The organism is Pseudomonas lactucae (genome assembly GCF_036688725.1).
GTDB lineage: Bacteria > Pseudomonadota > Gammaproteobacteria > Pseudomonadales > Pseudomonadaceae > Aquipseudomonas > Aquipseudomonas lactucae.
Window position 1 is genome coordinate 1 of sequence record NZ_JAQQPT010000011.1, and the last position, 56,547, is coordinate 56,547.

The 56,547-nt window shown below is 61.2% G+C and carries 53 protein-coding genes and 1 riboswitch (1 of these 54 only partly in view); of the genes, 17 read left to right on the forward strand and 36 right to left on the reverse strand.

The features are described 5' to 3' along the window. Positions 1-117: 117 nt before the first annotated feature. The 8 genes from V6M90_RS13925 to tkt all read right to left on the reverse strand — a co-directional run bounded on the left by V6M90_RS13925 (position 118) and on the right by tkt (position 7,983). Entirely contained in the window at positions 118-1,389 is a 1,272-nt protein-coding gene (locus V6M90_RS13925; RefSeq protein WP_003176613.1) for a type II toxin-antitoxin system HipA family toxin, read from the reverse strand. Continuing rightward, the gene (locus V6M90_RS13930; protein WP_232291279.1) at positions 1,382-1,645 is read right to left on the reverse strand and encodes a helix-turn-helix transcriptional regulator; all 264 of its coding nucleotides are present in this window, start codon (positions 1,643-1,645) and stop codon (positions 1,382-1,384) included. Before V6M90_RS13930 ends, V6M90_RS13925 begins: the two co-directional genes overlap by 8 nt. A gap of 127 nt (positions 1,646-1,772) precedes the next feature. Further along, positions 1,773-2,837, reverse strand: a complete 1,065-nt coding sequence (gene fba, locus V6M90_RS13935) for a class II fructose-bisphosphate aldolase (protein WP_003177554.1) — start codon at positions 2,835-2,837, stop codon at positions 1,773-1,775. 124 nt (positions 2,838-2,961) lie between these two features. Further along, positions 2,962-3,294: an MliC family protein gene (locus V6M90_RS13940; protein WP_003176617.1), complete on the reverse strand. Its 333-nt coding sequence runs from the start codon at positions 3,292-3,294 to the stop codon at positions 2,962-2,964. A 60-nt stretch (positions 3,295-3,354) separates the two neighbouring features. Beyond that, entirely contained in the window at positions 3,355-3,582 is a 228-nt protein-coding gene (locus tag V6M90_RS13945; RefSeq protein WP_042945384.1) for a lipoprotein, read from the reverse strand. A 28-nt stretch (positions 3,583-3,610) separates the two neighbouring features. Then, on the reverse strand, positions 3,611-4,774 hold the full coding sequence (locus V6M90_RS13950; RefSeq protein ID WP_003176619.1) for a phosphoglycerate kinase: 1,164 nt from the start codon (positions 4,772-4,774) through the stop codon (positions 3,611-3,613). A 17-nt stretch (positions 4,775-4,791) separates the two neighbouring features. Further along, entirely contained in the window at positions 4,792-5,847 is a 1,056-nt protein-coding gene (gene epd / locus V6M90_RS13955) for an erythrose-4-phosphate dehydrogenase (protein ID WP_003176620.1), read from the reverse strand. A 138-nt stretch (positions 5,848-5,985) separates the two neighbouring features. Beyond that, positions 5,986-7,983, reverse strand: coding sequence for a transketolase (tkt, locus tag V6M90_RS13960; protein ID WP_305428019.1), 1,998 nt, complete (start codon positions 7,981-7,983; stop codon positions 5,986-5,988). 259 nt (positions 7,984-8,242) lie between these two features. Between tkt and V6M90_RS13965 the strand changes: the two genes are divergently transcribed. The 5 genes from V6M90_RS13965 (at position 8,243) to V6M90_RS13985 (ending at position 13,205) form a co-directional block, all read left to right on the forward strand. Further along, complete coding sequence (locus tag V6M90_RS13965) at positions 8,243-9,238, forward strand: ArsR/SmtB family transcription factor (protein ID WP_332846692.1); 996 nt, start codon at positions 8,243-8,245, stop codon at positions 9,236-9,238. 18 nt (positions 9,239-9,256) lie between these two features. Beyond that, positions 9,257-10,447 (forward strand): methionine adenosyltransferase, encoded by a 1,191-nt coding sequence (gene metK / locus V6M90_RS13970; RefSeq protein WP_003176624.1) that lies wholly within the window; start codon positions 9,257-9,259, stop codon positions 10,445-10,447. 214 nt (positions 10,448-10,661) lie between these two features. Next, positions 10,662-11,012: a DUF1090 family protein gene (locus tag V6M90_RS13975; protein ID WP_141062912.1), complete on the forward strand. Its 351-nt coding sequence runs from the start codon at positions 10,662-10,664 to the stop codon at positions 11,010-11,012. A gap of 96 nt (positions 11,013-11,108) precedes the next feature. After that, entirely contained in the window at positions 11,109-12,773 is a 1,665-nt protein-coding gene (ligB, locus tag V6M90_RS13980) for an NAD-dependent DNA ligase LigB (RefSeq protein ID WP_332846693.1), read from the forward strand. Between the two features lie 39 nt (positions 12,774-12,812). Then, positions 12,813-13,205 (forward strand): DUF1090 domain-containing protein, encoded by a 393-nt coding sequence (locus V6M90_RS13985; RefSeq protein WP_003176627.1) that lies wholly within the window; start codon positions 12,813-12,815, stop codon positions 13,203-13,205. Positions 13,206-13,210: 5 nt separating this feature from the next. Here the strand turns inward: V6M90_RS13985 and V6M90_RS13990 are convergent, their stop codons facing one another. Beyond that, positions 13,211-13,660, reverse strand: a complete 450-nt coding sequence (locus tag V6M90_RS13990) for a c-type cytochrome (protein ID WP_003176628.1) — start codon at positions 13,658-13,660, stop codon at positions 13,211-13,213. A gap of 128 nt (positions 13,661-13,788) precedes the next feature. Between V6M90_RS13990 and mltA the strand changes: the two genes are divergently transcribed. Continuing rightward, positions 13,789-14,973, forward strand: a complete 1,185-nt coding sequence (mltA, locus tag V6M90_RS13995; RefSeq protein ID WP_332846694.1) for a murein transglycosylase A — start codon at positions 13,789-13,791, stop codon at positions 14,971-14,973. A gap of 32 nt (positions 14,974-15,005) precedes the next feature. On the opposite strand, the gene V6M90_RS14000 is transcribed toward mltA, so the two are convergent. From V6M90_RS14000 to V6M90_RS14015, 4 genes are all read right to left on the reverse strand, one after another. After that, a complete protein-coding gene (locus tag V6M90_RS14000; protein WP_003176630.1) occupies positions 15,006-15,392 on the reverse strand; it encodes an MAPEG family protein in 387 nt (128 codons plus the stop codon). Positions 15,393-15,525: 133 nt separating this feature from the next. Next, positions 15,526-16,413, reverse strand: a complete 888-nt coding sequence (locus V6M90_RS14005; RefSeq protein ID WP_332846695.1) for a formate/nitrite transporter family protein — start codon at positions 16,411-16,413, stop codon at positions 15,526-15,528. A 71-nt stretch (positions 16,414-16,484) separates the two neighbouring features. Continuing rightward, positions 16,485-18,395: a patatin-like phospholipase family protein gene (locus V6M90_RS14010; RefSeq protein ID WP_332846696.1), complete on the reverse strand. Its 1,911-nt coding sequence runs from the start codon at positions 18,393-18,395 to the stop codon at positions 16,485-16,487. Positions 18,396-18,494: 99 nt separating this feature from the next. Continuing rightward, positions 18,495-18,899 carry an acyl-CoA thioesterase gene (locus V6M90_RS14015; RefSeq protein ID WP_003176633.1) on the reverse strand — a complete coding sequence of 135 codons (405 nt, stop codon included), beginning with the start codon at positions 18,897-18,899 and terminating at the stop codon, positions 18,495-18,497. Between the two features lie 198 nt (positions 18,900-19,097). After that, positions 19,098-19,203: riboswitch (S-adenosyl-L-homocysteine riboswitch) on the forward strand. Positions 19,204-19,224: 21 nt separating this feature from the next. Between V6M90_RS14015 and ahcY the strand changes: the two genes are divergently transcribed. The 5 genes from ahcY to V6M90_RS14040 all read left to right on the forward strand — a co-directional run bounded on the left by ahcY (position 19,225) and on the right by V6M90_RS14040 (position 25,799). After that, a complete protein-coding gene (ahcY, locus tag V6M90_RS14020; protein ID WP_003176634.1) occupies positions 19,225-20,634 on the forward strand; it encodes an adenosylhomocysteinase in 1,410 nt (469 codons plus the stop codon). A 191-nt stretch (positions 20,635-20,825) separates the two neighbouring features. Beyond that, a complete protein-coding gene (metF, locus tag V6M90_RS14025) occupies positions 20,826-21,671 on the forward strand; it encodes a methylenetetrahydrofolate reductase [NAD(P)H] (RefSeq protein ID WP_141062908.1) in 846 nt (281 codons plus the stop codon). Between the two features lie 81 nt (positions 21,672-21,752). Next, positions 21,753-22,835, forward strand: a complete 1,083-nt coding sequence (locus V6M90_RS14030) for a hypothetical protein (RefSeq protein WP_003176637.1) — start codon at positions 21,753-21,755, stop codon at positions 22,833-22,835. Between the two features lie 63 nt (positions 22,836-22,898). Next, positions 22,899-23,690, forward strand: a complete 792-nt coding sequence (locus tag V6M90_RS14035; RefSeq protein ID WP_003176638.1) for a substrate-binding periplasmic protein — start codon at positions 22,899-22,901, stop codon at positions 23,688-23,690. A gap of 222 nt (positions 23,691-23,912) precedes the next feature. Continuing rightward, the gene (locus V6M90_RS14040) at positions 23,913-25,799 is read left to right on the forward strand and encodes a DEAD/DEAH box helicase (RefSeq protein ID WP_003176639.1); all 1,887 of its coding nucleotides are present in this window, start codon (positions 23,913-23,915) and stop codon (positions 25,797-25,799) included. 65 nt (positions 25,800-25,864) lie between these two features. On the opposite strand, the gene V6M90_RS14045 is transcribed toward V6M90_RS14040, so the two are convergent. Both V6M90_RS14045 and V6M90_RS14050 read right to left on the reverse strand, forming a co-directional pair. Then, on the reverse strand, positions 25,865-26,443 hold the full coding sequence (locus V6M90_RS14045) for a YceI family protein (RefSeq protein ID WP_003176640.1): 579 nt from the start codon (positions 26,441-26,443) through the stop codon (positions 25,865-25,867). Positions 26,444-26,475: 32 nt separating this feature from the next. Continuing rightward, positions 26,476-27,027: a cytochrome b gene (locus V6M90_RS14050; RefSeq protein ID WP_078735029.1), complete on the reverse strand. Its 552-nt coding sequence runs from the start codon at positions 27,025-27,027 to the stop codon at positions 26,476-26,478. Between the two features lie 273 nt (positions 27,028-27,300). Between V6M90_RS14050 and V6M90_RS14055 the strand changes: the two genes are divergently transcribed. After that, entirely contained in the window at positions 27,301-28,707 is a 1,407-nt protein-coding gene (locus V6M90_RS14055) for an adenosylmethionine--8-amino-7-oxononanoate transaminase (RefSeq protein ID WP_003176642.1), read from the forward strand. Between the two features lie 161 nt (positions 28,708-28,868). Beyond that, on the forward strand, positions 28,869-29,588 hold the full coding sequence (locus V6M90_RS14060) for a 16S rRNA (uracil(1498)-N(3))-methyltransferase (protein WP_003176643.1): 720 nt from the start codon (positions 28,869-28,871) through the stop codon (positions 29,586-29,588). A gap of 38 nt (positions 29,589-29,626) precedes the next feature. Here the strand turns inward: V6M90_RS14060 and V6M90_RS14065 are convergent, their stop codons facing one another. The 3 genes from V6M90_RS14065 to V6M90_RS14075 are packed head-to-tail and all read right to left on the reverse strand — an operon-like array spanning position 29,627 to position 32,169. After that, complete coding sequence (locus tag V6M90_RS14065) at positions 29,627-30,529, reverse strand: transporter substrate-binding domain-containing protein (protein WP_003176644.1); 903 nt, start codon at positions 30,527-30,529, stop codon at positions 29,627-29,629. A gap of 25 nt (positions 30,530-30,554) precedes the next feature. Continuing rightward, entirely contained in the window at positions 30,555-30,905 is a 351-nt protein-coding gene (locus V6M90_RS14070) for a RidA family protein (protein ID WP_003176645.1), read from the reverse strand. A gap of 10 nt (positions 30,906-30,915) precedes the next feature. After that, positions 30,916-32,169, reverse strand: a complete 1,254-nt coding sequence (locus tag V6M90_RS14075; RefSeq protein WP_332846697.1) for a D-amino acid dehydrogenase — start codon at positions 32,167-32,169, stop codon at positions 30,916-30,918. A gap of 108 nt (positions 32,170-32,277) precedes the next feature. On the opposite strand from V6M90_RS14075, the gene V6M90_RS14080 reads away from it, so the two are divergent. Beyond that, positions 32,278-33,180, forward strand: coding sequence for a LysR family transcriptional regulator (locus tag V6M90_RS14080; protein WP_141062906.1), 903 nt, complete (start codon positions 32,278-32,280; stop codon positions 33,178-33,180). A gap of 20 nt (positions 33,181-33,200) precedes the next feature. Here the strand turns inward: V6M90_RS14080 and trhA are convergent, their stop codons facing one another. After that, on the reverse strand, positions 33,201-33,818 hold the full coding sequence (gene trhA / locus V6M90_RS14085; protein WP_017530995.1) for a PAQR family membrane homeostasis protein TrhA: 618 nt from the start codon (positions 33,816-33,818) through the stop codon (positions 33,201-33,203). A 144-nt stretch (positions 33,819-33,962) separates the two neighbouring features. Between trhA and V6M90_RS14090 the strand changes: the two genes are divergently transcribed. After that, positions 33,963-34,883: a LysR family transcriptional regulator gene (locus V6M90_RS14090; protein WP_003176649.1), complete on the forward strand. Its 921-nt coding sequence runs from the start codon at positions 33,963-33,965 to the stop codon at positions 34,881-34,883. Between the two features lie 19 nt (positions 34,884-34,902). Here V6M90_RS14090 and madM read toward each other — a convergent pair whose 3' ends face one another. From madM to V6M90_RS14140, 10 genes are all read right to left on the reverse strand, one after another. Further along, positions 34,903-35,667, reverse strand: coding sequence for a malonate transporter subunit MadM (madM, locus tag V6M90_RS14095; RefSeq protein WP_003176650.1), 765 nt, complete (start codon positions 35,665-35,667; stop codon positions 34,903-34,905). A gap of 1 nt (position 35,668) precedes the next feature. Then, positions 35,669-36,082: a malonate transporter subunit MadL gene (gene madL / locus V6M90_RS14100; RefSeq protein ID WP_064454526.1), complete on the reverse strand. Its 414-nt coding sequence runs from the start codon at positions 36,080-36,082 to the stop codon at positions 35,669-35,671. A gap of 67 nt (positions 36,083-36,149) precedes the next feature. Continuing rightward, complete coding sequence (mdcH, locus tag V6M90_RS14105; RefSeq protein WP_332846698.1) at positions 36,150-37,049, reverse strand: malonate decarboxylase subunit epsilon; 900 nt, start codon at positions 37,047-37,049, stop codon at positions 36,150-36,152. Beyond that, a complete protein-coding gene (locus V6M90_RS14110; RefSeq protein WP_042945393.1) occupies positions 37,046-37,642 on the reverse strand; it encodes a malonate decarboxylase holo-ACP synthase in 597 nt (198 codons plus the stop codon). Before V6M90_RS14110 ends, mdcH begins: the two co-directional genes overlap by 4 nt. Then, the gene (gene mdcE / locus V6M90_RS14115) at positions 37,636-38,406 is read right to left on the reverse strand and encodes a biotin-independent malonate decarboxylase subunit gamma (RefSeq protein ID WP_141062904.1); all 771 of its coding nucleotides are present in this window, start codon (positions 38,404-38,406) and stop codon (positions 37,636-37,638) included. The genes V6M90_RS14110 and mdcE overlap by 7 nt, the downstream gene beginning before the upstream one ends. Continuing rightward, positions 38,403-39,245: a biotin-independent malonate decarboxylase subunit beta gene (locus V6M90_RS14120; RefSeq protein ID WP_141062903.1), complete on the reverse strand. Its 843-nt coding sequence runs from the start codon at positions 39,243-39,245 to the stop codon at positions 38,403-38,405. The genes mdcE and V6M90_RS14120 overlap by 4 nt, the downstream gene beginning before the upstream one ends. Next, on the reverse strand, positions 39,238-39,537 hold the full coding sequence (locus tag V6M90_RS14125; RefSeq protein ID WP_003176657.1) for a malonate decarboxylase subunit delta: 300 nt from the start codon (positions 39,535-39,537) through the stop codon (positions 39,238-39,240). The genes V6M90_RS14120 and V6M90_RS14125 overlap by 8 nt, the downstream gene beginning before the upstream one ends. Further along, positions 39,537-40,370, reverse strand: a complete 834-nt coding sequence (locus V6M90_RS14130) for a triphosphoribosyl-dephospho-CoA synthase (protein ID WP_332846699.1) — start codon at positions 40,368-40,370, stop codon at positions 39,537-39,539. Before V6M90_RS14130 ends, V6M90_RS14125 begins: the two co-directional genes overlap by 1 nt. Next, on the reverse strand, positions 40,371-42,041 hold the full coding sequence (mdcA, locus tag V6M90_RS14135; protein WP_003176659.1) for a malonate decarboxylase subunit alpha: 1,671 nt from the start codon (positions 42,039-42,041) through the stop codon (positions 40,371-40,373). 319 nt (positions 42,042-42,360) lie between these two features. After that, the gene (locus V6M90_RS14140) at positions 42,361-43,053 is read right to left on the reverse strand and encodes an NBR1-Ig-like domain-containing protein (protein ID WP_305428028.1); all 693 of its coding nucleotides are present in this window, start codon (positions 43,051-43,053) and stop codon (positions 42,361-42,363) included. Between the two features lie 232 nt (positions 43,054-43,285). Between V6M90_RS14140 and V6M90_RS14145 the strand changes: the two genes are divergently transcribed. Together V6M90_RS14145 and V6M90_RS14150 are read left to right on the forward strand one after the other, a co-directional pair. Next, positions 43,286-44,092 (forward strand): 2OG-Fe(II) oxygenase, encoded by an 807-nt coding sequence (locus tag V6M90_RS14145; RefSeq protein ID WP_141062902.1) that lies wholly within the window; start codon positions 43,286-43,288, stop codon positions 44,090-44,092. Between the two features lie 22 nt (positions 44,093-44,114). Beyond that, positions 44,115-44,744, forward strand: coding sequence for a LysE/ArgO family amino acid transporter (locus tag V6M90_RS14150; protein ID WP_332846700.1), 630 nt, complete (start codon positions 44,115-44,117; stop codon positions 44,742-44,744). A gap of 91 nt (positions 44,745-44,835) precedes the next feature. On the opposite strand, the gene V6M90_RS14155 is transcribed toward V6M90_RS14150, so the two are convergent. From V6M90_RS14155 to V6M90_RS14185, 7 genes are all read right to left on the reverse strand, one after another. Continuing rightward, a complete protein-coding gene (locus V6M90_RS14155; protein ID WP_141062900.1) occupies positions 44,836-45,438 on the reverse strand; it encodes a nucleotidyltransferase domain-containing protein in 603 nt (200 codons plus the stop codon). A 61-nt stretch (positions 45,439-45,499) separates the two neighbouring features. Then, positions 45,500-45,739 (reverse strand): DUF6124 family protein, encoded by a 240-nt coding sequence (locus V6M90_RS14160; RefSeq protein ID WP_332846701.1) that lies wholly within the window; start codon positions 45,737-45,739, stop codon positions 45,500-45,502. A 333-nt stretch (positions 45,740-46,072) separates the two neighbouring features. Then, entirely contained in the window at positions 46,073-46,492 is a 420-nt protein-coding gene (locus V6M90_RS14165; RefSeq protein WP_332846729.1) for a hypothetical protein, read from the reverse strand. A gap of 490 nt (positions 46,493-46,982) precedes the next feature. Further along, positions 46,983-48,527: a Fic family protein gene (locus V6M90_RS14170; RefSeq protein ID WP_305428033.1), complete on the reverse strand. Its 1,545-nt coding sequence runs from the start codon at positions 48,525-48,527 to the stop codon at positions 46,983-46,985. 161 nt (positions 48,528-48,688) lie between these two features. Continuing rightward, a complete protein-coding gene (locus tag V6M90_RS14175; protein ID WP_205490989.1) occupies positions 48,689-49,144 on the reverse strand; it encodes a chemotaxis protein CheW in 456 nt (151 codons plus the stop codon). Further along, a complete protein-coding gene (locus V6M90_RS14180; protein WP_332846702.1) occupies positions 49,137-54,953 on the reverse strand; it encodes a hybrid sensor histidine kinase/response regulator in 5,817 nt (1,938 codons plus the stop codon). Before V6M90_RS14180 ends, V6M90_RS14175 begins: the two co-directional genes overlap by 8 nt. Before the next feature lie 51 nt (positions 54,954-55,004). Further along, positions 55,005-56,547: the 3' portion of a methyl-accepting chemotaxis protein gene (locus tag V6M90_RS14185; protein WP_003176668.1), read on the reverse strand. Its footprint extends 509 nt past the window's final position; the window shows 1,543 of its 2,052 coding nt (coding positions 510-2,052); its start codon lies beyond the right edge, outside the window; it ends in the stop codon at positions 55,005-55,007.

Consider the following 56,547-nt stretch of genomic DNA (forward strand, 5'->3'; position numbering starts at 1 on the left):
TTCACCTCCAAGTCACCAGCGTGGCCACCACAGCCAAGCTGGTTGCGCTTACGCGCAACGCGCCATGCCTGGCGCACGCAACAAAAAACCCGCATCTTATGCGGGTTTTCAATGGCCTCAGGCCAGCGGTTTTACTACGGGCTTGCGTCTCATCCCAGGCGTCACCGAGTCGTGAAGCGCCATAGCGCGTCCTGCATCCCATTCCTTCTGCATGGTTGAAAAAAGCTCAACATCAACCCGCGCTTGATGCGCACTCAACGCCTGCGACATGGCTTCGGCGATACGTTCAATAATCATCCCTGGGGCTGCGATGCCACAGTGCTTGCGACCAAACTCAATCAGTTGCTGACGATCAGGATACGCCTTCACCTTGTTCATCTTGATTGCCAAGGTACGGTCGACCAGCGCTTGCCCGGATTTGGGGTTGTAATGCTCATATGCGGTGGTGGTCGTGACATCGAATACCGGAGCCAATTGCACGGTTTCAAGAGCCCCCGGATGGGTATAGAGCACACCGAAATTCTTAAGGTGAGCATCACCATTGCGCACCATGACCGACAAGCACACCGAAGAGAAAAAACGCTCCAGCTCGCGCAGCACATCACCCTGGTGGCACACCTCGCGAATCACTGCCGCGAGGGTTTCGTAACTTTGGGAATACTTGTAGTTGTCGTGAGGGTCTTTGTTCAGCCCCAGCAGCACCGCCATGTCCTCAAACCCCAACCTGCCGGCCGGTGTCAGATCAAAGCGCTCCATGACAAACAGGTCGCCACCGTCGGACAACCAGAAACGCGGCGTCTCCAGGCCGGCAAGACGAGCGGCCTCCAAACACAGGAATTCGTTCTGAGCCAAGTGGGCGTATTCATCGGCGCCGGATTTTACAATCAGATCGGAGCTGAGCATGGTTTTGCGGCTGCCCGTCAACTTATCCAGGTCAGGCACCAGTACTTTCGGCTGCACGCCCGAGATTCCGGACTCAAAGTAGGTGTCGACCAGAAAATCGAATACACCCTGAGAGGTTTGCGCAGACAGAATCTCCTGTAACCCGACCTGAGCCTTTACAGGCGTGAAAGCCTCTATGGGATTCTCATAACTCAGCCGACCAATCTGGTTGCCACCGATGATCGACAGCAGGCGCATTTCGTCCACCTGCATATGCTTGGCCATCCGACGCTTGATCTGATCGGCCAAGAAGCCTTCAGGCACATTCATATCAAAAATCGGATGCAGAACATTACTGACCGTAGGCGTTGGGTCGTAAGGCATGACCAACGAGACTTCACGCGACGCCTCAGCCGAAGCGTAGGAAAACGAGAACTGCGACCCCTTGGACAGTTCGCCTCCCACGCCTTGGGGCGTGGCAATGCTAAGCCGCTTGACCTTACTCATCGTACTCCACCAGTTCGGCAAGGGATTTGAGATCGATCCGCCGATCAACCACTTCCAACGCCATTCCCAACGCTGTAATCACTCGGAAGGCCGTGTACATGGCAACGTTTTCTCCCGCTTCCAGGTCGATGATGGTCTTGCGGCTGCACCGCGCTTTTTCCGCGAGCTGCTGCTGGCTGTAGTGCTTCGCTCGGCGCAGCTGTTTAAGCCGTTCGCCAAATTCGGGAGGGCTGGTGATGAGCAAAATGTCACCCATATAGGACTTTTAATAGGATTTATCCAATTATGTCCGTTATGAGGGACATTTCAACCGCCTTACGTCTGCTGGAAGCGCACCCACAAAAAAGCCCGCATCGCTGCGGGCTTTTTTAAACACCTAAGACTCAGTTCACCTTAGCGTTCAACTCACCTTTCAAATACCGCTGGTACATCGCTTCCAGCGAGATCGGCTTGATCTTCGACGCATTACCCGCCGTACCAAACGCTTCATAACGGGCGATGCACACATCACGCATCGCGGTCACGGTGGCGCCGAAGAATTTACGCGGGTCGAATTCGCTCGGGTTGGTGGCCATCAGGCGACGCATCGCACCGGTGGAGGCCAGGCGCAGGTCGGTGTCGATGTTGACCTTGCGTACGCCGTACTTGATGCCTTCGACGATTTCTTCAACCGGTACGCCGTAGGTTTCTTTGATGTCGCCGCCATACTGGTTGATGATCGCCAGCCACTCTTGCGGGACCGAGGAAGAACCGTGCATCACCAGGTGGGTGTTGGGGATGCGTTTGTGGATTTCCTTGATGCGGTCGATAGCCAGTACGTCGCCGGTTGGCGGCTTGGTGAACTTGTAGGCGCCGTGGCTGGTGCCAATGGCGATGGCCAGGGCATCGACCTGGGTTTTCTTGACGAAGTCAGCGGCTTCTTCCGGGTCGGTCAGCATTTGGCTGTGATCCAGCACGCCTTCGGCGCCGATGCCGTCTTCTTCGCCGGCCATGCCGGTTTCCAGGGAACCCAGGCAGCCCAGCTCGCCTTCAACCGACACGCCGCAGGCGTGGGCCATGGCCACGGTTTGTTGGGTCACGCGTACGTTGTACTCGTAGTCGGTCGGGGTCTTGCCGTCTTCGCCGAGGGAGCCGTCCATCATGACCGAGCTGAAGCCCAGTTGGATGGAGCGCTGGCACACGTCAGGGCTGGTGCCGTGGTCCTGGTGCATGCACACCGGGATGTGCGGGAATTCTTCGATCGCGGCGAGGATCAGGTGACGCAGGAACGGAGCACCGGCGTATTTGCGCGCACCGGCCGAAGCCTGGACGATCACGGGGGAGTCGGTCTTGTCAGCGGCTTCCATGATGGCGCGCATCTGCTCAAGGTTGTTGACGTTAAAGGCTGGGACGCCGTAGCCGAACTCGGCTGCGTGGTCCAGCATTTGACGCATGCTGATAAGTGCCATTGTGTTGTCTCTCCCGGTAGAGGGTCGTTAATCGTGCAAGCCTGCCGTAGCGGCGGCTGCTATTCAAGTTATTGCCGGTCAGGTTTTGCATGCCTGGCCTGCTGAATCGTTATTGCTGTCAGGCTTATTGGGCTTTGCAGCCCCGCCCGATCAAATCGTCGGTAGCCACCCAGTAAACCAGGCCTTCCTCACCTTTTGTGTGAAACGCCAACTGGTCGTTGGCGTACAACACACCCGAGGCGGCAATGTCCTGTTTAAGGCGATAAACCTGGTCGGAACCGCCGAGGCGTACATCCACCTCGGAGCGGGCCGCATTGGCAAAGCGCCAGTTGACCTCGGCCTTGCTGTCACAGATCCAGGTGGTCCACTTATCGGCAGGCTCTGCCTTGTTGAACATGTTCATGCTGCTGCAACCGGCCAGTAAAGCCAGTGCCGCCAGGGCGAAAACGCCTTTCATTGCCAATCCTCGAGCGAAGGCCCTGGGCCGTCACTGCTGTCGGTTAGTTGATCAGACCCGTCAAGGGCAACCCTGTTCCTGACCGTTGGGCGCGGAGTCGTATTTCTCCAGCCGTTCGTTGCCGATGCGCTTGTTGATCACCGGCATGGTTTCGGCTTGCCAGTCAGCCTGGTAGCAGTTGTTTTGCTGCTGCTGTGCAGGCGTCACAGGCGCAGGCGCCGCGCTTGGCGTGCTGCCGCAGCCGGCCAACAGGCCCGCCGCGATCACCAGTGCCAACGTCTTGATCATGGGAATGCTCCTTTTCCTGATCACGCTTTTAACCTTTGGCTCGGGTTTCCAGCACTTCAACGGCCGGCAGGACCTTGCCTTCGACGAATTCGAGGAATGCGCCGCCACCGGTAGAAATGTAGGAGATTTGCTCAGCCACGCCATATTTGTCGATGGCCGCCAGGGTGTCACCGCCACCGGCGATGGAGAATGCCGAGCTTTCGGCAATCGCCTTGGCCAGCACTTTGGTGCCGTTGCCGAACTGGTCGAACTCGAATACACCGACCGGACCGTTCCACAGGATGGTCTGGGAGGCTTTCAGCAGTTCGGCGAAGTTAGCTGCGGTTTGCGGGCCGATGTCCAGGATCATGTCATCGTCGGCCACGTCAGCGATCAGCTTGACGGTGGCGGCGGCGCTTTCGGCGAATTCCTTGGCGACGACCACATCGACCGGCAATGGCACGCTGACCTTGGCGGCGATGGCGCGGGCGGTGTCGAGCAGGTCCGGTTCGTACAGGGACTTGCCCACCGGGTGACCGGCTGCGGCCAGGAAGGTGTTGGCAATGCCGCCGCCGACGATCAGTTGGTTGCAGATCTGGCTGAGGCTGTTAAGCACGTCCAGCTTGGTCGACACCTTGGAGCCGGCCACGATGGCGGCCATCGGTTGTGCCGGCGCGCCCAGGGCCTTGCCCAGTGCGTCCAGTTCAGCGGCCAGCAGTGGGCCGGCAGCCGCGACCTTGGCGAACTTGGCCACGCCGTGGGTCGAGCCTTCAGCGCGGTGCGCGGTGCCGAAAGCGTCCATCACGAACACGTCGCACAGGGCGGCGTATTGCTGGGCCAGTTCGTCGCTGTTCTTTTTCTCGCCCTTGTTGAAGCGCACGTTTTCGAACAGCACGATATCGCCGGCCTTCAGGTCTACGCCGCCCAGGTAATCGGCCACCAATGGCACCTCGCGGCCCAGGGCCTTGCTCAGGTAATCGGCTACAGGCTTGAGGCTGTTTTCGGCGGAGAACTCACCTTCGGTCGGACGACCCAGGTGGGAGCAGACCATCACGGCCGCGCCTTTTTCCAGGGCCAGCTTGATGGTCGGCAGCGAGGCCAGGATTCGCGCATCGCTGGTGACTACACCGTCCTTGACTGGGACGTTGAGGTCTTCGCGAATCAGTACGCGCTTACCTTGCAGATCGAGGTCGGTCATCTTCAACACGGTCATGGGTCGCAGTTCCTGAATTACTGTTGAGGTTGTTTAGAGGCGATATGCAGATAATGTTCCGCAACGTCGAGCATTCGATTGGCAAAACCCCACTCGTTGTCGAACCAGGCCAGGATGTTCACCAGCCTCGGGCCGGAAACGCGGGTCTGGCTGGCATCGACGATCGCCGAATGCGGGTCATGGTTGAAATCACAACTGGCGTGGGGCAGCTCGGTGTAGGCCAGCAGGCCTTTGAGCGGGCCGCTGGTGGCGGCATCGCGCAGAATCCGGTTGACCTCCACGGCATCGGTGTCGCTGACGGTTTGCAAGGTGATATCCAGGCAGGACACATTCACCGTCGGTACCCTTACGGCTTTGGCCTGGATTCGCCCGGCAAGTTCCGGCAGCAAGCGCTCGATGCCACGGGCCAGGCCGGTGGACACCGGAATCACCGACTGGAACGCCGAGCGTGTGCGGCGCAGGTCTTCATGATGATAGGCGTCGATCACCGGCTGGTCGTTCATCGCCGAGTGAATTGTGGTGATCGACACGTAATCGATACCAATCGACTGGTCCAGCAGACGCAACAACGGCACGCTGCAGTTGGTGGTGCAGGAGGCATTGGACACCAGTAGCTCGGTGCCGGTCAGGCAATCCTGGTTGATGCCATAGACGATGGTGGCGTCGACATCCGCCTCGCTGGCCATCGGCTGGGAAAACAGCACACGCGGCGCACCGGCGTCGATAAAACGCTGGCCATCGGCACGGGTGTTATAGGCACCGGAGCATTCCAACACCAGGTCGACGCCCAGCGCCGCCCAATCGATGCCCTCGGGGGTGGCACTGCGCAATACTTTCACGCAGTCGCCGTTGATATGCAGACAATCGCCGTCGACCCGCACTTCGCCGGGAAAACGGCCGTGGGTGGAGTCAAAGCGTGTCAGGTATTCGATGCTGGCCATGTCGGCCAAATCGTTGATTGCAACAATTTCAAACCCGGCCGTCGCCCCTCGCTCGAACAGAGCACGCAAGACGCAACGACCAATGCGGCCGTAGCCGTTGAGTGCAACTTTGTAGGGACGCGGTTGGGGCATGGGGTTCTCGATCAAGGTTAGTTCGGTGTTGAATGTTCTGACGCCATCGCGGGCAAGCCCGCTCCCACAGTAGACCGCAATCCAAATGTGGGAGCGGGCTTGCCCGCGATGGCGTCAGTGCAAACAACGCAGACCGACTTAGTCTTCCAGCAGTTCTTCAGCCTGACCGAGGATGTTTTCCAGGGTGAAACCGAACTCTTCGAACAACGCCGGCGCCGGTGCCGACTCACCGTAGGTGGTCATGCCGATGACGCGGCCTTCCAGGCCTACGTACTTGTACCAGTAGTCTGCATGCGCCGCTTCGATGGCGATACGCGCGCTGACCTGCAACGGCAGCACCGATTGCTTGTAGCCGGCGTCCTGGGCTTCGAACACGCTGGTGCACGGCATGGACACAACGCGCACGTTGCGGCCTTGCGCGGTCAGCTTGTCATATGCCTGAACGGTCAGGCCCACTTCGGAACCGGTGGAGATCAGGATCAGCTCCGGTTCGCCGATGCAGTCCTTGAGCACGTAACCGCCGCGGCTGATGTCGGCGATCTGCGCGTCGGAGCGCACCTGGTGCTGCAGGTTCTGACGCGAGAAGATCAGCGCCGAAGGGCCGTCCTTGCGCTCGATGGCGTGCTTCCAGGCCACGGCGGATTCCACCGCGTCGGCTGGGCGCCAGCAATCCAGGTTCGGCGTGGTACGCAGGCTGGTCAGTTGCTCGACCGGCTGGTGCGTCGGGCCGTCTTCGCCCAGGCCGATGGAGTCGTGGGTGTACACATGGATCACACGCTTCTTCATCAGCGCGGCCATGCGCACGGCGTTGCGCGCGTATTCCATGAACATCAGGAAGGTCGCGCCGTAAGGCACCAGGCCACCGTGCAGGGACACGCCGTTCATGATGGCGCTCATGCCGAACTCGCGCACGCCGTAGTACATGTAGTTACCGCTGGCGTCTTCGGCCGAGACACCTTTGCAACCTTTCCACAGGGTCAGGTTGGAACCGGCCAGGTCGGCCGAACCGCCAAGGAACTCAGGCAGCAACGGGCCGAAGGCATTCAGGGTGTTCTGGCTGGCTTTACGGCTGGCGATGGTTTCGCCCTTGGCCGCGACTTCGGCGATGTAGGCCGAGGCTTTTTCCGAGAAGTCGGCAGGCAGGTCGCCGGCCAGACGGCGGACCAGTTCGTTGGCAAGCGCAGGGAATTCGGCGGAGTAGGCCGCGAAACGCTGGTCCCACTCGGCTTCGGTCGCCAGGCCTTTTTCTTTGGCATCCCACTCGGCGTAGATGTCGGCCGGGATTTCGAACGGGCCGTGGTTCCACTTCAGCGCTTCACGGGTCAGGGCGATTTCCGCGTCACCCAGTGGGGCGCCGTGGCAGTCTTCCTTGCCTTGCTTGTTCGGCGAACCGAAACCGATAGTGGTCTTGCAGCAGATGAGGGTCGGCTGCGCGCTCTTGCGAGCGGTGTCGATGGCGGTCTTGATTTCTTCAGGATCGTGGCCGTCGACGTTGCGGATCACCTGCCAGTTGTAGGCTTCGAAACGTTTTGGCGTGTCATCGGTGAACCAGCCTTCGACTTCGCCGTCGATGGAAATGCCGTTGTCATCGTAGAACGCGATCAGCTTGCCCAGGCCCAGGGTACCGGCCAGGGAAGCGACTTCGTGGGAAATGCCTTCCATCATGCAGCCATCACCCAGGAACACGTAGGTGTGGTGGTCGACGATATCGTGGCCAGGACGGTTGAACTGCGCGCCCAGGACTTTTTCAGCCAGCGCGAAGCCGACGGCATTGGCCAAGCCTTGGCCCAGGGGACCGGTGGTGGTCTCGACGCCTGGGGTGTAGCCGAATTCCGGATGGCCCGGGGTGCGGCTGTGCAACTGGCGGAAGCTCTTGAGGTCATCGATGGTGACGTCGTAGCCGGTCAGATGCAGCAGCGAATAGATCAGCATCGAGCCGTGGCCGTTGGACAGCACGAAGCGGTCACGGTCGGCGAACGACGGGTTGCTTGGGTTGTGTTTCAGGTAATCACGCCAAAGTACCTCGGCGATATCCGCCATGCCCATCGGGGCACCGGGATGGCCGCTGTTGGCTTTTTGCACGGCATCCATGCTGAGGGCACGAATGGCGTTGGCACGCTCACGACGGCTGGGCATCGCTGATCTCCTGGAGGATTGAATAAAGAAACGGAAAAAAGGACCGGCATTTTCCCTCAGCCACCGCCTGCGGGCAATGACAGATAGTCACTTGTGGGTGTTTTTCCTGTGCTTTGGCCGGCAATCGCTTGCAGAAACCTTTCACGTATTCGTCTAACGGTGATGGCGACTGCTTATAACCACCACTTATCGATCAATATCAAAACTTTTTGATATTGACCTTGCAGGGACACCCACCCGTCACTAGACTGCTGGCCTTATGAACCTACCCGTGCCCTCACTGCGTCCCGACGACGGCGATGAACTGGCAGCCTTGTGCAAGGCCGCTGGCGACCCGTTGCGCTTGAACGTCTTGCGCGCACTGGCCAACGATTCGTTCGGCGTACTGGAACTGGCGCAGATCTTCGCCATCGGGCAGTCGGGCATGAGCCACCATTTGAAAGTGCTGTCCCAGGCCGACCTGGTGGCCACCCGCCGCGAGGGCAATGCGATTTTCTACCGCCGCGCCCTGCCCCATACCGACCTGCTCGGCGGTAAGCTGCACACGGCCTTGCTTGAAGAAGTGGACGGTTTGAACCTTCCGGGCGACGTACAAGCGCGCATCGGCCAGGTTCATGGTCAGCGAGCTGCCGCCAGCCAGGACTTTTTCGCCCGGGTCGCCGAGAAATTTCGCGCCCAGCAAGACCTGATTGCCGGTCTTGCCCAATACCGCGACAGCGTACTGGCACTGCTGGACAAGCTGAGCTTCAGTGAAGGGGCAACGGCCTTGGAAGTCGGCCCAGGGGATGGCGGTTTCCTGCCGGAACTGGCGCGCCGTTTCCAGCAGGTCACTGCGCTGGACAACAGCCCGGCGATGCTCGAACTGGCGCGCCAGCTGTGCGAACGCGAGGCACTGGGCAACGTCAACCTGCAGCTGGCCGACGCGCTGAACAGCACAACGATCAAGGCCGACTGCGTGGTGCTGAACATGGTCTTGCACCATTTCGCCGCCCCCGCCGACGCCCTCAAGCAAATGGCCGGGTTGCTGCACCCCGGCGGTAGCCTGCTGGTTACGGATTTATGCAGCCACAACCAGAATTGGGCCAGGGAGGCCTGCGGTGATCTCTGGTTGGGTTTTGAACAGGACGATCTGGCCCGTTGGGCCACCACTGCGGGGCTCGTTCCCGGGGAAAGCCTCTATGTAGGCTTACGTAATGGTTTCCAGATCCAGGTCCGCCACTTTCAGCGGCCGGCTGGCGACACTCACCATCGGTAATATCAGGAAAACATCGAGATGAGCGAATACTCCCTTTTCACCTCCGAGTCCGTGTCTGAAGGGCATCCGGACAAAATCGCCGACCAGATTTCTGACGCGGTGCTGGACGCCATCATTGCGCAAGACAAATTTGCGCGCGTGGCGTGCGAGACTCTGGTGAAAACCGGTGTAGCGATCATCGCCGGCGAAGTGACCACTTCCGCCTGGGTTGACCTGGAGCAGATCGTCCGTGACGTGATCACCGACATCGGCTACAACAGCTCCGACGTCGGCTTCGACGGTGCGACCTGCGGCGTGATGAACATCATCGGCAAGCAGTCCCCGGACATCAACCAGGGTGTCGACCGCGCCAAGCCGGAAGACCAGGGCGCCGGCGACCAGGGCCTGATGTTCGGCTACGCCAGCAACGAAACCGAGGTGCTGATGCCGGCACCGATCACCTTCTCGCACCAGCTTGTGCAACGTCAGGCCGAGGCGCGTAAATCCGGCCTGCTGCCTTGGCTGCGCCCGGACGCCAAGTCCCAGGTGACCTGCCGCTATGAAGGCGGCAAAGTCGTCGGGATCGATGCAGTCGTACTGTCGACCCAGCACAACCCGGACGTTTCCTACACCGATCTGCGTGAAGGCGTGATGGAGCTGATCGTCAAGCATGTATTGCCTGCCGAATTGCTGACCAAGGACACCCAGTTCCACATCAACCCGACCGGCCAGTTCATCATTGGTGGCCCGGTGGGCGACTGCGGCCTGACCGGCCGCAAGATCATCGTCGACAGCTACGGCGGCATGGCCCGTCACGGTGGCGGCGCGTTCTCCGGTAAAGACCCGTCCAAGGTTGACCGTTCCGCGGCGTACGCCGGGCGTTACGTGGCCAAGAACATTGTGGCGGCCGGGCTGGCCGAACGCTGCGAGATCCAGGTGTCCTACGCAATCGGTGTGGCACAGCCTACGTCGATCTCGCTGAATACCTTCGGCACCGGCAAGATCAGCGATGAAAAAATCGTCAAGCTGGTGCGCGAGATCTTCGACCTGCGCCCCTACGCGATCACCACCATGCTCGACCTGCTGCACCCGATGTACCAGGAAACCGCAGCTTACGGCCACTTCGGCCGTACCCCTGCGCAGAAGACCGTGGGTGACGACACCTTCACCACCTTCACCTGGGAAAAAACCGACCGCGCCAACGACCTGCGCACGGCTGCCGGCCTGTAATCGTTCGTGGTACCCAAACGCCCAGCCGGGTTCGTCCGGCTGGGCGTTTTTATTGCCGGTACGATCTCGTCACATTTTTTGGATCCACACCTTGCGGGCCAAATGATGGCCCCCTAGAATCCGCGCCCTCTCGGGCCCTCTACCTTATTTGGATATTGCCCTGCGCCGGCCCGGGATCAATCAGTGCGCAGGCAGTCGAACATTGAGGTTTTTCATGCGCATCTCCACGCTCGCCCCTGCCGCCCTTCTACTCAGCCTGTTCGCCCTGCCGACCAACGCTGCCGACTTGAGTGCACTGGGCGGCGCCCTGACTTCCCAGTTGGGCGGCGGCAATTCCGGCGACTGCCAGAAACAATCGGCGGACCTGCAAACCAAGATCGATGCAGCCCAAGCCAGCAACGACACCCTGAAAGTGAGCGCCTTCACCGCAGCCCAGGAGCAGGTCAACAAAGGCTGTAACAAACTCGCTGAAGCCCAGGCCAAAGCCGACGCCAAGCAGCAAACCCAGGCAGCCAAGGCCGACAAGTCCGAAGCCGTGAAAGCCCTGGGCGGTCTGTTCAAGTAAACCGGAAACACCCAGTAAAAAGCCCCGCACGGTCGGGGCTTTTTTGTGGGCGCGCGGATCATTTAGGCTGGGCGCCCCTTCCGAGCAAGGATGCTCATGATGCGTTTACTGATCGCGTTTTTACTCTATGCAGTACCCCTCTGGAGCCTGGCGCAAAACTGCCCCGAAGACGCCCGGACACAGATCCACGAGCTGGCTGAACAGGTCCGCCTGTGGGATGACAGCTACCACCGCCTCGGCCAGTCACCCGTCAGCGACGAACTCTACGACCAGGCCCGCCAGCGTCTGGCCGATTGGCGCCCGTGCGCTGCCCAGCCGGCCACGGTGCCAGGCAACCCGCTGGCCACTTCACGGGGCACATTGCCTCACCCGGTGGCCCATACCGGCCTGGAAAAACTACGGGATGAACAGGCTGTCGGCACTTGGCTGGACACACACAAGGAGGTATGGATCCAACCCAAGGTCGATGGCGTGGCGGTGACCCTGATGTATCGCCAGGGCCGGTTGAGCCGGGTGATCAGCCGCGGCGACGGCACGCTTGGCCAGGACTGGTCAGCCTCTGCGCGCAAGATCCCCGGCATCGTCCAGCAACTGCCAGAGCCCCTCGACCTGGTGCTGCAGGGCGAGCTCTATTGGCGCCTGCACGCGCATGTGCAATCGGCCAGCGGCGGGCTCAATGCGCGCAGCAAGGTGGCCGGGCTGATGAATCGCCGGCAACTGAGCGACACCGACGCGGCCGGCATCGGCCTGTTCGTGTGGGCCTGGCCCGAAGGGCCGACGGGGTTCACCGAACGCCTGGCCACCCTGGCGCGCCTGGGCTTCGTCGACAGCCAACGCTACAGCCAACCTGTCCAGGACCTCACCGACGCCATGCACTGGCGCGCCTATTGGTACAACCACCCACTCCCTTTTGCCAGTGATGGGGTGGTACTGCACCAGGCGCAGCACGCACCCGCGCAACGCTGGCAAGCCAATGCGCCCTACTGGGCCGTGGCCTGGAAATACCCGGCAACCAAAGCCCTGGCACTGGTGCGCAAGGTCCATTTCAAGGTGGGCCGCACCGGGCGCATCACCCCCATTCTGGAGCTGCAGCCGGTGCATCTGGACGATCGGCAGATCAGCCGCGTGAGCGCCGGCTCGTTGAAGCGATGGCAGGCACTGGATATCCGCCCCGGCGATCAGGTTTCCATCAGCCTTGCGGGCCAAGTGATCCCCCGACTGGACGAGGTGATCCTGCGTAATGCCACGCGCGTTGACCTGCCAGTGCCCGACCCGCGCAATTTTCACGCTTTGAGCTGCTGGCAATTGGATCCCGGCTGCGAAGAGCAATTGCTTGCGCGACTCAGTTGGCTAAGTGGCAACCAGGGCCTGGCTTTGCCTCATATGGGCCGCGAGACGTGGAACGTATTGATTCAGGCCGGTCTAATCGCAGGCTTTCTCGATTGGTTGACCCTGGATGCGGCAGAGCTTGCTAACATTGATGGCCTCGGTGATCTCAGCCGCGCACGGGTACTCGACAGCATCCGCAGCGCTCGGCAACAGCCCTTTGCACAATGGCTCAAAGCCTTGGGCGTACCGCCTGCGGCACGTAACAACCTGGAAGGCGACTGGCAGACCTTGATCGCCAGAGACACCCAGGCCTGGCAGGCCATCGATGGCATCGGCCCGGGCCGCGCGGCGCAATTGAGCGCCTTTTTTCGCGACCCGCAGATACAGGCGCTGGCTGAAACATTACGCATGGCCGGGATAGATGGGTTCTGAATCCAACCCGGTCATCAGATTGCGATTATGGAGCCCTACATGAAACGTCTAACCCCCTTTGCCCTGCTGACCGTTGCTGGCCTCATGGCCATGCCGCTGTTGGCGGACGAGCAAGCCCCCCTTACCGGCTGCGCCGCCAAGCGCCAGGCCATCAGCACGCAGATCGAACAGGCCAAGGCCCACGGCAACAGCGACCAACAGGCCGGCCTGGAAAAAGCCCTGAGCGAAGTCAGCACCAACTGCACCGACGCCGCCTTGAAGAAGGAACGGGAAAACAAGGTGCTCGACGCCAAGCATGAAGTCAGCCGCCGTCAGGCCGACCTCGACAAGGCGATGAAAAAGGGCGACTCCGAGAAGATCAACAAACGTAAGGACAAGCTCGCCGAATCGCGCAAAGAGTTGCAGGACGCAGTGGAAGAACTCGACCAATAATCCGGTCAGTGGTCTCTGAACTGTTTATGGCAGGCGCTGCAGGCATCTTCGACTTTCTGCACCGCAGGCATCAGGTTAGCGGCCTTGTAGGGTTGCACCTGACTGGCGCTCACCAATTCACCGGTGGCCGCCTCCAGGTTGCGCGCCAGTTGCTGGAACTGCGCCTGTTTTTGCCAAACGTCATCCTTGGCGCTGGTGTGATCGTCCTCGCGCACGCTCGGGAAATGCTGCCACGGTTGATGGGACAACGTATCGAGCCGGGTCGCACCTTCGGCGAATTGCGCGCCGTCGAACGGGATGCGCCCGCGCAACATGCCGCCCAGGTCTTCGCTGGTCTTGAGCATCTGCTTGAAGATCGCCTTGCGCTGGCCCAGGGGCGAATTCGGATCGACGCCGCCGCACGCGGACAATGCGAGGCAGGCCAGCAATACAACGGTCATTTTTTTAAAAGTCATGGTGGCTCAGGGTCACGGGAAACGGCGGCCAGTATCCTCGCCCCGCTCGCAAAGACCAATAGCCCTATTATTAATAAGGGTTGCCCAACCGCGCTTCAGCACGGGCAATCGCTTCAGGAAGTATTTGTATGCATGTCACCTTGAAACCCTGGGGCCGCCGCCTGGCGTGGGCTCTACCAATGATCGCGCTGCTGGCCGGTTGCGATGCGGGCAAAGAAACCGCCAAAAATGAAACTTCCAAGCCCCACGCCGTCGCAACCTATGTAAGCGCACCCTGGGAGGCCTTGCCGGCGGTGTCCGACAGCGACCTGCTGGCCGGTTTCGAATCCTGGCGCAGTGCCTGCCAACGTCTCAAGGCGGACCCGGTGTGGGGTGCAACCTGCGCGGCGGCGGCCACGGTGCCGGGCGATGCGGTGGCGGTGCGTGGTTTTCTCAAGGAGCGCCTCGACGTGTTTGGCCTGCGTTCGGCCGACAATACCCCCAACGGCTTGATCACCGGTTACTACGAACCGGTCTACCCCGGCAGCCTGACCAAGACCGCCACCGCCCACGTACCGGTGTACGGCGTGCCGGATGACTTGATTATCGTCAACCTGGAAAGCATCTACCCGGAACTCAAGGGCAAGCGCCTGCGCGGTCGCCTTGAAGGCCGCGTGCTCAAGCCCTATGACGACGCCGGCGCCATCAACGGCCAAGGCTCCAGCGCCAAGCCGATTGCCTGGCTGACAGACCCGATGGACCTACAGTTTCTGCAGATCCAGGGCTCGGGTCGCATCCAGCTCAAGGACGGGCGCCAACTGCGTGTCGGCTATGGCGACCAGAACGGCTACCCCTACCGCCCTATCGGCCGCTGGCTGGTAGAGCAAGGCGAATTGAAGAAAGAAGAGGTGACCATGGGCGCCATCAGCGCCTGGGCCAAGGCGCACCCCGAACGGATCCCGCAACTGCTGGCAAGCAACCCCAGCTATGTATTTTTCAGCGCCCGTCCCGACAGCAACGAAGGCCCACGCGGTTCGCTGAACGTGCCGTTGACCGCCGGCTACAGCGTGGCGGTGGACCGCAAGGTGATTCCTCTGGGCAGCTTGTTGTGGCTGTCGACCACCAAACCGGACGGCACGCCGCTGGCACGCCCGGTCGCGGCGCAGGATACCGGCGGTGCAATCACCGGCGAAGTGCGCGCGGATTTGTTCTGGGGTACCGGTGATGCAGCGGGTGAACTGGCCGGGAGCATGAAACAACAGGGACAGATCTGGATGTTGTGGCCTAAAGGCATTGCATTGCCGCAAGTGCCGGATGCACCTGCGGAGACCTGACCGACACCGAAAATCACAAGGTGAAGCAGGGCTTAGATCGAGACAAAGAAGAAACTCGCAATCAACGCCATGCCCACCGCCCACACCAGCGAACGCAATATCGCCCAGTCAGCCAGGTAGCAAATGATGTACAGCAGGCGGCTGGTGATAAACAGCACGGCCAGCACATTGATGGTCACCAGTTCGGCGTTGCCGGCCAGGTGCGCGATAATCACCGCCGCAGCGAACGCCGGGGTTACTTCAAAGCTGTTGAGTTGCGCACTGTGGGCGCGTTTGGCGATCCCTTCGAGGCTGTCCAGAAACGCCCGCGGGTCATGGTTATCACGCGCGCCGAATGTGCCGTCACTGAACTTGGCCACACCGGTACACAGATAAGGCAGAAAAATAGCGATCAACACACACCAGAAAGCAGCCGTCATCACAGAGTCCTTTTGTCGTTTTATGCAGCGACTGGGGTTCTAGCGTTACCCCCGTCACACCTACACGCTATGAACCACCGCGCAGCGAAAGGTTCTATTGTGGGCCACCCACGCGGCAGCGGCCTACCTCCCCTCACTGTTTTTTGTTGTTCTGCGGCGGATGTCTCGGATCCGCAGCCTTGCGGCCCGGCAAGCTGCCTTCACTGCGAATCTGCGCATGGCTGATCAGCGCAAAGATAAAGCTGCCACCGATAATGTTGCCCGCCAGGGTGGGGCCGGCGAACACCAGCCAGAAATCCTTCCACGGCAGCTCGCCGGCGAACACCAGGTATGACACCTCCGCGGAACCCACCACGATATGGGTGAAATCTCCCAGCGCCATAAGGTAGGTGATGAGGATGATGATCCACATCTTGGCGCTTTCCATCGACGGGATCATCCACACCATGGTGGCGATCATCCAACCGGAGACGATGCCCTTGGCGAACATCTGGCCAGGGTGGTTCTCCATGATCTTGCGCCCGATCTCCAGGAAGGCATGATCAGTCCGAGTGTCGAAGATCGGCAGGTGCAGCATCACGTAGGCCACCACCAGAGTGCCGCACAGGTTACCCACCAACACCACCGACCACAGGCGCAGCAGGCGCCCGGCGTTCGCCAGTGTGGGTTTGCTCATCACCGGCAGCACGGCGGTCAGGGTGTTTTCGGTGAACAGTTGCTGACGCGCCAGGATCACCGCCAAAAAGCCCGCGCAATAACCAAAGCTGGCGATGACCTTGAAGCCCTCACCGTCCGGCAGGCGCGAGTTGAGCAAGCCCATGGCCATCAACGACAGGCCCATGGTCAACCCGGCCGCCAGCGCCGACCACCACAACGCCGCGACGTTGCGCTCCAGCTCCTGGTCGCCCTGGGTGCGGATGATTTCATGCAGTACAGCCGCGCGGGGCGGCTGGTTTTCGTCTACGTCCTGCTGCTCTTGCTGCGACAGGTTGGGGGTCTTGCCGTCTTCGCGGGTGGCCATGATGTACCAGAGTCCAAGGGGTGCCTGTAGCTACGACACGCCGGCGCGATGGCTGTTCAGTGGCCAGGCAACTAAAGCGGCTTGCGCCAGGCCTTGGCCATTTCCACGGTGGTGGCGCTGAAGGGTTCTGACCAGGGTTTGTTACGCGCGCCATACTGCTCAACGATGCTGTCGAGCACACGGTTGAACTCTACGGGAGTGGTGGCTTTGGCCAAGTCCTGCGCGGCGCGCTGTAACAGGTCGACGTTGGCAGCCGGCTGCCCCGGACGGAACAACGAGGGGTAAATGACCTGTTGCGTAAAATTGTCGCCCTTTACGGCGATGTCCCGCCGTTGCATCTCAGCCACAGCACTGCCAAGCACCTTGGACATCGGCGCGCCTGTGCGCGATGCTTGCCTGGCCGCCACCTGCAGCAACTGTTGGAAATTGTGCTGGCCCGGGGCGTTGAGTCGCTGCCCCAGCCAATCGATGTGCTCCGGTTTGCTCGCCAGCGCATCAAGGTTGCGCACGGCAGACAGCAAACGAGGGGTGAATTCAAGCGCTTTGCCGGTGTGATTGCCTTCGCTGATTGCACTGTCCAAGGCGTGAAAGGCCTGTTGCGCGTCTTGTCGAAACATCAGCGTATTGGCGGCGGCCGGGTCTTTGCGCAATGATTCACGCGCATCGCCAAGCATGTCATCGTCCATCGCCAGCAGCGCGTCGTCCAACGAGGCAAACTCATGAGACTCGCGCAACGTGGCACGCTGCTCCAGCTGCGTCGCCACCGCTCCCCGAGCCTGCGCTTGCAGGTGCTGTTTCTGCTCCGGACTCATGGTGAAGTTGACGGTGCCGCCGAGCAAGCCCCGAAAATCACCCTTGTCGCTGTTCAGCGGCAGCACCACGGTCTGGTCGGCAAACGGCTGGAGCTGTTTTTCTTGATAAGCGCCGGCTGCCGTATGGGGGGTGCCTGTGAACTTGTCAGCAATACTGCTCAGAAAACCGCCACTTTTTTGCGCGGTCGCATCGCTTTCAAACTTGACGATAAGCGATTCATGCCGATGCAAGGGGCTCTCTGGAAACGCGCGCTCGATTACGCCTGGGGCGGGTGTGTTAAGAAGCAGCCCGCCATCCTGGAAAGCACTGGTCTGGGCGGATGCCTGAAAAGCATGGCCTTGCTCCATTGGGCTCTTGAACAGCCCCGGCAACGAGCCTGAAATGTGCGCGGCGCGAGCAATGTCCATGTCGGGGGTCAGGCCGGCGTTGAACACCACCAACTGCGGACGGCCATCGAACATGCCGGTTCCGGTGATGTTGAGTTGCTTGATTGCCGGTATATGTCGGCTCAAGACCTCCAGATCGCCAAACGTGGGCGCCCCGCCCGCGCTCAGGCGGTCGGCAATTTTCATCACTTCGGCGGGCCGCGTGGCCCTGGGCGTATCGGCGATATGCGTCAGGATCGACTGACGTGATTCGTTGCGAATCATCTCTTCAAGGGGCTGCGCCTCGGTTTGCAAGCGCGGCAACAGGGTCATCAACAGTTGGGAAATGTTCCCGACCGGACCAGGCAACCCTCCGGCAAGCTTGCCGACGCTGGAACTGGCGTCCTGCAGCCAGGCAGTCACCGAGTCCTTGCTGTTGAGCAAGCGCGGCAGGTCGATACTGTTCGACAGCGCTCCGAACGCATCGGCCCCCATGCCACTGGCAAGCAGGGCGGCGGAAATGGCGCCGGCGGACGAGCCGGAAATAGCCTTCACACCTTGCAATTTCTGGCTTTCTTCCAGCGCCGTTACGACGCCCGGAAAGGCAATACCCTTGGCTCCGCCACCACTGAGCACCAGGTGGTTGACCGCCGGTGGCGACACCACCACCTGCACCCGCCCGTTAGCCTCTCGTGAAAGGCTCAGCTTGCGCGGACCTACGCCGTCTACCAAGGGCGTGTAGGCACGCGGAAGGTCATGCGACGGTAGTTGAATCTGAATTTCTGAGTTATTGGATACTTTCATACGCAGGCTCTCTCTACGGGATGTAAACCTGAGTGATGAGAGAGTCTGGGAAAGATCCATCAATAAATGATTTGGTTACGTAAATCCTACGACACTGTGTTACTCAGGGATGCCGTCGTCCTTGAACTGGTCCTTTACGTACCTGATCTCGGTCCGCCCATGAGGTGCCGGCAGACCGTCTTCGCCGAGGTTGACGAAGACCATTTTTTCCACAGTGAGGATGCTCTTGCGGGTGATCTTGTTGCGCACCTCACAGGTCAGGGTGATGGAGGTACGACCGAACTCGGTGGCGGTGATGCCCAGTTCGATGATGTCGCCCTGGCGCGAGGCGCTGACGAAGTTGATTTCGGAGATGTACTTGGTTACCACGCGTTGGTTGCCCAATTGCACAATGGCGTAGATAGCCGCTTCTTCGTCGATCCAACGCAGCAGGCTACCGCCGAACAGGGTGCCGTTGGGGTTGAGGTCTTCAGGTTTTACCCATTTGCGGGTGTGAAAGTTCATGGTCACTCCAAAGCGTCTTGCCGAATGATGGGTGCCATCATGGCAGAGCCCGGGCCCAAGCTCTATGAGCCGTTGCCTATCAAGTCCATGAGCGTTCTTCATGCCGCCGACAGAAAGGCTTGGGAAGTCTGGCGCACACGGCTATAATCGCCACCGCTTCAAAACGGTCATCTTCAATTGATACCGTTCTCCCGCCACCTGTCCGAGGGGCGCTGCAGCAGGCTTGGCCTGTCAGGCTCGGATGGGGCGTTGTCCGGCCTGGTCATCGAGCTGGATACTAAACGCACAACGGCGCCCATTCGCACACTACGAATGGAGGCTCTTCATGAGCGCTGTCAACACGCCTGCAGATTTCACCGACTACAAAGTCGCCGACATGTCCCTCGCTGCCTGGGGCCGTCGCGAAACCTTTATCGCCGAATCCGAAATGCCGGCCCTGATGGGTCTGCGTCGCAAGTACGCCGCAGAGCTTCCGCTCAAGGGCGCGAAGATCCTCGGCTGCATCCACATGACCATCCAGACTGCCGTGCTGATCGAAACCCTGGTTGCCCTGGGTGCCGAAGTGCGTTGGTCGTCCTGCAACATCTTCTCGACTCAAGACCAGGCCGCCGCCGCAATCGCTGCTGCCGGTATCCCGGTCTTCGCCTGGAAAGGCGAGACCGAAGAAGAGTATGAGTGGTGCCTGGAGCAGACCATCCTCAAGGACGGCGCGCCTTGGGATGCCAATATGATCCTCGACGACGGCGGCGACCTGACCGAGCTGCTGCACAAGAAGTACCCGCAGATCCTCGACCGCGTCCACGGCGTGACCGAAGAGACCACCACTGGCGTACACCGTCTGCTGGACATGCTGGCCAAGGGCGAGCTGAAGATCCCGGCCATCAACGTCAACGACTCGGTGACCAAGAGCAAGAACGACAACAAGTACGGCTGCCGTCACAGCCTGAACGACGCTATCAAGCGCGGCACCGACCACCTGCTGTCGGGCAAGCAAGCCCTGGTGATCGGCTACGGTGACGTGGGCAAGGGTTCGTCCCAGTCCCTGCGTCAGGAAGGCATGATCGTTAAAGTTTCCGAAGTTGACCCGATCTGCGCCATGCAAGCCTGCATGGACGGTTTCGAAGTGGTTTCGCCGTTCATCGACGGTATCAACGACGGTACTGAAGCAAGCATCGACAAAGCCCTGCTGGGCAAGATCGACCTGATCGTGACCACCACCGGTAACGTGAATGTGTGCGACGCGAACATGCTCAAGGCCCTGAAAAAGCGCGCCGTGGTCTGCAACATCGGTCACTTCGACAACGAGATCGACACCGCTTTCATGCGCAAGAACTGGGCATGGGAAGAAGTGAAGCCACAGGTACACAAGGTTCACCGTACCGGCGCTGGCGATTTCGACCCGCAGAACGACGACTACCTGATCCTGCTGGCCGAAGGCCGCCTGGTTAACCTGGGTAACGCTACCGGCCACCCAAGCCGCATCATGGACGGCTCGTTCGCCAACCAGGTGCTGGCCCAGATCTTCCTGTACGGCCAGAAATACGCCGACCTGTCGCCGGCCCAGAAAGCCGAGCGCTTGACCGTGGAAGTACTGCCGAAGAAACTCGACGAAGAAGTGGCCCTGGAAATGGTCCGCGGCTTCGGCGGCGTGGTGACTCAACTGACCAAGACCCAGGCCGACTACATCGGCGTGACGGTTGAAGGTCCGTTCAAGCCGCACGCGTACCGCTACTGATATGCCTGCTGCCCGTTCCCCCTGTGGAGCGGGCTTTTAATGTGGGAGGGGCGGTGCGACGATTCGACTTGCCCCCGATAACGGTGAATCAGTCACCGGAAATGTTGACTGACACACCGCTTTCGCGAGCAAGCCCGCTCCCACATTGAGGTGTTCACACTCCGGCATTCTGAGTTCCCAAGGGTATTACCATGTCCCAAGACCGTCGCTACAGCTTCGAGTTCTTCCCGACCAAGACCGATGCTGGGCATGAAAAACTGATGGCCACTGCCAAAGTGCTGGCCAGTTACAACCCTGACTTCTTCTCCTGCACCTACGGTGCCGGCGGCTCGACCCGCGACCGCACGATCAACACCGTGTTGCAGCTGGAAAGCGAAGTCAAAGTTCCCGCCGCTCCGCACTTGTCGTGCGTGGGCGACAGCAAGGCCGACCTGCGCAGCCTGCTGACCCAATACAAGGCTGCCGGCATCAAGCGCATCGTTGCCCTGCGTGGCGACCTGCCGTCCGGCATGGGCATGGCCAGCGGTGAGCTGCGCCATGCCAATGACCTGGTGAGTTTCATCCGTGAAGAAAGCGGCGATCACTTCCATATCGAAGTGGCGGCTTACCCGGAGATGCACCCTCAGGCCCGCAACTTCGAAGACGATCTCAATAACTTCGTGCGCAAGGCCAATGCCGGTGCCGACAGTGCGATCACCCAGTACTTCTTCAACGCCGACAGCTACTTCTACTTCGTCGAGCGTGTACAGGCCCTGGGCGTGAATATCCCGATCGTGCCGGGCATCATGCCGATCACCAACTACAGCAAGCTGGCACGCTTCTCCGATGCGTGCGGCGCAGAAATCCCACGCTGGGTGCGCAAACAACTGGAAGCCTACGGCGACGACGTCAAGAGCATCCAGGCGTTCGGCGAACAGGTCATCACGGAAATGTGTGAACAATTGTTGCAAGGTGGTGCGCCCGGGCTGCATTTCTATACCCTGAACCAGGCCGAACCCAGCCTGGCAATCTGGAACAACCTTAAACTGCCACGCTAGGGCTGTTTAATCGCAATACCCGGCCCTCGTTATTACGGGGGCTTTTTTATTCATATTTCCAGGCAAGGAAACCAACCGTAGATGAATACAGCGTCCCCGACTCCTCGCCCGCAACTGGTGTATCTGGTTTTCGGCGCCGAGACTTACCATCAGGAAGCGGTATTCAGCATCGCCAGCGCCGTGTCACATCTAGGGGGCGCCCAACACATGCCGTTGGACATCCAGGTGTTCAGCGATAACCCGCAGCCCTACGAGGGCCTGCCGGTGCAGGTCCACGCACTGGACGAAACCACACGCAAACGCTGGAGCGAACCCCACGGTTACCATTTCCGCACCAAGCACGTGCTGTTGCGCCAAGTGCTGGAAACGGCCGAAACCGCGCTGCTGATCGACACGGACACCTTCTTCCACGAATCGCCCATGGTGCTGTTCGAACGTGTCGCACCCGGCACCGTGCTGTGCAACGCCTTCCAGGCAAAATACGGCGATAACCGCGAAAGCGTGCTGTATGAAGCCCTGGCCACCTACCTGGCCGACAAAGGCGTGGCCGACGACGACATGTGGCTGCTCAACTCCGGCGTCATGGGCCTGTCCCGCCAGGACGCGCACATTCTCGATCACTCGATCGAGTTGATGGACGAACTGTTCCCCATGGCCCACGGTGCCTACACCCTGGAAGAGTTCTGCCTGTCGGTGGCCGCGTACCGCACACTCAACGTGCGCCAATGCCCGGACCTGATCCACCACTACTGGAGCCGCAAGCAGCTGTTCCGTGCCAAGGTCAAAGCGTGGATCGCCAAGCACGCCGCCAACCCCCTTTGTGCCCAAGCGCTGGCCGACACCCGCAGGGTTTCCGCCCACCTGCCCCGCCCGCCGCGCCTGCAACGTACGCTGTACAAGCTGATCACCCTGGCGCTGCCAAAACGCAAGCAGCAGTTCATCCGCGAGATTCTCTACGGCTGCTACGAGCACGAAAATGAGTTCGATCAGGCCTGTGGCCCGGTCTGGTGGGAAAAGGCCCGGCAAAACCAGGAGGAGCGGCAGAAATGTCCGGTTGACGCGCACCAACTGGAACACTGGTTCGCCAATCCCGTGGTCCGCCTGATTCTCGGCGAGCGCCGTGCGGCCATTTATGAACATCTGATGACCTCAAAGGCTAAATAGCACCCCCCTCAAATGCATGGGCCAGAGCTTCTCTTTAGTGCACGAGCATCGTAACCTCAGGGCATGACGCTCATTGCAAAGCTGTTGACCGCCGCCCTTTTTGCTTGCCTGAGCCTGGCCGCTTACGGCGAGAAACTGCGCATTGTCACCGAGCCCTGGGCGCCCTACGTCTATGAAGAAGACGGCGTCATGCGCGGTCTGGACTACGAAACCACGGTGACCGTGTTCCAGCGACTGGGGGTCGAGGTGCAGTGGCAGTTCCTACCCTGGAAGCGCTGCCTGGCCATGCTTGAGCAGGGCAATGCCGATGGCGCGCTGGATATTTTCCACAGCCTTGACCGTGAGGCCTTGCTGCTGTACCCCAGCGAACCGCTGTCAGACGTCGAGTTCGCGTTGTTCTACGCCAATGAGCGCCCGCACCCGGCCAAGCATCTCGATGACCTGCGAGGCCTCACGGTAGGCACCTCGCCAGGCTACTTGTACGGCGACGATTTCAGCACGTCCACGTTGTTCAAACGCGAGCCGGCACCCAGCCATGAAGCCAACTTCGGCAAATTGATGCTGGGACGCATTGACCTGGTCATCACCGACCGCCGAGTGGGCCAGCATGTGATCAAGGCTCTGGGCCTGGAAGGCAGGATCAGCCAGGCACCGGTCATGGTCAGCCGCCAGCAGCAATTTCTCGCCGTGCGCCGTGGCGCCGGCATGGACCTGCTGGTGCAGCGCTTCGCCGCTGAACTCAAGCGTTTCAAACAGGAACCCGCCTATGCCGTCCTCAGTGCAAAATACGGTGGGATCCAGGCCATTACGGCCTCAGGACACACCGTTGAGCAGCAGGAAAGCAGCGCACCGTGATTGCTCTGTTATACTCCGGCCTTTCCGCCAGGCTTACGCCCGGCCGCTCGGGTCTTGAAAAAGGCACCCAACCCCGCTACAGCGCAGCTTTCAGCCCCGCGCGAGCCGGTGGAGTGCCCGCCAGACGCAGCAGGACCGGACGGGATTGCGCTCCCCTAAGCGCCATTCACGCCCGGCAAGATTATCCCTTTGGGCCAAGCCCTAACTAAAACAGGATTACTCATGTCCTTTGCTTCCCTCGGTCTCTCCGAGGCTTTAGTCCGCGCCATCGAGGCAGCGGGCTATACCGAGCCTACTCCGGTGCAACAGCGGGCCATTCCCGCCGTGTTGCAAGGTCGCGACTTGATGGTCGCGGCTCAGACAGGTACTGGTAAAACCGGCGGTTTCGCCCTTCCGATTCTGGAGCGGTTGTTCCCCAACGGTCACCCGGACAAATCCCAGCGTCACGGCCCGCGCCAACCACGCGTACTGGTCCTGACCCCAACCCGCGAACTCGCCGCCCAGGTGCATGACAGCTTCAAGCTGTACGCCCGCGACTTGAAGTTCGTCAGCGCCTGCATCTTCGGCGGCGTTGGCATGAACCCACAGGTTCAGGCCATGTCCCGTGGTGTCGACGTGCTGGTGGCATGCCCCGGTCGTTTGCTCGACCTGTGCGGCCAAGGCAGCGTCGATTTGTCCCACGTGGAAATCCTCGTGCTGGACGAAGCCGACCGCATGCTCGACATGGGCTTTGTCCATGACGTGAAAAAGGTCCTCGCCCGTCTGCCGGCCAAACGTCAGAACCTGCTGTTCTCGGCAACGTTCTCCCAGGACATCACCGCCCTGGCCGGCAAGCTGCTGCACAACCCGGAACGCATCGAAGTCACGCCGCCGAACACCACGGTCGAGCGCATCGAGCAACGCGTCTTCCGCCTGGCCGCGAGCCACAAGCGCTCGCTGCTGGCCCACCTGATCACCCATGGCGCGTGGGAACAGGTGCTGGTGTTCACCCGCACCAAGCACGGCGCCAACCGCCTGGCCGAGTATCTGGACAAGCACGGCCTCACCGCTGTCGCCATCCACGGCAACAAGAGCCAGAACGCGCGCACCAAAGCCCTGGCCGACTTCAAGGCCGGCTCCGTGCGTATCCTGGTGGCCACCGATATCGCCGCACGCGGCCTGGATATCGATCAGTTGCCACACGTGGTCAACTTCGAGCTGCCAAACGTCGACGAAGATTATGTGCACCGTATCGGCCGTACCGGCCGGGCCGGTCGTTCGGGCGAGGCCATTTCCCTGGTCGCACCGGACGAAGAAAAACTGCTTAAAAGCATCGAGCGCATGACCAAGCAGAAAATCGCCGACGGCGACCTGATGGGCTTCGATTCCAGCGCCGTGGAGGCCGAAAAGCCTGAAGCGCGCGAGCGTCCGGACGTGCGTAATCCACGCAACCCACGCGGTCCGAAGGGTGATGGCCCGAACGGCGGCGGTGGTGGCGGTGGTCGTCGCGACAAGGGCAAGGACAAGGGCGGCAAGGAAAAAGCGCCGACCAACGGCCGTGGCGAACGCCCGGCCCGTGAACAAAAGCCCCGCGAAGGCACCCCGGCCCGCGAACAGCGTCAGCCGAGCCAGCCACCACGCGCCGCCGCGGACCGCGCTCCGGACGAGTTCCTCGACGACGACGTGGATAACTTCGGTAACCGCGTCGACTACGTGCCCCAGGCCAAACCGGCCCAGGGCCGTGGCCGTCGTCCAGGTGCACCGGCACAAGGCGCTGGCGCGGCAGCTCCACGCAGCGGCCAGCCTCAGGGCGCTCGTCAGAACGGCCCACGCAACAGCAGCGGCGGCACCACCGGTACGCCACCTGCCAAACGCAGCGGCCCGCGTAACGGCGCACCGCGTGACGGCCAGGCCCGTCGCGAAGACTCGCGCAGCAACAACCGCCGCCCGGCCCGTGACGACCAGCCTCGTCTGTCCGAGCCAGCGGTGCAGAACCCGCGCGGTGGCCCCGCGCCGAAGATCATCCACAAGGAGTCGAAAGCTGATCGCTTCCCGACACCCGAGCAGCTGGATCAATTGCCCGGCCGTCCTCGTGGTGAGAAACCAGCGCTGCTGACTCGCAACCGCTGAGTTTCAAAGCGCCATAAAAAATGCCCCGCATCGAAAGATGCGGGGCATTTTTATTTGGGCAGAAATTACTTCTGCTTAACACCTTCCAGCGAGATGTCCAGGTCGACAGTCTGGGAAGTCGGGCCTGGGCCTTTGATGCCGAAGTCGTTCAGGTTAAGCGTGGTCGTGGCGTTGAAGCCGGCACGTTCGCCGCCCCATGGGTCCTTGCCTTCACCGTTGAAGGTGGCCTTGAAGACCACTGGCTTGGTCACGCCATGGAAGGTCAGGTCGCCGGTCACGTCAGCAGTTTTTTCGCCCGTCGACTTAACCGCGGTAGACACGAACTTGGCGTCAGCGAACTTGCCAACATCCAGGAAGTCCTTGCTGGCGATGTGCTTGTCACGTTCTGCGTGGTTGGACCACAGGCTGGCGGTTTTCACGTCGACTGCGATTTTGCTGGCTTCAGGCTTGGCCGAATCCCAGCTGAAGGTGCCGTCCCAGTCCTTGAAGGTACCGTGGATGTAGCTGTAGCCCAGGTGGCTGATTTTCCAGTCGATGAAGGCGTGCTGGCCTTCCTTGTCGATCTTGTAGTCAGCGGCCATTACCTGACCTGCCGACAGCAGAGCGGTACCGATTGCCAGAGCAGCAAGTGTCTTTTTCAACATGCTTTCTATTCCTTGTGAGTCGAGGTTGAACATCAGGCTTTGCGCCCCAGCATTCGCGTGAGGGTCGCATCACGATCGATAAAGTGGTGTTTCAACGCAGCCACGCCGTGCAAGCCGGCGAAAACCACCAACACCCAGGCGAGGTACAGGTGCACCACACCCGCGGTGTCTGCCTGGTCCGGTAGACCGGCAACCACGGCAGGGATTTCAAACAGGCCAAACACCGGAATACCGACACCGTCGGCGGTGGAAATCAGGTAACCGGCAATCATCACGGCAAACAGGCCGATATACAGGAACGCGTGTCCAAAGGCGGCGCCAATACGGGTCATGCGGCTATAGCTGGTCAGCGGTGGTGGCGGCGGGCTGACCAGGCGCCAGACGATCCGCACCAGCATGATCGCAAACAGCGTGATACCAATGCTCTTGTGCAGATCCGGCGCGTCTTTGCGCCAGGCGCTGTAATAGTCGAGACCGACCATCCACAGGCCCAGGGCGAACAGACCGAACACCACCAGGGCCACGCCCCAGTGCAAAACCATACTGACCCAGCCATAGCGGGCCGGCGAATTGCGTAACTGCATGTACTTAATCCCGTAAAAGCTGCGCCCAAGACTAGCGATTTACCTATCGAATTAAAGCGAAAAATTTCGCTTTGAAATATCGAGAAATACGATCTTGAGGGTATGAAGCGTAAATTAACCAAGGATTAAGCACTATCCGGAAGAAACGTGACAGACCGTCCTGTGTTTACCGCCAATTCACGCGTAATGGGTTGTGACACAGGCGCCCATTGCATAGGCTTGCGCGATTGTTTCACCTGCACCACTCGCAGGACCGCTTCGAGGAGATCACCGATGGGCTTGAACAACCAGTGGATGCAACGCGACCTGGCGGTGCTGTGGCATCCCTGTACCCAGATGAAAGACCACCAGCAACTGCCGCTGATCCCGATCAAACGCGGCGAAGGCGTGTGGCTGGAAGACTTCGAAGGCAAGCGCTACCTCGATGCCGTCAGCTCCTGGTGGGTCAACGTATTCGGCCACGCCAACCCGCGTATCAACCAGCGCATCAAGGACCAGGTCGACCAACTGGAACACGTGATCCTGGCCGGGTTCAGCCATCAGCCGGTGATCGAACTGTCCGAGCGCCTGGTGGCGATGACGCCCGAGGGGCTGACCCGCTGCTTCTACGCCGACAACGGGTCATCGTGCATCGAAGTTGCGCTGAAGATGAGCTTCCACTACTGGCTCAACCGCGGCCTGCCGAACAAAAAGCGCTTCGTCACCCTCACCAACAGCTACCACGGCGAAACCATCGCGGCGATGTCGGTGGGCGATGTACCGTTGTTTACCGAGACTTACAAAGCACTGCTGCTCGACACCCTCAAAGTGCCGAGCCCCGATTGCTACCTGCGCCCCGAAGGCGTGAGCTGGGAGGAACACTCACGCACCCTGTTCCTGGCGATGGAACAAACCCTGGCGCAACACCATGACAGCGTCGCCGCGGTGATCGTCGAACCACTGATCCAGGGCGCCGGCGGCATGCGCATGTATCACCCTGTGTACCTCAAGCTGCTGCGCGAAGCCTGCGACCGCTATGGTGTGCACCTGATCCATGACGAAATCGCCGTAGGCTTCGGCCGCACCGGCAGCATGTTCGCCTGTGAACAGGCCGGCATCCGCCCGGACTTCCTGTGCCTGTCCAAGGCCCTGACGGGCGGTTACCTGCCACTGGCGGCGGTGGTCACCACCGATGATGTCTACGACGCGTTCTACGACGACTACCCGACCTTGCGCGCTTTCCTGCACTCCCACAGCTACACCGGCAATCCGCTGGCGTGCGCAGCGGCCCTGGCGACCCTGGATATTTTCGAAGAAGACAACGTCATCGAAAACAACAAGGCACTGGCCCAGCGCATGGCCACGGCCACCGCCCACCTGGTCGATCACCCGCATGTGTCGGAAGTACGCCAGACCGGTATGGTTTTAGCCATTGAAATGGTCCAGGACAAAGCCACCAAGACCGCCTACCCGTGGCAGGAACGCCGTGGCCTGAAAGTGTTCGAGCATGCCCTTGAACGCGGTGCGCTGTTGCGGCCGTTGGGCAGCGTGGTGTATTTCCTGCCGCCCTATGTGATAACGCCGGAGCAGATCGACTTCCTCGCCGAAGTCGCGAGTGAAGGCATCGATATCGCGACCAACAGCAAGGTCAGCGTTGCCGTGCCAAAAGACTTCCACCCCGGCTTCCGCGATCCGGGCTAAACACCCCACCCTTTTAGGAGCCGGCTTCTGTGGCGAGGGAGCTTGCTCCCGCTGGGGTGCGAAGCGCCCCCAAAAGCTGGCGACTGCTACGCAGTCGAACGGGAGCAAGCTCCCTCGCCACAGTAATCTCGCGTCTACACAAAACTTTCCAGAGAACAGAAATGAGACTGTCCCGCTTTTTCACCGACACTCCGCTGAGCCTCGGCGATCACGAATTGCCCGAAGCCCAGGCGCATTACATCAGCCGCGTGCTGCGCATGGGCGAAGGTGACGCCGTGCAATTATTCGACGGTTCCGGCCAGGAGTTCCTGGGCACTCTGCTGGAGGTCGGTAAAAAACGCGTCACCGTGCAACTTACGCAGCACTTCGCCGGCCAGGCCGAATCGCCGCTGCACATCCACCTCGGCCAGGGCCTGTCCCGGGGTGAGCGCATGGATTGGGCGATCCAGAAAGCCACGGAGTTGGGCGTCAATGCGATCACGCCGATTTTCAGCGAGCGCTGCGAAGTGCGCCTCAAGGATGAACGCGCCGACAAACGCCTGCTGCACTGGCGCCAGGTGGCGATCAGCGCGTGCGAGCAATGCGGGCGTTCGACGGTGCCGGTGATTCACCCACCGCTGTTGCTGGCCGACTGGCTGAAGCAGACCGAGGCCGACCTCAAGCTGGTGCTGCACCCGGTGGCTGAGCCGATGGTCAGTCATGCCAAGCCGTCCAGCCTGGCCTTCCTGATCGGGCCTGAAGGTGGGTTGACCGACAACGAAGTCGAAACCGCCCAAGGCGCCGGCTACCACGCCGCTCGCCTCGGCCCGCGCGTGTTGCGCACCGAGACCGCGCCAGTAGTTGCGCTGGCAGTCGCCCAACAACTGTGGGGCGACTTCTAACCCACTTTGCAACCCCGCATTGATCGGGTTACCACTTCTTACTCCACCGGATCACTGACCGGCTTGGCAATAATTGCCTTCAACTCGCTGGTCATCGGGAACTCCAGGTTCAACCCCTTCGGCGGAATCGGCTGTTCAAACCAGCGCTGGTAAATCCCGTTGATCTCACCGCTGCGGTACAGGTCAGCGAGGGCCTCGTTGACCACCGCGAGAAACTGCGGGTCGTCCTTGCGCACCATGCAGCTGTAGATCTCGCGCGACTGCTCCTCGCCCACCACCACCCAGTGGTGCGGGTCCTTGGCCTTGGCGCGCTCGCCGTAGAGCAACGCATCGTCCATATAGAACGCTACCGCGCGGCCTGTCTCCAGCATCTTGAACGCTTCACCATGGTCCTTGGCGCTGATCACAAACATATTGGCCTTGTGCTCGGCGTTGTAGCTCTTGAGGAAACGTTCGTTGGTGGTCCCGGCGGTGGTCACCACGTTCTTGCCCTCAAGGTCGGCAAAGCCTTTGATGCCGCTGTCCCTGGCCGTGAGCAATTGGCCCTTCACGTAGATAAAACCGTAGGAAAACGCCACCTGCTTCTGCCGCTCGGCGGTCACGCCGGTAGAGCCGCATTCCAGGTCGACGGTGCCGTTCTGCACCAGCGGGATACGGGTCTGGGAGGTCACCAGGTTGTATTGCACATTGAGATTCGCCACCCCGGTTTTCTGCTGGATGCGTTCAACGATCCTGCTCGCCAGGTCCACCGAATACCCCATGGGTTTGCCGCTGCTATCGCCCACATAGGAAAACGGCACCGATGCATCGCGATAGCCCAGGGTGATGGACTTGGCATTGGCGATCTTGCTCAACGTACCGTCCAGAGCCGCTTCATTCGCATGTACCTGCGCGCCCAGCAAAAGTCCCAGGGTGCAGCCAGTCAACAGGATCTTTTTCATTGTTATTCTCCGTGGCTCTGTGAAGTTATTTACGTACGGCAATCACGCTGATTTCCACCAGCACGCTGGGCCGCGCCAGCTCGGCTTGCAGGGTGGTGCGTGTGGGCGCCATCCCCGGTGTCAGCCATGCGGACCACTCTTCGTTCATCGGCGCGAAACCGCTGCCGATGTCCTTCAGGTAAAGGGTCGCATTGAGCAGGTGATCCTTGTCGCTGCCCGCCTCGGCCAGCAGTGCATCGATCTTGGCCAGCACTTCGCGGGTCTGGGTCGCCACGTCCTGGCCTTCGCCCGGCACCTGGCCCGACAGGAACACCAGGTCCTTGAAGGTGACGGCACCACTGAGACGTTCATTGCTGCTGATTCGGGTAATGCTCATGGGTGCATCCTCAAGCCGCGCAGGGCGTCAGGCCCTGCATATCAATGGAAGGATTGCGCTGGCCGATCAGTTCGGCGAGCAACTGGCCGCTGCCGCAGGCCAGGGTAAAACCCAAGGCGCCGTGGCCGAGGTTCAGCCACAGGTTGCGATATTGGCTGGCGCCGATCAGCGGCACACCGGTCGGGGTGGCCGGGCGCATACCGGCCCATTCCAGCGCATGGTCATAGTCACCAGCCGTAGGAAACGTCTCTAGAGCCTGACGTTTGATCAGCGCCAGGCGCTTGGGCTCAAGGCCGGCGTCGAAGCCGACGATATCCACCATGGCCGCGATCCGCAGCTGTTCACCGATGCGCGCGTAAACGATTTTGCGGTCGTAGTCGGTGATGCTCACGCTCGGCGCCTGGTGCTGCGCGCCGATCGGCACGCTCAGGCTGTAGCCCTTGAGTGGGTACAGCGGCAACGCCAGTCCCGGCAAGCGCAGTTCGGCGCTGCGATGTCCTGCCGCCAATACCAGGTGCTCGACCGGCATCACCTCGTCGCCCAGCTCGTCGCCCAGCTCGATGGCCTGCACCGCCCCCTCTGCATGGCGAATGCCGGTGACCTTGCGCTCCAGCACAAAGCGACAGCGCCCGGATGCCTCCAGCCGCGCCGCCAAACGCTGGCAGAAGGCATGGCAATCGGCGACTTCCTCGTTTGGCGTGTAAATCCCGCCGACAAACCCACCGCCCGCCAACGCCGGCTCCAGGCGTGCGCAATCGGCGGCCGACAGCACTTGCTGCTGCAGGATATCGGTGACTTTGCTGCGCGCATGTTCAAAGCTGCCGGCGTTGCGAAAGGTCACCAGCTTGCCGTTGCGTCGCCAGTCGAAGCCGTCCAGGCAGTCGTCCTCGCGCCATTGCTGCAAAGTGCTTTGGCTCAGGGACGCCAGGCGCAGCAAGTGGGCCGCATTGCGCTGGTTCACTGAACCGCGGCAGGCGGCAATGAAGGCCGCCATCCAACGCCATTGCTGCGGGTCGAGCCGTGGACGCAGCTTCAAGGGCGAATCACCGCGCAGCAGCCAGCCAAGCGCTTGCAGCGGCACGCCGGCATCCGCCAACGGCGCGACATAGCGGTAGGACAGTTGCCCGCCATTGGCGAAGCTGGTTTCGCTGCCCAACGTGTCGCGTGCGTCGATCACCGTCACTTCATGGCCGGCCCGCACCAACGCATACGCACTGGCCAAGCCGATAACCCCACCACCGATGATACAAACCTGCCTGGCCATCCCAGCCTCCAGCCGTTGATTGAAGAGAGGCCAAGCGTAGGCCCAGGTGACAGGACGCCGACAATCAATAAAGATGGGCCACCTATAAACAAAGGTTATGGACTCGCCATGCGCTTGCGTCATATCGAAATCTTCCAGGCCATCCGCCAGACCGGCTCCGTCAGCGCGGCCGCGCAGTTGCTGCACGTGTCGCAACCGGCGGTGACCAAGGTGCTGCAGCACGCCGAGTTGCAGCTGGGCTTCCCGTTGTTTTTGCGCGTGCGTGGCAAATTGCAGCCCACCCCGGAAGCACTGGCACTGGAAAGCGAAGTGGAAAAAGTCACCGCGAGCCTGCAAGGCGTGCGGCGCCTGGCCAAGAGCTTGCGCCGCGCACCGGGGCAAAGTGTGCGCATTGGGGCGACTCCGGCGTTGGCTCTGTCGCTGCTGCCGCCAGCGATTCTGGAATGGAAACGCGATTACCCGGACATGGCCTGCGAGCTGTCCAGCGACCACAGCCGCGAGCTGGTGCAAAAACTGTTGATGCGCGAAATCGACCTGGCGCTGACGCTCAACTTCTCCGGACATCCGGGGCTCACCACCCAAACACTGGCCAACGGCGTACTCGTGGCGTTGGCTTCGAAAGGCTATTGGCCGGACGCCGAACTGCATCAGCCCTTGCCATTGGCCGACCTGGCCGGGGCACCGCTGATTGGCCTGTCCAGCGCCGATCCGCTGGCGGCAAAACTCGACAGCTACCTGGAGAGCGTCGATCCGCCGCCGCGCGTGACGATCTCCGTGCAAACCTACTCACTGGCCCGTGCGATGGTGGAGTCCGGTGCGGGCTTGACGGTGATCGATCCGTTCACCGCGTCGGGTGCCTCGATGGCCACCACCTGCATCCGCCTGCTCACCCCGCCGTTGCCGATTACGCTGTATGCCCTGACCCGCGCCAACGAGCCGCCGCCGCATATGCTGGCCAAGTTGCTGGAAATCTTCGGCAAGCGAGCGTGTGAGTTATTGGAGCGCCTCTAAGGACACCGCCCCTCCCACACTCAAAGCACGTAATGCATGATCGCCACAAAATGCAGCAGGCTGCCGCCGATCACGAACAAATGCCAGATCCCATGGGAATGCCGCAGGCGATCCTCCAGGGCAAAAAAAATGATGCCGACGGTGTACAACACCCCCCCCGCCGCCAGCCACGTGAACCCTGCCATACCCAGCCCGGCGATCAGCGGCTTGACCGCCACCAGCACGATCCAGCCCATCACCGCGTAGATCACGATGGACAGAATCCGCGCCTCGGAGCGCGGCTTGATCTCCTGCAGGATACCGATCACCGCCAGCCCCCACACGATGCCGAACAGCGTCCAGCCCCACGGACCGCGCAGCGTCACCAGGCAAAACGGCGTGTAGCTGCCGGCGATCAACAGGTAGATCGAAAAGTGATCGACCTTCTGCATGATCTCTTTTCGCCGCCCGCGCACGCTGTGGTACACGGTCGACGCGCTGTACAGCACCATCAACGTAAAACCATAGATCGCCACGCTGACGATCTTCCAGGGGCTGCCATCCAGGCTCGCCACCACCAGCATCCACACGGCGCCGATACACGCCGCGACTGCACCGAGCAAATGGCTCCAGGCGTTGAAGCGTTCCCCGTGATACATGTGTCACTGACCTCCTGTAACCGTTGACGGCTGGCGGCAAGCCTCCAGCCTTGCGCATCAGAGTGCAAGCGCCGTGTGACGTTCCGGCGACGCCGCACGGTTTTACGGGCACAATCGAAGGCATTCGAACAAGAGCCCACGGCCATGCTGATCGACGAAGAATTCACCCTCAAAAAGCTCGAAATCTTCCTGGCGTTCATGCGCACCGGCAACCTGGCCCGCGCCGCCGCCGAGCTGCAGACCAGCAATGTCAGCGTGCATCGCGCCATTCATTCGCTGGAAAATGCCCTGCGCTGCCCGCTGTTCAAGCATGAAGGGCGCAACCTCACCCCGCTGGAAAGCGCCTACGTACTTGAAGAACGCGCACAGAAACTGGTGGCCGATGTGGTCGACAGCGTGCGCCTCACCCGCGAAGCCGCCGGCTTCTCCGCCGAGCGCTTCAAGCTCGGCTCGCTGTATTCGCTGACGGTCAAGACCGTGCCGCAACTGATCATGGGCCTGAAGATCCGCCGCAGCGAACTCAACATCGACCTGATCCTGGGCTCCAACTTCGACCTGCTCTACAAGCTCAAGAACATGGAAGTCGACGCGATCCTGATCTCCCTCGACGAACACGCCAACGACCCCGATTGCGAGCAGATCGCGCTGTTCTCCGATGACATCTTCCTCGCCACCCCGGCCGACTCACCCTTTGACCGCACTCGGGAAATCGATCTGGCGGACGTACGCGACGCCACCTTCATCACCCTCACCCAAGGCTTTGCCACCCACCAGGACGGCAACCGGGTGTTCAAGCAGGCGGGGTTCGAGCCGAAGGTGGCGATGCAGGTCAACGACATCTTCACGCTGTTGAGCATGGTCAGTTCGGGAGTGGGTTATGCGCTGCTGCCGGGGCGGATTGCGGCGGTGTATGAGAACCGCGTGAAGCTGATACCGCTGCAAGCCAGGTATCGCTTGCAGCAGCATATTGGCGTGGTGTTCTTGAAGGCCAAGGAGCGTGACCCTAACCTGCTGGCGTTGTTGGCGGAGTGTCGGATGTACGCCAATCGGCAGGTGCCAGCCTGACACTCCGCAAACCCAGAGGTCAGCCCACCAACCCGCGCACAATGAAGTACAGTAACGAAGGCCCCAGCAAACACCCAAGCCCGGTATGAAACGTCGCGGTCAACGCACCATACGGCACCAGGCGCCGATCCGTCGCCGCCAGGCCCGCGGTCACTCCACTCACCGTGCCGGCCAACCCGCCGAACACCATCGCCGAACGCGGGTTATCCAGCCCCATCCAGCGCGCGGCCACAGGTGTGCCGACCATCACCAGAATCGCCTTGATCAAGCCGGTGGCAATCGACAGCGCCATTACATCCGAGGTCGCGCCAATCGCCGCGCCGGTGACCGGGCCGACGATATAGGTCACGGCGCCGGCACCGATGGTGGTCATGCTGATCGCATCGCGATAACCAAAGGCCCAGGCCATGCTCGCGCCGACGATAAACGGCAGAATCGTGCCCAGCAGCAAGGCGATCACACCGATCATCCCGGCTTTGCGCGCTTCGGTAGCTTGCACTTCGAACGCGGTGGCAACGATGGCGAAGTCGCGCAGCATCGCGCCGCCCATCAGGCCGATGCCGGAGAACAGCGCCAGGTCGGCCAAGCCTTTTTGCCCACCGGTAATCGTGCCGCCGACCCAGGCCAGGACCAGCCCAATCACGATGGCAATCGCCGAGCCGTGAATGCGTCCGAAGGTCAGGCGCTTGGACAACACCACGGACACCCACATCACCACACCCACGAAAGCAAAGGCGGTGATCAGGCCATTATGTTCCAAGCCTTTTTCGATAAGATCCCACATATCAGCGGCCTCCCACGACAGGTGTGGGTGTGATCAGCGGCTCTTCATCGGGCAACGGTTCGCCTTTATGCGTACGGCTGATCAAGGCAATGGTGCAACCACACACCACCACCGAACCGATGGCCGCGAGCACCGCGACCGGGCCACCGTGCAGGGCGGTGACCACGTTTTGTTGTGCCGCCATCGCCACCACCACCGGGATATACATGGCGCCCCAGAAGCCGACGCCCATTTCGCAATCCTTGGTCATGCCGCCGCGCTTTTGCATCCAAAGGCGGGCGCAGATCAGCAGGATCATCGCGATGCCCACCCCGCCCACGTTGGATTTTACGCCCAGCAATACGCCGAGCATGTCGCCCATGATCACACCCGCGAGCGTGCAGATCGCCAGCAGTGCCACACCGTAAATAATCATTGTTGTTGTCCTCAAAGTGCTCGATCGACATTGTTGTTTTTGTACTTCGAAAGCCTTGGGTAGTGCTTTATCGGTGGCGGCGTTCCTCCTCTTGCAGCAGGGCCTGCAAGGTGTCCAGGCGCGCGCCTTCGCAGGCGATCACCGTGCCTTGTTCAAAGACACGCCGTGACAAACCGGTGAGCACGGCGCCCGGGGGCAGTTCGATTTGCAGGCGCACCCCGCGCTCGTAGGCGCTCTGCACGGTGCCGCGCCAATCGACGACGCGGCACATGTTGAAGGTCAGGTCGTCGCGCAGTTGCTCGGGGTTTTGGATCGGCCGCGCACGGGTGCTGCTCAGGTAGGTGATGCGCGGCGCCGTGAGCGGAACGAAGGCTTGCGCCAAGGTCCGCGCCGGTTGCTCCAGCAGCGCGCAATGGGACGGCACGCTCACGGCCAGACGCCTGGCAACGCCATTGCCTTGGATACGTCGGGCGACAAGCGTCATGGCGGCTTCGCTGCCGGCGATCACGGTCTGGTTGTCGGCATTGATATTGGCCAGGTACACCGGGGTGTCGGGGCTGTGGATATCGGCCAGCAAGGCTTCGACGGTGGATAACTGCGGGCCGATGATCGCCGTCATGCCGTAGCCCTGTGGATAAGCCTGTTGCATCAGTTCACCGCGCAGGCTGACCAGCCGGACCGCGTCGGCAAAATCCAAAGCGCCCGCGATCACCGCTGCCGGGTAGGCGCCGATGGACAAGCCCGCCACGTAGTCCGGCGTGTATTGCAGCAGGCGCGCATGGGCCACGCCAGCGATCAACAGGCACAGTTGAACGGCGCGTGTCGACTCAAGCGCCTTCGCGCCATCGAGTGCGCGAACGTCCTCGCCCAAGGCCTGGCTGGCTTCATCCAACACCTGGGCCGGCAATGACTGGAGCATGCCCGGCCGTTGCGCGCCCTGCCCTGGGAACACCAGCAGGCTGCTCATGCCACGGCCTGCCAGGGATCCAGGACAAGATGCGCAGCGCCGGCGGTCTTGAGCAGCACCCGCCGTGAGGGGCCGGCCCATTCGCGCAAGGCCACCGCGCCAAACGGGGTTTGCAGTTGCAGGTCGACGGCGCATACCGCCTTGTCCAGCGTCGCCAGCAGCTCCCGTGCGCTGTCGCGCGCCAGCGGCTCGGGCGTGCGCAGAATCAAATCCAGGTCGCTCAGGGCATGCAGTGCTTCGATGCCGGTGGCCAACTCGAAGCCGGCACTGCCACTGACGCCCCAGTTGGCCTGCGCCAGCATCGGCCGCAGTTGCTGCAGTGCCTGCAACGCGGGTAAATCCCGGGGAGAGATCACACCGCGCAACGCTTCGGGCACCACCCGCCGACGCACGGCTGTAATCGGCATCTGCGCGGCAAGACGTTGCTCACGCAAACGCCCGCGCACGCCGACCGCCACCTGGCCCGGCTCGACGAGGGCGCGACGCACCACTACCGGATGGCCGGCGCTGATCGCATCCACCGCCCAGGCCGGTGCATCGGCGGGCAGGTGCGCCGGGGTCATGCCCCAGAGCAAGTCATGGGCGTTCACCATTGTTCCCGCAACAGTTGGCGTACGTGGCTGGAAGCGGCGCGGTTACTGGCGCCGAGGCGGCCGCTCAGGTCTGCGCTATCTACGTCCTTGATGGCACTGACCAGACACCCACGCACCCGCGCCAGATCGTCCGCCGTGGGCTGTTCGATTTGGCTGACCGACAAGGTCTCCCACAACAAGCCGAGGCTGGCAAAGCTGTCGATGTCATAGGCCATCGGCGGCACGCTGGCGGCCAGGGCTTCGAGCTCTTCAACGCTGCGCAGGGTCACCCGCGCCGCCGAGGCCTTGCCCATGGCGTGCACCATCACGCCAGGGTCGCGCAGGGCGATCAGGCGGTTGGCCTGGTAGCCGTGGGCGAGGAACGCACCGGACATGGCCTTGCCCACCAACAACGCAATCACCGGGTGCCCGGCCAAACGGGCGCGGGCGTAGGCATCGGCGGCGGCGGCCAGGGCTTGATGGATACCGAGGGCTTCTTCGCGACGGCCATAGGCTTGGCTCGGCACATCGACGATAGCGATAATGGGGCGTTTGTCGCCGCGAACGATGGCTTCATCCACCGCTTTGGCCAAGCCCCAACCTTCGAGCAAACCGACTTCGCCGCTGCGCGCACGGGGAAAACGATTCTGCGCGTCAGTGACCACGGCAATGAAGCGCACCGCCTGCTCACCCAACACACCGTCGGCCGCTTTCAACGAATCCGGCAAACCACCCACAGGCGTTGCGCCAGCACTCAACGCGTTGAACCACTGCAACCCTCTCATGAGCGTTCTCCCTGATACAGATCGCGAACCGTCGCCGGGTCGATTTGCGCCGTGGTGTCCAGCTCGGCCAAACGCGCCAGGTAAAAATCGGCTTGCCGACTGCGCTGTTGAGCGGGCAAGCCTGCGTGCAGCAACGCGGTGACGGTCTGTTGGACCTGCGCCACATCGTCCGCCACATAGCGATCGGCCAGGCCGCTGTTAAAACGCTGTTCACCGCCGGTGAGACTCCAGATGAACGGCCGATCGCGCGAATCGTATTCGTCCAACCCGGCCTCCTGTTCGATCACTTGCGGACCATTGAGGCCCAGGCGGGCTTCGCGGGTCACCACCAGATAGCTGCACAATCCGGCGGCGATGGACATACCGCCAAAGCACCCGACACTGCCCGCCACCACACCAATCACCGGCTGGTACTGGCGCAGATCGACAATCGCCGCGTGGATATCGGCAATCGCGGCCAGGCCCAGGTTGGCTTCCTGTAAGCGCACACCGCCGGTTTCCAGCAGCAGCACGGCGCGAGTCGGGATGCCCTTGCGGTTGTCTTCGGCGGCCAGTTCCAGCGCACCGGCGATTTTTGCGCCGCCGACTTCACCGAGGCTGCCGCCCTGGAAGTTGCCTTCGATGGCCGCCACTACCGCGGGCAAGCCATCGATGCGGCCCTTGGCGATGATGACACCGTCATCGGCCTGGGGCACAACGCCTTGGCGGCTGAGCCAGGGCGACATGACGCGCTGGAACGGGTCGATCAGTTCACGGTAGGAACCGGCGTCCAGCAGCGCCTTGGCTCGCTGGCGCGCACCGAGCTCGACAAAGCTGTGTTGGGTGAGCAGGTCAGTCATGGCCGATCTCCTCGAAACCCTGCTCCAGACGCAGACGCACCACGCCGGGGGTGGCGCCGAAATCGTGGATATCAATATTCAGGGCCGGTGGCGTGTGTTCCAGAAAGATCCGCTCGAACAGGTGCTGCCAGCGTTGCTGCGCACCATTGACCGAGGTCTGCACCTGGATACTCAGCGTGCCGGGCGTGCCCGGTTCCAGCAGCACTTCCAGGTCGCCCGAGCCGACGCAACCCACCAGCGCACGACCTGTTGGCGGCTGCCCGGCGGGGAATTCAAAGGATAAGGTTTCCATCACAACACTCCGTCGAGGCGGTCGATAAACAGGCAGGCGGCCAACAGGTCGGCGGCGCCACCGGGGGAGGCATTCAGGGCCAAGAGTTGATTGTCGAGTTCGTGCAATTGGCGGCGGCCGGCCAGGGTCGCGCTGCCACCCGCGTCGAGCACCGCTTGAGCGCCATGCTGCATCGCGTGCAAGCCTTCGGTGCCGGCGCGGTAGAGCACGCAGGTGTCGGCCAGTTCGGTCATGATCGCCAGCAAGGCGTCGAGGCGAGCGTTCTGTTCACCGGCGTTTTGGCGGCGGCTCCTGCGCAGTTGCGGCAGGCCGCGCTGCGTCACGGAAGGGAAGCCCAGTTGCGCTTCTTCACGGGCACCGCGCGCGCCGTAGCGTTGCGCGACCTGGGCGCCGTGGCTCATCGGTTGAGGCGCATAACGGTCGTTGAGCAGGGCTAATCTGGCCGCATTCAGCGTTATGGCGCGCGGTTCCAGGGCGGCCGATGCGGTCAGCAGACCGAGCGCCCAGATCGCGCCGCGATGGGTGTTCACGCGTTGTGTGGTGGCGAGCATCGCCTGTTCGCCTTCACGACCGATGCGGCCGAGGGCTTCGCGTAGCGGCAAGCCGACCTCGCCGATATCAATAGCCGCCTCGGCCATCTCCTTGAACATCGGCCACAGCGACAGCGCCGAGGCGTGCATCAGCCCCAGGTGCAAATCGTGGTGGGCGCCATTGCCGCGCCGGTCCACCAGGGCTGGTTTGGGTGACAGGTCGGCTTCATCGATCAGCGCGTCGACGGCCATATCCGCCAGGCGTTCGGCGAGGCTCAGTTCATGCAGTTTGAGGGCGCGCATTTACCAGCTCCTGAATTTGGCGGGCGGGTTGTACAAGCCACCGGACCATTCCACCAGGTCGGCCACGCTTTTGGCGGCCAGCAACTCGCGGGTGGCGTCGGTGCGGCGAATCCCGAGGTCTTCGGGCAAGGCGATCAAGCCTTCGCGGCGCATGCGCGCGGTGTCCTTGGGGTTGTGGCGCAGGCCAATGGCGGTGACCCCGGCGACGGCGGCGATCATCGCCTGGCGCTCTTCCAGGGAGCGCGCTTTGTACAGGTAAGCGATACCTTCTTCGGTAAGCAGGTGGGTCACGTCGTCGCCGTAAATCATGATCGGCGCCAGCGGCATGCCGCTTTTGCGTGCCACTTCGACCGCATCCAGGGTATCGACGAAGGTGGGCTTGCCGCCTTCCTGGAAGGTCTCGACCATCTGCACCACGAGCTTTTTGCCACGTTCGAGCAAGGCATCGGGCGCATCGTCGTGGCGCATGTCCAGCCAGGCCGGCGTGCCGTGACGACGGCCGCGCGGGTCGTGCCCCATGTTCGGCGCCCCGCCAAAGCCGGCAAGGCGGCCACGGGTCACGGTGCTGGAATGGCCGTCACCGTCGACTTGCAGGGTGGCGCCGATAAACAAGTCCACCGCGTACTGACCGGCCAGTTGGCAGAACATGCGGTTGGAGCGCATCGAGCCGTCGCGGCCGGTAAAGAACACATCCGGGCGCGCGGCGATGTAATTCTCCATGCCCAACTCGGTGCCGAAGCAATGCACGCTTTGCACCCAACCGCTTTCAATCGCGGGGATCAGCGTAGGGTGCGGGTTGAGGGTCCAGTTGCGGCAGATTTTGCCCTTCAAGCCCAGGGATTCGCCGTAGGTGGGCAGGATCAACTCGATGGCGGCGGTGTTGAAACCGATGCCGTGGTTGAGCGACTGCACGTTGTGTTTTTCGTAGATGCCACGGATCGCCATCATCGCCATCAGCACATGCACCGGCTTGATATGGCGTGGGTCGCGGGTGAACAGCGGCTCGATGTAGAACGGCTTGTCGGCCACCACCACAAAATCTACCCAACTGGCCGGGATGTCCACGCGGGGCAAGTCGCTGACGTCGTCCACCAACTGGTTGACCTGCACGATGACGATGCCATCGCTGAAGGCGGCGGGTTCGATCAACGCCGGCGTGTCTTCGGTGCTGGCGCCGGTGTAGATATTGCCGGCGCGGTCGGCCATGAAACCGGCCGAGAGTACGACGTTGGGGATCAAGTCCACGACCAGGCGGGCATAGAGTTCGATGTAGGTGTGGATCGCGCCGACTTCCAGCAGACCGTCTTCCAGCAACTGGCTGATGCGCAGGGATTGGGTGCCGGCGAAGGAAAAGTCCAGCTTGCGGGCGATGCCTTTTTCGAACAGGTCCAAGTGCTCGGAGCGGCCAACGCTGGGCATGATCATGTGCAAATCGTGGAGCTTGGCCGGGTCGGCCTTGGCCAGGGAGCGCGAGAGGAAATCAGCTTGCTTCTGGTTGTTGCCCTCCAGCACCACACGGTCGCCGGGGAGGATCAGCGCCTCAAGCGCTTCGACGATCCTGTCGCTGGGCAACACCGCCCCGTCTGCGTACTGTTGGACCAGCCCGAGCCGCCGCTGCTTCTCGTCGCGCCGCCGCGTCCAGCGCGAGTCGGGGGTTATTGTTGTTGTCATGGTCGCTCCACGGGGTTTGCTGTCGTGGGGCTTACCTTAGGAGTGATTCAGGGAGCCATCAATCAAGCTCAGTAGCAGACCGTTACGCCTGGAGTAACGAAGATCGAATTTTGGGAGGGGCTTGCTCCCGATGCAGTCAGTCAGTCACCCCATCTGGGGCTGATCCACTGCTATCGGGAGCAAGCCCCTCCCAAGTTTGCTCATTGGTGTTGGTGGGATAGCGGTCCCAAAAAGGGAATGATCAGTCCCTGTTTGGGACCTTTTGCGGCGAAGGGCTGACCTGCTCCAGCGCGCTATCCACCAATAGTGCCCGCAGCGTTCAACGCGCCATAACATTGACCAACACATGCAAAATGAACGCAGGCCCATAGCAAGGTTTTCCCTGCGCATCCTCAATTCTCCAGATTGAAGCCAACGTGCAGGTTTCCCTGGGGGCCGCAAACTCCACACTGATATGCACGGGCTGCCCCGGCAGCGTATCGGCAATGGGGAGCTCGCTGTGCAAGCTACGCAGGTGAGTGTCCAGCACGACCTCCAACTGACCTTGTGCGTCAGCCCGGCGGGCAATTACATATTCCCCGTCCACACGCACCAGTCGTCGCCCGCGCCAGGGTCGTGTGCCCAGGTTCTGAATCTCCCAGGTTTTCTGAAACACCTCCCCTGGCATTACGACAGTTTGATCAGGCATCGTGACATCGGCGTTGAACACTGCGACGTCCTGCGGATCATGAACACCAATGGCTCGATTGGTCATAGCCATCGAGCAAGCATTGGCGGGCGCGCCTGTCAGGTCGGCAAAGTAGCGAAACAACAACAGAGGCGAAACCTGCAACGCCTTGGCCAGCTTGATCAGCGTGCGTACCGACGGGTCTTTGGACGCCCCATCCGCCAGACCGTACAGGTAAGTCCTGGAGATCCCCGCCTCCTTGGCCAACCTCGTCAGGGGCTTGCCCAACTCTCGGCCGCGCCGCGCAATCAGTGACTTGAGGGTATCTCGCGTTTTTATGTTCATGCGCAGTTTTCAGTTCCCAGTCTTTGGGTGAACGTCATGTCTTTGTCCACCAAAAAAGACACCCTGTCCGCCGCCACGTGACTTTAATCCAGCACAATCGCCATCTGCTGGCGATGTTGTGAAGGACATGGATGGGTCCCTTTTAGTCGGTCATATCCAGTGTCGTAGTTTCTCGCATGCTTGCGAACCCAGTGTTTGTTGCATTCCTTTACATCTACCTTTGGATATAGCCATGACCCACATCAAAGCGTGCTGTGAATCCATTGTTCGAACAGGCTTCGGCAGCCTGCAAATATCAGAAGCCATGCTGCAGGATTGCAAAAAAATCGTTGATGAATACTCCGCAATATCGCCAGCCACCAAGGCCTCGTTTTCCTTCGCGAAAGACACCGATGGATTTTTCCCCTTTGGCGCCGAGTACTCGAGCATTGAGGATCAACCAGATCTGTGTGAGCGATTTTGTTACTGGCCTGTGCACTCATCAAAACGAAAGGCTTTTGAGTTCATACGAAGTGAGTTTTTTGCTGCCGTTGATGCTTTTGAACGACAGATCAGCGAGCTTGCACAGGAACTGATGGACGGAGTTTGCGCGGAGTTTGGGGCCACTTCCTTGACCTCTTTGCGTGCGGCGTCCTATCTGCAACTGTGTGTCTATGGAGCCAACTCCGGGTCTGATAAGCGCCAGTTTGCTCAGGACCCTCACGAGGATGGCCATTTGCTGTCGTTTATCAAACCTACGCGTGACGGCCTCGTTCTGGTTCGAGGCAGCTCACTGGAGCCAGTACGCCTCTTGGAGAACGAGATTGCAATCCTGGCCGGATCGTTACTGACCGAGCTCTCAGACTACGCGATTCCCGCCGCATACCACGCGGTTCTGACGCCTCGAACACCAACGCCACGCAGCTCTCTTATTTACTTCGTCAACCCTGATGCGGAGCAGGAACTGACAGGTTTTTTCCGCCATCAGCCGATCGACTTGAAAGCCACCGTCAATGCACGCCATACCGGTTTCGGCAATCACCCCCTTCAATTGACCTGATACCCAGGCGACCGAGCACTTAATGATTCCTGACCTCAACGCCCTTTATCTCGAAGGTCTGCTATTGGGCATTGGACTGTTCGCCGCGCCTGGACCAAAGGACACGCTGGTCATTCGCCAGGGTGTCAGTCGCGGTCCTGTCTGGGGGGTGGTGGCCGTATGCGTGTTCGCCGATATCATTCTTATCGGTCTTGGGGTATTGGGGTTGGGATCGTTGCTCGACAGTCAGCCCGGTCTGGTGGCGCTTCTGCTGTTATCGGGAGCGGCCTATCTGTTGTGGTTTGGCTGGCAGAGGTTATTGGCGTGTGTGCATAACCAGTCGACGCCGGATACTCAGGGCAACCTCACCTCACAACGGGGATTGCTGCGCACAGCAGTAATACTTGGATTTGCCAATCCGTATGCCTGGCTTGATACCGTGGTGCTGATTGGCTCTATTGGTGCCGCAAAGCCCGTCAGCCAACAAGCGTCGTTTGCCAGCGGAGCGATGACCGCATCGCTGGTGTGGTTTGTGGCTTTGGCATTGGGATGTCAAAGGCTGACGAGGCTGTTTCGTTCGGCAAAGGTCTGGCGTTTATTGGACGCGGGTGTGGCAATTTTGATGGTGTACCTGGCAGGAACGCTGATTGCTGATTTTCTGGTGCTGTATTGATCGAGCGGTTTTCGCGGATTGATTGAGGTCAACAAACGAACGCAATTTCATGTGGTACGGGCGGTGTCTGAACGAACCGCGCTATCTCCACTCATGGCCAGTCACTGGATTCCAGGGGGTTGCCCCCAATCAGATTGATCTTGTCCTGTTGCACGACCCGCTGCACAAAACTGTTCCCGGCATTCCATTTGCCGATCCAGTCTTCGGGGGTGTAAAGCGTCGGGTTGATGGTGCGGCCCAGCTGCTCTTCCAGCGGCATGAGCTGCTCCATGACTTCACTGTAGTTGAGGCTTTCGCCAATCAGCATGAGATCTATGTCACTGGATGAGTGCGCCTCACCCTTGGCGATGGACCCGTAGATAAAGGCCCAGGTTATGTGCTCGACGAACGGTGCCAATGCATTGCGCAAAGGCTCGTCCAGGCTCAGCGTTTTGCGCACGATGGCTAGCAGTTCCGAGTAGATCGGGCATTGGGGGTTGGCTTGGTAGTGGGTTTGGTTGCCCTGGCGCGTCATGCTCAAAATGCCCGCCGACTGCAAGCGCTCCAGCTCTCGGGTGAGACTGCCCTTGCCCACTTGGGCCCAGCGCGCGATTTCATTGGTGAAGAAACTTTGGTCGGGTTTGCCGAAAAGCAGGCCAAACACCTTTTGCTGGGTGGCGGTGAAGAGCGCAGTGCTGATAGGCAGGGTTTGCATGGCGGCGACCGAAGAGTCCCAAAAAGGGAACGATAGGTCCCTTTTTGGGAACGATCAAGTTCTAAGCCGCAGGTGTGGGGGAAATATTTTCCAGTGCCTGATCCACTAGCAAATGCCCCAACTCGGCCATCTGCTGGATCCCGAGCATGATTGCGCGCTGGGAAGTGTCCAGGTCGAAGGCAAGTTTGCAGGTGAGTGCGTTGAGCGAGGACAGCGTTTCGCTGGCGTTGACCAACAGGGTTTCGGTGTCCTGGTGGGGGGTTACGGTGAAGAGGGGTGGATTGGGGGTAGGTTTGACCATGATGAAACTCCTAAACAGTTAGTAAGGAGCGCCACCGTTCGCTTGCACGCGAATAGGGTGGCGACCGTGCGCAGGTGTGCAAGACCGGGCCTGTTTAGGACACCCAGCAGGTCCGAAGACCTCCTGCGCGCAGCCGCCATAAAGCAGCGAGCACAAAAAACGCCCGTTGGATGGCTGGGCGTTTGTACGCCTAAACAGTTTCATCGGACTTGCACGTCCGTGTCACCGTTTTTTGCGATGACGGGACGAAGACTAGGCGCGCTGAGCACCCACGACAAGTTCACGCACAGCCCAACATCTTGCAGGAAAAATCCGAAGCCCGCAGGGGCAGGCCTACAGCCTCATGTCGATGCTCACAGCCCCCAAAGCTTCAAGCGGATAGCTGCGGTACTCATAAACCTCCCCACGAACAATGAGGCGGATGGCTCCATCCGCCTGGGTCACTTGGACATCAGGCTCCTTGGTTTTTAGAAATGGATGTGCCGAAACCAATGTCGCCAGTATCTCTCGATCACTGCCCAAATCCTTATGAACGTAGTATCTGAAGGAAAACCCCACTGTCGCGCCGCCCTGCCCGTCACGCACGCCATAAATTGAGCTACCGTTGCCTAGGGAGTGTTTCAAAACCACTTTGTCCAGATCCGGTGTACCGGATGACATGATCCAACTGCCTGCGATGTAAATCAGACAGGCCACCAGAAGGCTGTTGCGCAGGACAGGTAAGAGGCTCTTAGTAGCCCTGAGAAATTGCATATTCAATCCCCCTTCTTAACCAATATTGATCGCGAGGATCATCGCCAAAAGGGTCATCGCCCCACCATGATCCAAACTCAGGCGTGGTGGTTTTTGCGAATGTTTGAGCGACGCCTGCTGCCCGCAACGTTGGATATCGCCATGTTTTCAAGCATCGAAACACCGGGCGGCATTAACGGTACGGTCATTTGCGGATCCTTGCTGGCAGTGAGAAGCGCAGAAACTAGCCATTCCCCTCCGGCCTGAAAACCCGCCTAATCCAAATACAGAACTCGCCTACAGCAACTCCATCCTATTCCGACATACCGCCCGGTGATGGTCGTCGAAGCAAAGTGCCTACGACTTATAGCTGGCCGGGTATCGGAAGCAACCGGTGAGCGGTTTGCACGGATTGGTTGAGGAGTGGGAGGGGGCTTTCCCACATTTGCTCAGTAGCGCCTGTTGGATAGTAGTCCACGAGAAGTTCATGCACGGCCCAATACCGCCCCAATCACTCTTCGCCACTCCCCACTTCTCGCTCTTCAAATGCCGATCGCACGGCTTCCACAACACGCTCTGTGCGGCCTGCATCGTCCAACTGCGGATAGGCTTTCTTCAGTTTGCCGGATACCTGCCAGCCATTTTCCTTGAGCGAGCGAATGATGCGGTTCGCGTCTTGATCAGGCATTTCAAGCACGTCCTTGAGCCGCTCCTGGGCAAGCTGGAAAGTGATGAGTACACGCGCTTCATCAGCCATCTCGGTGCGGACGGTATGCGCCACGACCTGCGCCGTGTACAACACGTGCTCGGTCAGATCAGGATAGCGCCATGCAAAGTGCGCGTCGTCGTAGTCATCGAAGACCAGGTTGCTTGAGGTGCCGTCTTTGTAGACGGCGACTTTTCCAAAACGATAGGACGCTGCATAGCGTTGCATAAATGGCCGCGAAAACACTTCCAACGTGCGGTCATAACGCGCCCGAAAATCAATCGAACTGATGATAGTGGCCGATACAGGCAGGATCACGCCCTCCGGCACCGCCTTATCACGGATCAAGATATCGTTGATCAAGAAACGATGAATCCGACCATTGCCATCGCGCATCGGATGGATATACACAAAGGCAAAAGCGATTGCCGCCGCCCGGGCCAACGGTTCGGCGCCGCGTGTGGCCAGCTCGAATGCTTTTAGGCCACCGAGCAAGTGCGGCAGCGCCTCAAAGGCCGGCGCGATGTAGTGCACGATATCCTCGCGCATCGTCGCCTGCCCCACGAAGACCGGCGAGCGTCGCAGGCCCAGCCCGAGCGCCTCATGCCCCAGAATACCGGCTTGCAACGTGTGCAGGCTGTCGTTACTCAACGGATCCTCGATAAGGCCACAGTGCTGGGCGATCACATGGGCAAATCGCTGGATCCTGTCGGCCTTATCTGCCTCCCTCTCGATCAGAAAGCTCGAGCGCGACTCCTTGAGGGTCAGCCAACTGGCCGTGCGCATCAGGATGTCGGTGCCAAAGGTTTGGTTCAGCTCGCGCAGGGCCAAACCCAAGTCAAATTGCAGTGCTTCTTGAACAGATTCGGTACGACGAACCAACGGGCAGAATGCTGGCACACCGGGAAGATTATCGTTGATGCGCCAGCGCCGAACCCGCAGCGGTTCAACACGAGTCAAGTAATGCTGTGCAGATACAGCATCGACATAACCGCCATTAGTGACATCCGGCACATCAAGGTGCTTTCCGGTCAGCCACTCATACAGGAATCCCGTGCGGCGAGCATATTGACCAAAAGGCGCCTGCCGGCACCAGGCTTCAACAGGCTTAGGGCCAATAACCGAAAACAGTCGGGCGAAAAATTCGAGGTGGAGGTCTTCGTACTTGAGCCCAAATTCGAAATGCCCTGCGAAGTCGTCCGCCGGCTGGTAGCTGGCAGGATACTTGCGCTCGACATGCCCATCTCTTTCGCGGCTCATCCGTGTCGTACCGATTACCGATTCGACGCGCAGAGGTTGTACCAGCGCGATTCGGTAGCGGTCGGCAAGCGCCTTGAAGCCTACTTGCATTGTCGAGTTCCCTAACGAGAGCTAAAAAATGATAACTATCAGGGGATAGTAGGCGAAAATAATAATTTCGCATCCACGAAAAGGCTAATAGCCACTTCAATTTGATAATAAATCCAATATTAGCGTCGAAAACGATAAAAACCATTTGCAGTGTTTTGTGTTCAGGCCAAGCCAGACTCAACCAGTAAGGCTTCGATCCCCATCAAATCCGGCACCTTCGCCACCTGTTCCCCCACTTGCACCGCCGCCAGTTCCAATGGGCACAGCGGCACGTCCACATAGCTCAACTCGCTATCGAGCTTGTACGACCGCGGAATACCCTGGATCACCAGCGCAATAAACTTCAATGTCGGCCGCCCGCCCAGCGCATTCAACACCACAATCCGCGAGCGTTCGCCGGTGACGCAGACCTCACCGCACGCCGCCTCAAAGCTGATCAACGGAATCTGCCGGTCCCGCCACGCCACTTGCCGCAAATACCACGGCGGTGCATCGCTGGCGGGTTCTCCGCGCTGGAAGTCGATCAGTTCGGCAATGGCAACGTTGGGCAGTATCAGGTGCCGGTCCGCCAGGGGCAGCAGCAACCCGGTGAGTTGGCTGGCGCGGTGATCAAGCATGGGACTTGCTCCAGTAGGCGATGCTTTCCAGCAGCACCGACTCTTGGTACGGCTTGCCGAGGTAGTCGTTGACGCCGATGGCCATGGCACGGTCGCGGTGTTTCTGGCCGGTGCGCGAGGTGATCATGATGATCGGCAGGCGCATCAGACGCGGGTCATTGCGCACCTGGATCGCCACTTCGAAGCCGTCCATGCGCGGCATTTCGATGTCGAGCAGCATCAGGTCCGGGGTATGTTCTTCAAGCACGGCGAGGGCGTCGATGCCGTCCTTGGCGGTGAGCACGTTCATGCCGTTGCGCTCCAGCAGGCGGCTGGTGACTTTGCGCACGGTGACCGAATCGTCCACCACCAGCACCAGCAGCGGGCGCTTTTTCAGCGGGTCGTTGAGAATCAGCGGCGCATCCACCGCCTGCGCCGGCAAGGCCGGTGGCCGCGCGCGGATATGCGCCAGCAAATCGATGATCAACACCACGCGGCCGTCGCCCAGGATGGTCGCCCCGGACAAGCCCTGCACCCCGGAAAACTGTGGGCCCAGGCCCTTGACGACGATCTCGCGGGTACCGGCCATGGCATCCACATGCACCGCCACGTGGCGCTCATTGCACTGCACCAGCAGTACCGGCACGGGCTGGTATTGACCCAGTAATTTCGGGCGGCCGACGGTGTGCAGCAGATCGCCCAGATAGAACAGTTCGTAGCGCTGGCCGGCATATTCGTAGCACGGCGGGTCCTGCTGGTAGTGCCCCGCCAATTCATGGGGCAGCACCCGCACCAGGCCTTCAATGGTGTTGAGCGGGATCGCGTATTGCTCGTCCGCGCATTGCACCATCAGCGCGCGGTTGACCGACACGGTAAAAGGCAGGCGAATGCGAAAGTGCACGCCGGCGCCCGGTGTCGAGTCGATCACCATCGAACCACCGAGCTGGCGCACTTCTTCGTGCACCACGTCCATGCCCACGCCACGCCCGGAAATCTGGGTGATTTTTTCTGCGGTGGAAAAGCCCGGCTGTAAAATGAACTGCAACACGTCGCGGTCGCTCATTTCTTGATGGGGGGCCAGCAAGCCGCGCTTGATCGCCTTGCGCCGTACCGCGTCCAGAGGCACGCCGGCACCGTCGTCGCGCATATCGAAGACAATGTCGCCACCTTCGTGGGTCAGGTCCAAGGTGATGCGGCCCTTCTCCGGTTTACCGGCCGCCAGGCGCACCTCGCGGGACTCCAGGCCGTGGTCGACGGCGTTGCGCAGCATATGCTCCAGCGGCGCCGCCATGCGCTCCAGCACGTTGCGGTCCATCTCGCCCTCGGCGTTGCCGACGATGAACTCCACGTCCTTGCCCAGCTCGCCCGCCACCTGGCGCACGATGCGCTTGAGGCGCGGCAGCATGCGTTCGAACGGCACCATGCGCGTACGCATCAAGCCTTCCTGCAGCTCAGTGTTGATACGCGCCTGTTGCTGCAACAGGTCGTGCGCGTCTTCGTTACGCCGGTCGAGGGTGTCCTTGAGGTCGAGCAGGTCGGAGGCCGACTCGGACAGCGCACGGGACAGCTGTTGCAACTGCGAATGGCGGTCCATTTCCAGCGGGTCGAATTCCTCGTACAGGCGCTCGGCCTCGGCCTGCTGACGGCTGAGGATGCGGCCCTGGGTTTCGCTGTCGAGGCGGCGCAGTTGGTCGCGCATGCGTTCGATGGTGGTCTCGACCTCATGCAGGGCGATGCGTGCGTCATTGACTTGCTGTTCGATGCGCCCCCGGAAGATCGAGGTCTCACCGGCCAGGTTGACCAGGTCGTCCAGCAGCTCGGCGGAGATTTTCACCATGTCGGCAGCCGGATCAACCGCCGCTTCGACCTTGCCCGCCGGCAATGCCACCGGCAGCACAGGCTCGTCGCTGGGGTGCACCAGGCTTTTGATACGTTCGATGAGCTTGTCCACCGAGCCCACCGGCAAGCCATCCGCCACGGCATCGATCATCTGCGCCAGGCGGTCATGGCAGCCCTGCAATAGCGCAAACAGCTCGGGGGACAGCGCGAGCGAGCCGGCGGACAGCCCTTCGTAGAGAAACTCCAGTTCATGGGCCAGGTCGCCAATCGGGCCGATCTCGACCATCCGTGCGCCACCCTTGAGAGTGTGCAGGTCGCGCAGCAGGGTTTCGACCTCCTGGCGACTGTTCGGCTCGGCCTGCCAGCGCAGCAAGGCGGCGCCTGAGCTGTCGAGAATATCGGCGGCCTCTTCGAGGAAAATCTCCAGCAGCTCCGGATCGGTGCTGGACGTTTCCGGCGCCGCGGCCGCCGGTGCCGGCGTGCCGGCCTGGCGCAGTTCGCGCAACTTGCCGACCAGCGCGGCGCTGTCGCTCAAGGGCTGCTGCCGTTGCAGCTCGTCCAGTTGCAAGGCCAGGCGCTCATGGCTGGCCATCAGCACCTGTGAGAGCTCGGTGGAGTAGCTGTAGCGACGGTCCACCAAGCCTTCATAGAGGCATTCCAACTCGTGGGCCAACTCGCCCACCGGGACGATTTCGGCCATACGCGCCCCGCCCTTGAGGGTGTGCAGGTCGCGCTGCAGCGAGGACAACGGTGCCGCGTTTTCCGGCGCCAGTAACCAACGTTTGAGGGCCTGACCGGCGCTGTCGAGGATGTCTACGGCTTCTTCGAGGAAGATCTCGACGATCTCCTCATCCATCGCTGTTTCGTGATTCAACCGCGCCGTGACGGCGCCCAACTCGGCGATGTCCGGGGCGCGCTGGCCGTCGCCCTTGATCAGCCCGGTGGCGGACGGGTCCAGAGCGCCATCCAGCAGTTCGCGCAGGGCCTGCACACGTGCCGGCGCCGGGCCGATTTCCTGGCCGGCGGCCAGTTGATCGAGCATGTTGATCAGCGCTTCATGGGCTTGTTCGACCTCCTGGAAAAACCGCGCGCTGACCGCCAGGCTGCTTTCTTCCACCGCGCCGTAAAGATCGAGCAAGGCTTCACACAACGCATCGATGGCGTGCAGGTCGGCGTCGTGCGCGCCCTCCCCCAGCGTGGTCAGTTCATCCAGCAATGCCGTGAGTTCCTGGCGCTCGCCAGGGTGTTGTTGCCAGCGGCGCAGCAGACTCTCGGCATCGAGCAGGATGTCCATGCCCTGGGCCAGGAAGTTGGCGATCAGTTGGGGGTCGCGCTTGATGCGCAGGCCGGTGTTGGGAGCGTCGAGCAGCGCCGCCAACTGATGGTCGAGCAAGGCTTGAGTACGGTCGATCAAGTCTTGCGCGCCCTTGATCGGCACCCGCGGGTCACGGTCCAGCTGGCGCAACCCTTGCTGAAACAGGCCCTCGGCGTCGAGCAGCAACTCCACTTCATCCAGGTCCAACGGCAAGCGATGGGCCTTGTATTCGCGGGTCAGGTGGTCCAGCGGGCGTACCAGTTCGGCGATCGGCAACACGCCGGCCATGTAGGCGCTGCCCTTGAGGGTGTGCAGGGCGCGTTGCAACTCATCGCTGACTTGCAGCGGCACATGCTCGGCAGCCTGGCGCAAGAAGCGGTTGAGGCTGTCCAGGTGGCTCTGGGCTTCATTGCGGAAGATCTCCAGCAGCATCGGGTCGTGGGGCTCGGCAGCCGACACGGCGACACCGTTGGCCAACGCGTGGGCGCGGGCGGCCAGGGCATCGACTTCACTGCGCTGGCGTTGGTCGTCAGTCGCAAAGTCGGCGATCAGTTCCGGCAGCAGGGCCACCGCTTCGTCCAACACCTGTTGTATCTGCGGGCCTAGGGCCACGCTGCGTTCCAGCACGCGGTTAAGCAGGTTTTCCACGGCCCAGGCCAGCTCCGCCAGCACCAGGGCGCGCACCATCCGGCCACTGCCTTTCAACGTGTGGAAGGCGCGGCGCATTTCGCCCTGGGCGGCTTTGTCGGCGCTGTTGGGCAGGTGGCGGTGCAGCACTTCCAGAACTTCGTCGGTTTCTTCGAGGAAGACTTCACGCAGCTCATCGTCGACAGGCGCTTCATCGGCCGGCGGTGGCAGCAGACTACCGGGGCGCTGCAAGGCCGGCGGGTTGAGGCGCGATGTGGGGTTGGCCAGCGCATCGTACTGGGACTGGCTGGGCGCGGTCTCGCCCGACAACGCACCATCGGGCGCCACCAGCGCCTGGCGCCAGGGTTTCTCCGCCGGCAAGTAGCCCAGCGCCGCCAGGCTTTGGGTGGCCAGCTCCAGCACCTGCTCGCCGGAAGCATCGGGGTCCTGGAGCATGCGTTCCAGGTAGTACTCCAGGCCGCTGATCACGTCAGCAAAATGCCCCAACTGCGTCTCGGACGGCGGGGCGTCGTTGACCATCAACTGCTCATCGACATAATCGGTGCAGCCGCGCATCAGGCTCGCCGCACGGGGCAAGGGGATCATTGCCAGCGCACCGCGCACCTGGCTCAGCAGCTCCGGCACGGACTCCAGACGCTGGAGGTCCCAGTCGGCTTCGAGGCAATCGATCACCAGTTCCTTGGCCTGGCGCAGGCATTGGCAGGACTCGCGGATCACCAATTGGTGAATCTGGGTCAGGTCGGTGGTGGGCAGGCGGCTTTCTTCGCGACTGTCCGGCTCGACGGTGCCGGCCATTCCGGCCAGAGTGGCTTCCACATAGAGCAGCGCGCCGGCCACATCCATCAGCACCGCGTCGTTGGGTTCGCGTTGACCTTGAGCCAGGCTGAGCACGACCGCCAACTGGTCGATGATCACTTTGCGCGGCTGGCCGAACCCCAGCACCGCCAGGGTATCGGCGATCTGCCGCAACGGCGCCAGCAGCGCATCGAGGTCGTCGATGTGTTGGCGGTCACTGCGCACGAACAGGTCGAGACGCTCCTTGACCCGCACCAGTTCCTCGCACAAAGCACCGAGCACCGAGCCCATGGCATTGCGGTCCGGCCCGGCCAGGCGTGCGCGCTCAGCGTCGACCACGGCACTGTCGGGCAACGCCTCATCCAGGCCGTAGCGTTCCTTGAGGCTTTGCATGCGCGGCGTCGGCCGGGTGACTTTGGCCACGTAGAACAACAGGCTTTTGAGCAATTCATCCGGCGCCGGCTGGTTGATGCCGTCAATACTCTGGGCCAGCAGGCGCTTGAGTTGCTTGCCGCTGGCCTTGAGCAGGCTGCGCAGTGCCGGGCTGTTGGCGACCACGCCGGTGAGCATGCCCTCGACCAGCGCCGAGGTGACCTGCCACAAAGGCAACAACGGCGCGCCCTGGCACAGCGCTTCGAGGCGGGCGAACACCCGCGCCATGTCTTCCAGGTTGCTTGGGCCGTGGTCTTCACGCAACAGCCCGGCGAGGGCCTGTTGCAGCAGTTGATGCCATTGGCGCAGTTGCTCGTGAAGGTCCGGCACCGCACGCCGGGCCAGGGCCTCGTCGGGCAGCGGCGCAATCGACAGCAGTTGTGGGCTGAACAGGCTGGTTTCCGACAATAGGCTTTCACCGCGGGCGCTGCGCAGGTCGTTGAGCAGCGGCAGGACGACCAGCGGCAAGTCGCGGCGAGCGCTGTGCACGCGGTCGAGGTACAGCGGCAATTGGCCGAGGGCTTGTTGCAGCAGGCGGATGCTTTCGTCGCGCTGACTCACCTGCCCGGCCTGGAGCGCCAAGGCCAGTTCCTCGATCTCTTCGGCCAGCAGCGCCGCGCCGTAGAACTCGACCATTTGCAGCGCGCCATGCACCTGGTGGATACCGGCCAGGCACAGGCCGATCACGTCATCGTCATGGGTTTCGACAAACGCATCCAGCGCTGAACGGGCCTGTTTCAGGGTTTCGGCAATGTCGCCCTTGACCCATTCGAGGGCCACGTAGTCGTGCCGGTCAACCATAACTGCTCCGCTTGGAATTCGTGGGTGTTCTTGAAACAGTTGGATCGCATTTCAATCATCAGCCTGTTTGGGCGGTGGAAGGGTGAAGCCCGACACCGACCTGCGTAACTGGCTGGCCATCTTCGCCAGATTGCCGATGCTTTCCGCCGTGGCGGTCGACCCCGACGACGTCTGCGTGGTGATCTGCTGGATCACGTTCATGGTCAGCGAGATTTGACCCGCCGACGAAGTCTGTTGCTGCGCCGCGTTGGAGATGCTCTGGATCAGCGCCGCCAGGGTTTTCGACACGCCTTCGATTTCTTCCAGCGCCACGCCCGCATCCTGGGCCAGCCGGGCTCCGCGCACCACTTCAGTGGTGGTCTGCTCCATGGAGATCACCGCTTCGTTGGTGTCGGCCTGGATCGCCCGCACCAGGGTCTCGATCTGCCGGGTGGCCGCCGATGAGCGTTCGGCCAGGCGCTGCACCTCATCGGCCACCACCGCAAAACCACGCCCGGCATCGCCGGCCATGCTCGCCTGGATCGCCGCGTTGAGGGCGAGGATGTTGGTCTGCTCGGCAATGTCGTCGATCAGGCTGACTATGTCGCCGATCTCCTGGGACGATTCGCCCAGGCGCTTGATGCGCTTGGCGGTGTCCTGGATCTGTTCGCGAATGTTGTCCATGCCGTGGATGGTGTTGTGCACCACCTCGTTGCCCTTGTTGGCGATCTCTACCGAACGCTCCGCCACCGCAGAGGATTCGGCGGCGTTGGCCGACACCTGGTCGATGGACTGGGCCATCTGGTTGATCGCGGTGGACGCCTCGGCGATCTGCTGGGCCTGATGCTCCGAGGCCTGGGCCAGGTGCATGGCGGTGGCCTGGGTATCCTGCACCGCGCCGGCAACCTGGCCGGCGGTGAGGTTGATCGTCGCGACCAGATCACGCAACTGGTCGACGGAATAGTTGATGGAATCGGCGATGGTGCCGGTGAAATCTTCGGTGACCGAGGCGGTCACGGTGAGGTCACCGTCGGCCAGGTCTTCGATTTCATCGAGCAGACGCATGATCGCGTTCTGGTTGCGCTCGTTCTTCTCGGCGGTCTCGTGCAGTTGGCGGTTGGTCTCGCGCACCATCACCAGGCCGATCAGGATGATCGAGGTCAACGCCAGCAAGCCCAGCACATAACCGCCGATGGTGTCGAAACTGCGCCCGCTGGCCAGGTTTTCGAAACCGGTGGCCAAGTGCGAGGCCTCATCGAGCAGGGTTTGCGACAGGTTGAAAATATTGCTCGCCGAGGCGCGTACCTGGAACAACTGCGGTGAGGTTTCGAGGATTTCATCCACGGAGCCTGAGACGAATTCGAACAGCTCGGCGATTTCCGTCAGCCGCGCGCGGGCGTCATGGTCTTCGACCTGGGTGATGCGCAGGCCCGGGTTGCCGTTGAGCATGCCATTAAGCACCTGACCGAAACGCGCCGCATCGCGGCCAAAGGCATCGGCGGCCTGCACGGCGGTTTCATCGCCCGCCAGTACCGTGTTGACCGCCCCCAGAATACGCTCGGCCAGCAGCGACTGGCGCTGGGCCAGGGCCACCTGGCTGGCCGGTGCGCCGCGC

Coding starts and splice junctions, on each gene's coding strand:
- V6M90_RS13925 (WP_003176613.1), bottom strand. CDS start 1,389: ATGAGTAAGGTCAAGCGGCTTAGCATTGCCACGCCCCAAGGCGTGGGA.
- V6M90_RS13930 (WP_232291279.1), bottom strand. CDS start 1,645: ATGGGTGACATTTTGCTCATCACCAGCCCTCCCGAATTTGGCGAACGG.
- fba (WP_003177554.1), bottom strand. CDS start 2,837: ATGGCACTTATCAGCATGCGTCAAATGCTGGACCACGCAGCCGAGTTC.
- V6M90_RS13940 (WP_003176617.1), bottom strand. CDS start 3,294: ATGAAAGGCGTTTTCGCCCTGGCGGCACTGGCTTTACTGGCCGGTTGC.
- V6M90_RS13945 (WP_042945384.1), bottom strand. CDS start 3,582: ATGATCAAGACGTTGGCACTGGTGATCGCGGCGGGCCTGTTGGCCGGC.
- V6M90_RS13950 (WP_003176619.1), bottom strand. CDS start 4,774: ATGACCGTGTTGAAGATGACCGACCTCGATCTGCAAGGTAAGCGCGTA.
- epd (WP_003176620.1), bottom strand. CDS start 5,847: ATGCCCCAACCGCGTCCCTACAAAGTTGCACTCAACGGCTACGGCCGC.
- tkt (WP_305428019.1), bottom strand. CDS start 7,983: ATGCCCAGCCGTCGTGAGCGTGCCAACGCCATTCGTGCCCTCAGCATG.
- V6M90_RS13965 (WP_332846692.1), top strand. CDS start 8,243: ATGAACCTACCCGTGCCCTCACTGCGTCCCGACGACGGCGATGAACTG.
- metK (WP_003176624.1), top strand. CDS start 9,257: ATGAGCGAATACTCCCTTTTCACCTCCGAGTCCGTGTCTGAAGGGCAT.
- V6M90_RS13975 (WP_141062912.1), top strand. CDS start 10,662: ATGCGCATCTCCACGCTCGCCCCTGCCGCCCTTCTACTCAGCCTGTTC.
- ligB (WP_332846693.1), top strand. CDS start 11,109: ATGATGCGTTTACTGATCGCGTTTTTACTCTATGCAGTACCCCTCTGG.
- V6M90_RS13985 (WP_003176627.1), top strand. CDS start 12,813: ATGAAACGTCTAACCCCCTTTGCCCTGCTGACCGTTGCTGGCCTCATG.
- V6M90_RS13990 (WP_003176628.1), bottom strand. CDS start 13,660: ATGACTTTTAAAAAAATGACCGTTGTATTGCTGGCCTGCCTCGCATTG.
- mltA (WP_332846694.1), top strand. CDS start 13,789: ATGCATGTCACCTTGAAACCCTGGGGCCGCCGCCTGGCGTGGGCTCTA.
- V6M90_RS14000 (WP_003176630.1), bottom strand. CDS start 15,392: ATGACGGCTGCTTTCTGGTGTGTGTTGATCGCTATTTTTCTGCCTTAT.
- V6M90_RS14005 (WP_332846695.1), bottom strand. CDS start 16,413: ATGGCCACCCGCGAAGACGGCAAGACCCCCAACCTGTCGCAGCAAGAG.
- V6M90_RS14010 (WP_332846696.1), bottom strand. CDS start 18,395: ATGAAAGTATCCAATAACTCAGAAATTCAGATTCAACTACCGTCGCAT.
- V6M90_RS14015 (WP_003176633.1), bottom strand. CDS start 18,899: ATGAACTTTCACACCCGCAAATGGGTAAAACCTGAAGACCTCAACCCC.
- ahcY (WP_003176634.1), top strand. CDS start 19,225: ATGAGCGCTGTCAACACGCCTGCAGATTTCACCGACTACAAAGTCGCC.
- metF (WP_141062908.1), top strand. CDS start 20,826: ATGTCCCAAGACCGTCGCTACAGCTTCGAGTTCTTCCCGACCAAGACC.
- V6M90_RS14030 (WP_003176637.1), top strand. CDS start 21,753: ATGAATACAGCGTCCCCGACTCCTCGCCCGCAACTGGTGTATCTGGTT.
- V6M90_RS14035 (WP_003176638.1), top strand. CDS start 22,899: ATGACGCTCATTGCAAAGCTGTTGACCGCCGCCCTTTTTGCTTGCCTG.
- V6M90_RS14040 (WP_003176639.1), top strand. CDS start 23,913: ATGTCCTTTGCTTCCCTCGGTCTCTCCGAGGCTTTAGTCCGCGCCATC.
- V6M90_RS14045 (WP_003176640.1), bottom strand. CDS start 26,443: ATGTTGAAAAAGACACTTGCTGCTCTGGCAATCGGTACCGCTCTGCTG.
- V6M90_RS14050 (WP_078735029.1), bottom strand. CDS start 27,027: ATGCAGTTACGCAATTCGCCGGCCCGCTATGGCTGGGTCAGTATGGTT.
- V6M90_RS14055 (WP_003176642.1), top strand. CDS start 27,301: ATGGGCTTGAACAACCAGTGGATGCAACGCGACCTGGCGGTGCTGTGG.
- V6M90_RS14060 (WP_003176643.1), top strand. CDS start 28,869: ATGAGACTGTCCCGCTTTTTCACCGACACTCCGCTGAGCCTCGGCGAT.
- V6M90_RS14065 (WP_003176644.1), bottom strand. CDS start 30,529: ATGAAAAAGATCCTGTTGACTGGCTGCACCCTGGGACTTTTGCTGGGC.
- V6M90_RS14070 (WP_003176645.1), bottom strand. CDS start 30,905: ATGAGCATTACCCGAATCAGCAGCAATGAACGTCTCAGTGGTGCCGTC.
- V6M90_RS14075 (WP_332846697.1), bottom strand. CDS start 32,169: ATGGCCAGGCAGGTTTGTATCATCGGTGGTGGGGTTATCGGCTTGGCC.
- V6M90_RS14080 (WP_141062906.1), top strand. CDS start 32,278: ATGCGCTTGCGTCATATCGAAATCTTCCAGGCCATCCGCCAGACCGGC.
- trhA (WP_017530995.1), bottom strand. CDS start 33,818: ATGTATCACGGGGAACGCTTCAACGCCTGGAGCCATTTGCTCGGTGCA.
- V6M90_RS14090 (WP_003176649.1), top strand. CDS start 33,963: ATGCTGATCGACGAAGAATTCACCCTCAAAAAGCTCGAAATCTTCCTG.
- madM (WP_003176650.1), bottom strand. CDS start 35,667: ATGTGGGATCTTATCGAAAAAGGCTTGGAACATAATGGCCTGATCACC.
- madL (WP_064454526.1), bottom strand. CDS start 36,082: ATGATTATTTACGGTGTGGCACTGCTGGCGATCTGCACGCTCGCGGGT.
- mdcH (WP_332846698.1), bottom strand. CDS start 37,049: ATGAGCAGCCTGCTGGTGTTCCCAGGGCAGGGCGCGCAACGGCCGGGC.
- V6M90_RS14110 (WP_042945393.1), bottom strand. CDS start 37,642: ATGGTGAACGCCCATGACTTGCTCTGGGGCATGACCCCGGCGCACCTG.
- mdcE (WP_141062904.1), bottom strand. CDS start 38,406: ATGAGAGGGTTGCAGTGGTTCAACGCGTTGAGTGCTGGCGCAACGCCT.
- V6M90_RS14120 (WP_141062903.1), bottom strand. CDS start 39,245: ATGACTGACCTGCTCACCCAACACAGCTTTGTCGAGCTCGGTGCGCGC.
- V6M90_RS14125 (WP_003176657.1), bottom strand. CDS start 39,537: ATGGAAACCTTATCCTTTGAATTCCCCGCCGGGCAGCCGCCAACAGGT.
- V6M90_RS14130 (WP_332846699.1), bottom strand. CDS start 40,370: ATGCGCGCCCTCAAACTGCATGAACTGAGCCTCGCCGAACGCCTGGCG.
- mdcA (WP_003176659.1), bottom strand. CDS start 42,041: ATGACAACAACAATAACCCCCGACTCGCGCTGGACGCGGCGGCGCGAC.
- V6M90_RS14140 (WP_305428028.1), bottom strand. CDS start 43,053: ATGAACATAAAAACGCGAGATACCCTCAAGTCACTGATTGCGCGGCGC.
- V6M90_RS14145 (WP_141062902.1), top strand. CDS start 43,286: ATGACCCACATCAAAGCGTGCTGTGAATCCATTGTTCGAACAGGCTTC.
- V6M90_RS14150 (WP_332846700.1), top strand. CDS start 44,115: ATGATTCCTGACCTCAACGCCCTTTATCTCGAAGGTCTGCTATTGGGC.
- V6M90_RS14155 (WP_141062900.1), bottom strand. CDS start 45,438: ATGCAAACCCTGCCTATCAGCACTGCGCTCTTCACCGCCACCCAGCAA.
- V6M90_RS14160 (WP_332846701.1), bottom strand. CDS start 45,739: ATGGTCAAACCTACCCCCAATCCACCCCTCTTCACCGTAACCCCCCAC.
- V6M90_RS14165 (WP_332846729.1), bottom strand. CDS start 46,492: ATGCAATTTCTCAGGGCTACTAAGAGCCTCTTACCTGTCCTGCGCAAC.
- V6M90_RS14170 (WP_305428033.1), bottom strand. CDS start 48,527: ATGCAAGTAGGCTTCAAGGCGCTTGCCGACCGCTACCGAATCGCGCTG.
- V6M90_RS14175 (WP_205490989.1), bottom strand. CDS start 49,144: ATGCTTGATCACCGCGCCAGCCAACTCACCGGGTTGCTGCTGCCCCTG.
- V6M90_RS14180 (WP_332846702.1), bottom strand. CDS start 54,953: ATGGTTGACCGGCACGACTACGTGGCCCTCGAATGGGTCAAGGGCGAC.